The sequence below is a fragment of the Lacinutrix sp. Hel_I_90 genome (assembly GCF_000934685.1).
Taxonomy (GTDB): Bacteria; Bacteroidota; Bacteroidia; order Flavobacteriales; family Flavobacteriaceae; genus Lacinutrix.
This window is the reverse complement of sequence record NZ_JYNQ01000001.1, coordinates 2080586-2138256: the sequence shown is the minus strand read 5'-3', so window position 1 is coordinate 2138256 and position 57671 is coordinate 2080586. Positions and strand designations below refer to the sequence as shown.

At 35.5% G+C, this 57671-nt stretch carries 46 protein-coding genes and 1 tRNA gene (2 of these 47 running past the window's edge); 22 read left to right on the top strand and 25 right to left on the bottom strand.

Annotated features, from left to right (window positions below; translation table 11 throughout):
- The 5 genes from GQ46_RS09465 to GQ46_RS09445 form a co-directional block, all read right to left on the bottom strand.
- Positions 1-1849 carry the 5' portion of a prolyl oligopeptidase family protein gene (locus GQ46_RS09465; protein ID WP_044401038.1) on the bottom strand. Its footprint begins 314 nt before the window's first position, so the window shows 1849 of its 2163 coding nt (coding positions 1-1849); the start codon lies at positions 1847-1849; its stop codon lies beyond the left edge, outside the window.
- A 93-nt stretch (positions 1850-1942) separates the two neighbouring features.
- Positions 1943-2932: an aspartate-semialdehyde dehydrogenase gene (locus GQ46_RS09460; protein WP_044401035.1), complete on the bottom strand. Its 990-nt coding sequence runs from the start codon at positions 2930-2932 to the stop codon at positions 1943-1945.
- Positions 2933-3115: 183 nt separating this feature from the next.
- Entirely contained in the window at positions 3116-3517 is a 402-nt protein-coding gene (gene mscL, locus GQ46_RS09455; RefSeq protein WP_044401032.1) for a large conductance mechanosensitive channel protein MscL, read from the bottom strand.
- Between the two features lie 96 nt (positions 3518-3613).
- Positions 3614-4720: an alanine racemase gene (alr, locus tag GQ46_RS09450; RefSeq protein ID WP_044401029.1), complete on the bottom strand. Its 1107-nt coding sequence runs from the start codon at positions 4718-4720 to the stop codon at positions 3614-3616.
- Positions 4713-5360: a thymidine kinase gene (locus tag GQ46_RS09445; protein ID WP_044401026.1), complete on the bottom strand. Its 648-nt coding sequence runs from the start codon at positions 5358-5360 to the stop codon at positions 4713-4715. The genes alr and GQ46_RS09445 overlap by 8 nt, the downstream gene beginning before the upstream one ends.
- Before the next feature lie 118 nt (positions 5361-5478).
- Here GQ46_RS09445 and GQ46_RS09440 point away from each other — a divergent pair, with 118 nt between their 5' ends.
- From GQ46_RS09440 to GQ46_RS09425, 4 genes are all read left to right on the top strand, one after another.
- Positions 5479-6216: a hypothetical protein gene (locus GQ46_RS09440; protein WP_044401023.1), complete on the top strand. Its 738-nt coding sequence runs from the start codon at positions 5479-5481 to the stop codon at positions 6214-6216.
- A 124-nt stretch (positions 6217-6340) separates the two neighbouring features.
- On the top strand, positions 6341-7012 hold the full coding sequence (rsmI, locus tag GQ46_RS09435) for a 16S rRNA (cytidine(1402)-2'-O)-methyltransferase (RefSeq protein ID WP_044401020.1): 672 nt from the start codon (positions 6341-6343) through the stop codon (positions 7010-7012).
- Positions 7013-7043: 31 nt separating this feature from the next.
- Entirely contained in the window at positions 7044-8783 is a 1740-nt protein-coding gene (locus tag GQ46_RS09430) for a M28 family peptidase (RefSeq protein ID WP_044401017.1), read from the top strand.
- Positions 8784-8966: 183 nt separating this feature from the next.
- Positions 8967-10325: an NAD(P)/FAD-dependent oxidoreductase gene (locus GQ46_RS09425; RefSeq protein WP_044401013.1), complete on the top strand. Its 1359-nt coding sequence runs from the start codon at positions 8967-8969 to the stop codon at positions 10323-10325.
- 164 nt (positions 10326-10489) lie between these two features.
- On the opposite strand, the gene GQ46_RS09420 is transcribed toward GQ46_RS09425, so the two are convergent.
- Positions 10490-11611: a T9SS type A sorting domain-containing protein gene (locus GQ46_RS09420; protein WP_044401010.1), complete on the bottom strand. Its 1122-nt coding sequence runs from the start codon at positions 11609-11611 to the stop codon at positions 10490-10492.
- Positions 11612-11773: 162 nt separating this feature from the next.
- Positions 11774-12364: a carboxymuconolactone decarboxylase family protein gene (locus GQ46_RS09415; RefSeq protein ID WP_044401007.1), complete on the bottom strand. Its 591-nt coding sequence runs from the start codon at positions 12362-12364 to the stop codon at positions 11774-11776.
- Positions 12365-12422: 58 nt separating this feature from the next.
- On the opposite strand from GQ46_RS09415, the gene GQ46_RS09410 reads away from it, so the two are divergent.
- The 3 genes from GQ46_RS09410 (at position 12423) to GQ46_RS09400 (ending at position 15924) form a co-directional block, all read left to right on the top strand.
- Positions 12423-12857: an OsmC family protein gene (locus GQ46_RS09410; RefSeq protein WP_044401004.1), complete on the top strand. Its 435-nt coding sequence runs from the start codon at positions 12423-12425 to the stop codon at positions 12855-12857.
- Between the two features lie 43 nt (positions 12858-12900).
- Positions 12901-14592 carry a single-stranded-DNA-specific exonuclease RecJ gene (gene recJ, locus GQ46_RS09405; protein WP_044401001.1) on the top strand — a complete coding sequence of 564 codons (1692 nt, stop codon included), beginning with the start codon at positions 12901-12903 and terminating at the stop codon, positions 14590-14592.
- 66 nt (positions 14593-14658) lie between these two features.
- The gene (locus GQ46_RS09400) at positions 14659-15924 is read left to right on the top strand and encodes an MFS transporter (protein WP_044404839.1); all 1266 of its coding nucleotides are present in this window, start codon (positions 14659-14661) and stop codon (positions 15922-15924) included.
- Positions 15925-16094: 170 nt separating this feature from the next.
- Here the strand turns inward: GQ46_RS09400 and GQ46_RS09395 are convergent, their stop codons facing one another.
- The 3 genes from GQ46_RS09395 to GQ46_RS09385 all read right to left on the bottom strand — a co-directional run bounded on the left by GQ46_RS09395 (position 16095) and on the right by GQ46_RS09385 (position 18974).
- Positions 16095-16847, bottom strand: coding sequence for a UDP-2,3-diacylglucosamine diphosphatase (locus GQ46_RS09395; protein WP_044400998.1), 753 nt, complete (start codon positions 16845-16847; stop codon positions 16095-16097).
- Between the two features lie 208 nt (positions 16848-17055).
- On the bottom strand, positions 17056-17505 hold the full coding sequence (locus GQ46_RS09390) for a 6-carboxytetrahydropterin synthase (RefSeq protein WP_044400995.1): 450 nt from the start codon (positions 17503-17505) through the stop codon (positions 17056-17058).
- Between the two features lie 134 nt (positions 17506-17639).
- A complete protein-coding gene (locus GQ46_RS09385) occupies positions 17640-18974 on the bottom strand; it encodes an MATE family efflux transporter (RefSeq protein WP_044400992.1) in 1335 nt (444 codons plus the stop codon).
- Positions 18975-19067: 93 nt separating this feature from the next.
- Here GQ46_RS09385 and GQ46_RS09380 point away from each other — a divergent pair, with 93 nt between their 5' ends.
- The 3 genes from GQ46_RS09380 to GQ46_RS09370 all read left to right on the top strand — a co-directional run bounded on the left by GQ46_RS09380 (position 19068) and on the right by GQ46_RS09370 (position 22577).
- Complete coding sequence (locus tag GQ46_RS09380) at positions 19068-19865, top strand: universal stress protein (RefSeq protein WP_044400989.1); 798 nt, start codon at positions 19068-19070, stop codon at positions 19863-19865.
- 5 nt (positions 19866-19870) lie between these two features.
- Positions 19871-19944 (top strand) — tRNA-Ala (locus GQ46_RS09375).
- A gap of 272 nt (positions 19945-20216) precedes the next feature.
- Positions 20217-22577, top strand: coding sequence for a hybrid sensor histidine kinase/response regulator (locus tag GQ46_RS09370; RefSeq protein WP_044400986.1), 2361 nt, complete (start codon positions 20217-20219; stop codon positions 22575-22577).
- On the opposite strand, the gene GQ46_RS09365 is transcribed toward GQ46_RS09370, so the two are convergent.
- The 5 genes from GQ46_RS09365 to GQ46_RS09345 form a co-directional block, all read right to left on the bottom strand.
- Positions 22574-23416 carry a S9 family peptidase gene (locus GQ46_RS09365; protein WP_044400983.1) on the bottom strand — a complete coding sequence of 281 codons (843 nt, stop codon included), beginning with the start codon at positions 23414-23416 and terminating at the stop codon, positions 22574-22576. The two genes, GQ46_RS09370 and GQ46_RS09365, sit on opposite strands and share 4 nt — an antisense overlap.
- The gene (locus tag GQ46_RS09360; RefSeq protein ID WP_044400979.1) at positions 23413-26169 is read right to left on the bottom strand and encodes a PD-(D/E)XK nuclease family protein; all 2757 of its coding nucleotides are present in this window, start codon (positions 26167-26169) and stop codon (positions 23413-23415) included. The genes GQ46_RS09365 and GQ46_RS09360 overlap by 4 nt, the downstream gene beginning before the upstream one ends.
- A gap of 72 nt (positions 26170-26241) precedes the next feature.
- Complete coding sequence (locus GQ46_RS09355; RefSeq protein ID WP_044400976.1) at positions 26242-27648, bottom strand: OmpA family protein; 1407 nt, start codon at positions 27646-27648, stop codon at positions 26242-26244.
- A gap of 121 nt (positions 27649-27769) precedes the next feature.
- Positions 27770-28966 (bottom strand): glycine C-acetyltransferase, encoded by a 1197-nt coding sequence (gene kbl, locus GQ46_RS09350; RefSeq protein WP_044400973.1) that lies wholly within the window; start codon positions 28964-28966, stop codon positions 27770-27772.
- Positions 28967-29072: 106 nt separating this feature from the next.
- On the bottom strand, positions 29073-32225 hold the full coding sequence (locus GQ46_RS09345; RefSeq protein WP_044400970.1) for an exodeoxyribonuclease V subunit beta: 3153 nt from the start codon (positions 32223-32225) through the stop codon (positions 29073-29075).
- Positions 32226-32430: 205 nt separating this feature from the next.
- Here GQ46_RS09345 and GQ46_RS09340 point away from each other — a divergent pair, with 205 nt between their 5' ends.
- On the top strand, positions 32431-33039 hold the full coding sequence (locus GQ46_RS09340; protein WP_044400967.1) for a superoxide dismutase: 609 nt from the start codon (positions 32431-32433) through the stop codon (positions 33037-33039).
- Between the two features lie 444 nt (positions 33040-33483).
- Here GQ46_RS09340 and GQ46_RS09335 read toward each other — a convergent pair whose 3' ends face one another.
- A complete protein-coding gene (locus tag GQ46_RS09335; RefSeq protein WP_044400964.1) occupies positions 33484-35382 on the bottom strand; it encodes an amidophosphoribosyltransferase in 1899 nt (632 codons plus the stop codon).
- 128 nt (positions 35383-35510) lie between these two features.
- On the bottom strand, positions 35511-36446 hold the full coding sequence (locus GQ46_RS09330; RefSeq protein ID WP_044400961.1) for a PfkB family carbohydrate kinase: 936 nt from the start codon (positions 36444-36446) through the stop codon (positions 35511-35513).
- Positions 36447-36574: 128 nt separating this feature from the next.
- On the opposite strand from GQ46_RS09330, the gene GQ46_RS09325 reads away from it, so the two are divergent.
- Together GQ46_RS09325 and GQ46_RS09320 are read left to right on the top strand one after the other, a co-directional pair.
- Positions 36575-36823 (top strand): hypothetical protein, encoded by a 249-nt coding sequence (locus GQ46_RS09325; protein WP_044400958.1) that lies wholly within the window; start codon positions 36575-36577, stop codon positions 36821-36823.
- Positions 36823-37098, top strand: coding sequence for a type II toxin-antitoxin system RelE/ParE family toxin (locus GQ46_RS09320; RefSeq protein ID WP_044400955.1), 276 nt, complete (start codon positions 36823-36825; stop codon positions 37096-37098). The genes GQ46_RS09325 and GQ46_RS09320 overlap by 1 nt, the downstream gene beginning before the upstream one ends.
- 3 nt (positions 37099-37101) lie before the next feature.
- Here the strand turns inward: GQ46_RS09320 and GQ46_RS09315 are convergent, their stop codons facing one another.
- Entirely contained in the window at positions 37102-37743 is a 642-nt protein-coding gene (locus tag GQ46_RS09315) for a viroplasmin family protein (RefSeq protein ID WP_044400953.1), read from the bottom strand.
- Between the two features lie 158 nt (positions 37744-37901).
- Positions 37902-38468, bottom strand: coding sequence for a phosphoribosylglycinamide formyltransferase (locus GQ46_RS09310; protein WP_044400951.1), 567 nt, complete (start codon positions 38466-38468; stop codon positions 37902-37904).
- A 181-nt stretch (positions 38469-38649) separates the two neighbouring features.
- Here GQ46_RS09310 and GQ46_RS09305 point away from each other — a divergent pair, with 181 nt between their 5' ends.
- The 3 genes from GQ46_RS09305 to rnc all read left to right on the top strand — a co-directional run bounded on the left by GQ46_RS09305 (position 38650) and on the right by rnc (position 40985).
- A complete protein-coding gene (locus GQ46_RS09305; RefSeq protein ID WP_013869581.1) occupies positions 38650-38883 on the top strand; it encodes an acyl carrier protein in 234 nt (77 codons plus the stop codon).
- A 12-nt stretch (positions 38884-38895) separates the two neighbouring features.
- Complete coding sequence (fabF, locus tag GQ46_RS09300) at positions 38896-40146, top strand: beta-ketoacyl-ACP synthase II (RefSeq protein ID WP_044400943.1); 1251 nt, start codon at positions 38896-38898, stop codon at positions 40144-40146.
- Between the two features lie 95 nt (positions 40147-40241).
- The gene (gene rnc, locus GQ46_RS09295) at positions 40242-40985 is read left to right on the top strand and encodes a ribonuclease III (RefSeq protein ID WP_044400941.1); all 744 of its coding nucleotides are present in this window, start codon (positions 40242-40244) and stop codon (positions 40983-40985) included.
- 263 nt (positions 40986-41248) lie between these two features.
- Here rnc and GQ46_RS09290 read toward each other — a convergent pair whose 3' ends face one another.
- Positions 41249-41959 (bottom strand): hypothetical protein, encoded by a 711-nt coding sequence (locus GQ46_RS09290; protein ID WP_044400938.1) that lies wholly within the window; start codon positions 41957-41959, stop codon positions 41249-41251.
- Positions 41960-42541: 582 nt separating this feature from the next.
- On the opposite strand from GQ46_RS09290, the gene GQ46_RS09285 reads away from it, so the two are divergent.
- Positions 42542-43030 carry an IPExxxVDY family protein gene (locus tag GQ46_RS09285; RefSeq protein ID WP_044400936.1) on the top strand — a complete coding sequence of 163 codons (489 nt, stop codon included), beginning with the start codon at positions 42542-42544 and terminating at the stop codon, positions 43028-43030.
- Positions 43030-44457, top strand: a complete 1428-nt coding sequence (gene pyk, locus GQ46_RS09280; protein WP_044400934.1) for a pyruvate kinase — start codon at positions 43030-43032, stop codon at positions 44455-44457. The genes GQ46_RS09285 and pyk overlap by 1 nt, the downstream gene beginning before the upstream one ends.
- 282 nt (positions 44458-44739) lie before the next feature.
- Here pyk and dinB read toward each other — a convergent pair whose 3' ends face one another.
- On the bottom strand, positions 44740-45840 hold the full coding sequence (gene dinB, locus GQ46_RS09275; protein ID WP_044400930.1) for a DNA polymerase IV: 1101 nt from the start codon (positions 45838-45840) through the stop codon (positions 44740-44742).
- A 41-nt stretch (positions 45841-45881) separates the two neighbouring features.
- Here dinB and GQ46_RS09270 point away from each other — a divergent pair, with 41 nt between their 5' ends.
- The 3 genes from GQ46_RS09270 (at position 45882) to GQ46_RS09260 (ending at position 47606) form a co-directional block, all read left to right on the top strand.
- Positions 45882-46544: an NAD(P)H-binding protein gene (locus GQ46_RS09270; protein ID WP_044400927.1), complete on the top strand. Its 663-nt coding sequence runs from the start codon at positions 45882-45884 to the stop codon at positions 46542-46544.
- On the top strand, positions 46541-47008 hold the full coding sequence (locus GQ46_RS09265) for a CYTH domain-containing protein (protein WP_044400924.1): 468 nt from the start codon (positions 46541-46543) through the stop codon (positions 47006-47008). Before GQ46_RS09270 ends, GQ46_RS09265 begins: the two co-directional genes overlap by 4 nt.
- Before the next feature lie 70 nt (positions 47009-47078).
- A complete protein-coding gene (locus GQ46_RS09260) occupies positions 47079-47606 on the top strand; it encodes a YciI family protein (RefSeq protein ID WP_044400921.1) in 528 nt (175 codons plus the stop codon).
- Between the two features lie 55 nt (positions 47607-47661).
- On the opposite strand, the gene pbpC is transcribed toward GQ46_RS09260, so the two are convergent.
- The 4 genes from pbpC to GQ46_RS09240 form a co-directional block, all read right to left on the bottom strand.
- Positions 47662-50010 (bottom strand): penicillin-binding protein 1C, encoded by a 2349-nt coding sequence (gene pbpC, locus GQ46_RS09255; RefSeq protein WP_044400918.1) that lies wholly within the window; start codon positions 50008-50010, stop codon positions 47662-47664.
- The gene (locus GQ46_RS09250) at positions 50007-50318 is read right to left on the bottom strand and encodes an antibiotic biosynthesis monooxygenase (RefSeq protein WP_044400915.1); all 312 of its coding nucleotides are present in this window, start codon (positions 50316-50318) and stop codon (positions 50007-50009) included. The genes pbpC and GQ46_RS09250 overlap by 4 nt, the downstream gene beginning before the upstream one ends.
- A gap of 77 nt (positions 50319-50395) precedes the next feature.
- The gene (locus tag GQ46_RS09245) at positions 50396-55963 is read right to left on the bottom strand and encodes an alpha-2-macroglobulin (protein WP_044400912.1); all 5568 of its coding nucleotides are present in this window, start codon (positions 55961-55963) and stop codon (positions 50396-50398) included.
- Between the two features lie 158 nt (positions 55964-56121).
- On the bottom strand, positions 56122-57195 hold the full coding sequence (locus GQ46_RS09240) for an isoaspartyl peptidase/L-asparaginase family protein (protein WP_044400909.1): 1074 nt from the start codon (positions 57193-57195) through the stop codon (positions 56122-56124).
- 118 nt (positions 57196-57313) lie between these two features.
- Here GQ46_RS09240 and GQ46_RS09235 point away from each other — a divergent pair, with 118 nt between their 5' ends.
- A protein-coding gene (locus GQ46_RS09235) for an aldehyde dehydrogenase family protein (RefSeq protein WP_044400906.1) crosses the window boundary here: on the top strand, positions 57314-57671 show its beginning. It continues 1196 nt past the right edge of the window; 358 of the gene's 1554 nt are visible here — the first part of the coding sequence; its start codon is at positions 57314-57316; its stop codon lies off the right edge, out of view.

Below are 57671 nucleotides of genomic sequence, written 5' to 3'. Positions count from 1 at the left end.
TTTCTTTACTGTCTTCGGCTGTGCCATAATCGTAAGCCCAACCGGCGCCTGCTGTAAAGGTGTGATAACGCAACATGTCTAAAACACCTACCGCTGGTAAGGCGACCTTCATTAAATCAGGACGTTGGGTCATTGTTGCACCAACTAACAATCCGCCATTAGAGCCACCACTAATCGCTAGATAGGCTGATGAGGTATATTTTTTGTCTATAAGGTACTCAGCAGCAGCAATAAAATCATCAAACACATTTTGTTTTTTTAATTGTGTCCCGGCGTCGTGCCATGCTCTGCCATATTCTCCACCGCCTCGTAAGTTTGGTACAGCATAAATGCCGCCTTGTTCCATCCATACAGCATTGGTGATGCTAAATCCAGGGGTTAAACTAACATTGAATCCACCGTAACCATAAAGAATGGTCGGGTTTTGTCCGTTAAGAACGATTCCTTTTTTATGTGTAATAATCATTGGTACTTTTGTGCCATCTTTTGAAGTGTAAAACACCTGATTACTTTCATAGTCTTCTGGATTGAAATCTATGGCCGGCTTGCGGTATAGCTCTGAAGTTCCTTTTTCAATATCATAGTTATAAATATTTCCAGGAGTTACATAATTTGTAAAGGAGTAATACAATTCTTTTTCTTCCTTTTTGGCACTAAACCCTCCAACAGATCCTAGGCCAGGCAATTCAACGTCTCGCACTAACTTTCCTGTATAGTCATATTGCATTACTTTAGAGACAGCGTCTACCATATATTCGGCAAAAAAGTAGCCACCTGCAGTAGATGGACTCAGGACGTTTTCGGTTTCCGGAATAAAATCTTTCCATTGGTCTGGTGTTGGATTAGAGGCATCAACTGTTACAATCTTCTGGTTTGGCGCCTCACGATTGGTCACTAAATACAAGGTGGTTCCTACGTTTTCAATAACATACGTATTGCTGTCTGTGTCACCCATAATTTCAATGAATTTTGAGTTAGGCTGCGTTAAATCTTTTATATATAATTTATTACCTGACGTTGAGCTACGCGGCGATATTAGTAAATACCTGTTATCTTCGGTCACACTACCAGAAATGTATCTGTGCTTTTCTTCTGGCGTATTGCCATAAATGATGTCATCGTCTTTTTGTGACGTTCCTAATTTGTGATAGTATACTTTGTGCTGATCTGTTTTTGCAGATAATTCGCTCCCTTTAGGCTTATCGTAGCTAGAATAGTAAAAGCCTTCGTTTTTATACCAAGACATGCCACTAAATTTAACATCGATTATGGTGTCTCCAATTATTGCTTTGGTTTCAGCATTCATGATCAAGATTTTTCGCCAATCGCTTCCGCCTTCAGAAATTGAATAGGCTAAGGTTTTTCCGTCTTTAGAAAAACTTAGTCCTCCAAGAGAAATGGTGCCATCTTCTTTAAAGGTGTTTGGATCTAGAAAGATAGTCGCTGTTTCTGGAGCTTCCCCAGTTTTATATCGGTAGATCACATATTGATTCTGAAGCCCATTATTTTTATAAAAATAGGTGTAATCGCCTTCTTTAAAAGGCGCGCCTATTTTTTCGTAATTCCATAATTTTTCTAGACGGGCTTTTAATTCCTCGCGAAAGGGGATGGCCTCTAAATAGCCAAAAGTCGTTTTATTTTGTGCTTTTACCCAGGCTTCGGTCTCAGCGCTTCTGTCCTCTTCTAACCAACGATAAGGATCTTTAATTTCGGTTCCAAAATAGTTTGTTACAGTATCTACTGTTTCCGTTTTCGGGTAGTCTATTGTGATTTCTTTTCGTGTTTTTTGTTCTTCTTTACAAGACATAATCAGTAAAAATGTTAGTAAGCAAAGTGCTGTTTTTTTCATGAAATTTTAGTTTTAAGGACATAAATGTAAACAAAAAAGCGCTTGTGATTTGTACACAAGCGCTTTTTTAGCCTCAGGCTATAATTAAAAAAGCTATATAAGATTGTTGTTTACTAGGTACTCGGCAATCTGCACGGTATTTGTAGCAGCACCTTTTCGTAAATTATCACTAACAATCCACAGGTTTAAAGTATTAGGTTGCGATCCATCACGACGAATACGACCAACAAAAACATCATCTTTTCCATTGGCGTATAATGGCATAGGATAGGTATTTGTGTCTAAATTATCTTGCACGGTAACTCCATCAGTCTGGCTTAATAGCTGTCTGACCTCATTAATATCAAAATCGTTTTCAAATTCCACATTCACCGCCTCACTGTGTCCGCCAGCAGTTGGAATACGCACAGCTGTCGCTGTAACAGCAATGGTTTTATCATCGAGAATTTTTTGTGTCTCACGAACCAATTTCATTTCTTCTTTTGTGTACCCATTCTCTTCAAAAACATCACAATGTGGAATGGCGTTTCTGTTTATAGGATAATGGTATGCCATTTCTCCTTTTATGCCTGCTAATTCATTTTCTAATTGTTGAACAGCTTTTACGCCAGTTCCAGAAATGGATTGGTAGGTAGAAACAACGATACGTTTAATTTTATATTTTTTGTGCAACGGGGCTAATGCCATAACCATTTGAATGGTTGAGCAATTAGGGTTCGCTATGATTTTATCATTTTTAGTTAAAGCTGAAGCATTAATTTCTGGCACAATTAATTTTTTATCATGATCCATTCTGAAAGCTGAAGAATTATCGATAACCGTCGTACCAACAGCCGCAAATTTTGGAGCCCATTCTAAAGCGGTATTTCCACCTGCAGAAAATAATGCAACATCAGGTTTCATCGCTACAGCTGTTTCAAGACCAACAATAGTGCATTCCTTATTTTTGAAGGTTATTTTTTTACCAACAGATTTTTCTGAAGCTACAGGAATAAATTCTGTAATTTTAAAATTGCGTTCTTCTAAGACTTTACGCATTACTTCGCCAACCATGCCTGTGACACCAACTACAGCTAATTTCATAAATAATTTATTTTTTCATTTCCGTGTAGACGAAAATTTTATTTTATAATAAATACAAGTTACAAAGCTATTATATTTCTCTGTTTTACAGTTTAAAACCCAATAAAATTTTCATAAAATAAATCTCAAAAAATCGGTTGTGCTACGGCACAACCGATTTAATATTAAGTTTATGTAAACAGATTACTTTTTTAAAGCATCTCTAATTTCTTTAAGTAAATCAATTTCTGATGGACCAGCTGGTGCTGCGGGAGCAGGTGGTGTTTTGGTTTTGTTGTAAGCCTTAACAATTAGGAATAACACGAAACCTACAATAATTAAATTTATTATGGTATTAATCCACTTTCCGTACATAATAGCATTTTCAGGTTTAGTAACTGTACCATCTGCTGCAATTACGGCATTGTCAAGTATGATTTTCATATCAGCAAAATCTAATCCGCCGGAGAAATGACCAACAATAGGCATCATAATATCAGATACGAAGCCTTTTACTACAAGACTCATTGCTCCTGCTAATAAAACGGCTACAGCTAAATCTATGACATTTCCTGTCATAATAAATTTCTTAAATTCTTTAAGCATTATTTTAAGTTTTAAATTAGTTAATCATTTAAACAGGTCTTAATTGCGTTGGATTTTTAACGAAATTAGAAAAAATTAAGACAACCTAAAAAATAATTAGCGAAGAAACACACGTTTTACACGTTGAGAGACAGCGGTAATGATTTCATATGAAATGGAATTAATACTTCCAGAAAGTTGGTTTGCAGTATGTTCTGGACCAAAAACGATAACCTCATCACCTTCTTCACAATCAATGTTGGTAGTGTCTACCATAATCATATCCATACAAACGTTGCCAAGAATTGCTGCTTTTTTTCCATTAATAAAAACAAAGCCTTTTCCATTTCCAAATTGTCTACTAATACCATCTGCATGACCAATAGGCAAGGTTGCAGTTTTTATTGGTTCGGTAGCTTTAAACGCACGGTTGTAGCCTAAAGTATCGCCAACCTTCAAGGTGTGGATTTGTGAAATAATAGTTTTTAAGGTTGCAATTGGTTTTAAATAGCTGTCAAATTTAGGATCATTACCAAAACCATATAAACCAATGCCGCTTCGAACCATATCGAAATGTGCCTCGGGATAGTTTAAAATACCAGAAGTATTACTTTGATGCAGTAAGGGTTGGTATCCTAAACCTTTTGTTACTTTTTTTGCTATACTTTTAAAGGTTTCAATTTGGTTTAGCGTAAACATTTTTTCTTCGAGAACCTCGCTGGCAGCTAAATGTGAAAAGAGCGACTTTACTTTAATAGCATCATTTTTATCCAGTATGTTGAGTACGGTTTCTGTTTCAGATTCAGCAAAGCCTAGTCTATTTAAACCCGTATTAAACTTTATGTGTACTGGATAATTTTTTTGTTTTAAGTCTTTTGCAACCGCGACAAAGGCTTTTAAAACACGTGACGAATAGAGACTAGGTTCTAAACAGTGTTCTATTAATGTTTTAAAATTAAAAGGTAGCGGGTGTAATACCAAAATGGGTGTGCGAATACCAGCCTTACGCAATGCAATGCCTTCATCGGCATAAGCAACAGCAAAATAATCTACGCCTAAATGCTCAAGATACTTTGCAATTTCGACCGTATCGCTACCATAGGCAAAGGCTTTAACAACAGCCAAGAATTTGGTGTCGTTTTTTAGTTTAGATTTAATAAAGGCAACATTGTATTTTAATGACTTTAAATCTATTTCGAGAATAGTCTCCTGCGCTTTAGGCATCTGGTTTTTTTTGTTTTGCAGTAAGGTCTTCAGCATCTTTCACCTTCATCGTTCTTATTTTCTCACGCATCGTTGCTTTGTAATAGGCCGCCCGACTCAATGGTTCATATTCCTCTGTTTCACCAAGAAGAACAAGGTCTTCACTTTTGTTTTTTCTATAACTAAATTGTGCTAAATTCCCTGTTCGGGTGCAGACCGCATGCACTTTAGTAACATATTCGGCGGTTGCCATTAGATTTGGCATCGGGCCAAAAGGATTGCCTTTAAAATCCATGTCTAATCCTGCGACAATAACGCGAACCCCCTTGTTTGCTAAATCATTGCATACCCTAACGATTTCATCATCAAAAAACTGAGCTTCGTCAATTCCAACCACGTCACATCCATCTGCTAAAATAGGAATATTAGCAGCTGCTGGAACTGGGGTTGAACGAATTTCATTGGCATCATGTGAGACCACCATTTCGTCGTCATAACGCACATCTATAGCAGGCTTAAAGATTTCTACTTTTTGCTTAGCAAATTGGGCGCGTTTAAGTCTGCGAATGAGTTCTTCAGTTTTACCTGAGAACATTGAGCCACAAATGACTTCAATCCAACCAAATTGTTCTTTTTGATTTACTGTATTTTCAAGAAACATTTCGTAATTTTAACACTAGAATAAAACGCAATTATCGTTTTGATAAAGATGGCTCAAATTTATTAAAAATCAAAAGGCTAAATTGCAATAAATACAAATAATTATAAAACTTTAAGTAATGAAGAAGAAGTTAGAATCAGAATTAATGAGCATTGCTCATAAGATTCTTAAACTAAAGGGCAAGGAAGATATTAATAAACTGCACGCAGAAGTCGCTGCACTTTATGAAAAATTAACGGTTTTAAAATTTGCACAAGAAAATTTTGAAGAACAGCTTCCAACTATTGGTAACGACTCTTCATTTTTTGATATGCTGGATACTGCGTTTAATAATAAAGTGAGTGATAATATAGAGGTAGGAAATAAAACCTATGTTAATTTGGATGACTCTGATGAAGAGGAAATTACCGAGCCTTTGATGGAAAAAATAAAGGATATTGTAGCACAAATGCCTGAAGAGACACAAATTGTTGATGCTATTTTTGATGAGGTGAATGCAAGAATGAAGTTTCATAAAAATGATTTTGAAGACATCACTGCCGATTTTAAACATGTGCCTGTATTTGATAAAGTGGGTAATAAAAAAACTGAGGCAGAAAAGAAATCCTTAAACGACAAACTAAAATCTGGAGGATTAAAAATAGGACTGAATGACAAATTAGCATTTATAAAGTTTTTATTTGATGGCAAACACGAGGATTATCATCGTGTGATTTCTCAACTGAATACCACGGCAAGTTTTGATGAAGCCATAAAGTTTATTCAAACCCAAATAAAACCAGAATACGATTTTTGGACTGGCAAAGAAGAAGTCTCTGAGCGTTTTATGGAAATTATTGAAGCACGGTTTAGCTAAAAAACCAATTAATCTAAGCACATGAAAATGCAAAAAACTATTTATTGCACAGCCACAGCATTATTTAAGTGCGCTGATGCTGTATTCCGTTGCGATGTATTTATAGAAAAGCAATTAAAAAAAAATGAGTAAACTCTACATCGTACCTACACCCATTGGTAATCTAGAAGACATGACCTTTAGAGCCATTTCTGTTTTAAAGGCTGCCGATTATATTTTAGCTGAAGACACCAGAACTTCAGGCAAATTGTTAAAGCATTTTGAGGTCAACACTCCAATGCAAAGTCACCACATGCACAATGAGCATAAAACAGTGGCAAGACTCATAGAGCGCTTAAAAAGTGGAGAAACCATAGCTTTAATTAGTGATGCTGGAACACCAGCGATTTCAGATCCTGGGTTTTTACTTACTCGTGCTTGTGTAGAGAACAATATTGAGGTGGATTGTTTGCCAGGGGCGACTGCCTTTGTTCCAGCCTTAGTAAACTCAGGGCTTCCAAACGATAAATTTGTTTTTGAAGGCTTTTTGCCAGTGAAAAAAGGGAGGCAAACGCGCTTGATGTTGTTAGCCGAAGAAACCCGAACAATCATTTTTTACGAAAGTCCACATAAGCTCATTAAAACTTTAGGACATTTTTGTGAGTTTTTTGGTGATGACAGGCCGGTTTCGGTATCACGAGAATTGACAAAACTATACGAAGAAACCATTCGTGGTACTGCAAAAGAAGTTCTTCAACATTACACGAACAAACCACCAAAAGGCGAAATAGTTATTGTCGTAGGTGGAAAAAAGTAACTATTAGTTTACCTTATAATCAGTAAAAAAAATGTTAAAAAAAACAGGTCTTCTCATCACTATTGTACTAGTGTTACTGAATTGTAAATCAGTAAATAAAACTCAGGACTTTAAAAATGCCACGGCAGCAGCATTCAATTATTTCGATTTAGTTAATAAACAATTTACTGGAGACATCGCCTACGAAACTACTGCCTTTGTAGAAAAATATTGGCGTGTTGTTGGTAATACGGGCTTTAATAAAAGTATTTATGAAATCGCTAAGCAGCTTGAAAAAGCAGGCTACGCTTTAGAAGAAAACGCTTTGCCAGAAAGTGTGTTAACGTATCGCATAGAGAAACGGCCGCTTAAAGACCCAACCTGGGAACCTGTTTCTGCCATTGTAAATATTCAAGGCGAGAAAGAACCTTTATTGTACCAATTAACGAACCGAAATATGGTGGCTTTAAATTCGTATAGCACACCAAAAGAAGGCGTTACGGCTGAGGTTATTTATATATCAGATTTAAAGACCCTAAAAGATACGGCGGTAAAAGGTAAAATAGTTTTTGTAGAATCAAGTCCTGCAAGGGTGTTTCAAACTGCAGTTGTCGAAGGTGGAGCACTAGGTGTTTTATCGTACAGCAACCCCAGTTATTTACAACCAGAAAAAAACACAACTTCTATTCAGTTTCGTTCTATTCCTTTAAATCAAGACGTAAAAGGCTGGGCCATTGCACTGTCTTACAAAGCTAAAGAACGATTAAAGACCCGTTTAAGTAATGGCGCAGTAACATTAAATGTAGCTATTGTGACGAAAGTCTATGATTCTGAAGAATTAACCATTGTTGCCGATATTAAAGGCTCAAAAAGACCTGATGAACGCTTGGTTTTTAGTGCTCACGTTCAAGAACCAGGAGCAAACGATAATGCGACAGGAGTGGGCGTAGCTTTAGAAATGGCTTCATTAACGGCAAAACTAATTAGAGCAGAAAAAATCAGACCGCAGCGTACCTTGACTTTCCTTTGGGGTGATGAAATAATATCTACAAAACGTTATGTAGAAGAAGATACAATACGCGCAAAAGATATAAAATGGGGGATTAGCTTGGACATGGTTGGAGAAAATACGGCCATTACTGGCGGTTCTTTTTTAATTGAAAAAATGCCAGATCCAAGTGCCGTCTGGACTAGGGGTAACGATAAACACACAGAATGGGGGGGTATGAAAATGAGCTTAGAGCAAATGAAACCACATTACTTAAACGATTTTCTAATTGATATATTCAAGGCACAAGGGAAACGAGCCAACTGGACAGTCAATACAAATCCCTTTGAAGGAGGGAGCGATCATATGCCCTTTTTAAGCGCCAATATACCAAGTGTTTTGTTTTGGCATTTTACAGATCAATTTTATCATACCGATAATGATCGATTAGATAAAGTCTCTAGAGAGACACTTAAAAATGTTGGTACGGCGTCGTTAGTTTCTGCTTTCACGCTTTTAAATTCAGATGAAACTACGGCTAAGGTTATTATAAAGCAAATTGAAGACACAGCAGTAGAACGATTAAATGAAGAGTTAAAACAAAGTAGAATAGCTTTAGACCAAGGAGAAGACTTAAAAACACAAATAGCAATACTAGAAGCTTGGGAAGACTGGTATGTTAAAGCTATTGAAACAACAAGTGATATGGTAGAAGATCAGTCACTTATAAAAGCTGAAATTGAAGCCTCTCAACAGAGCATTCGTGCCAGAGCTAAAATCAGTGTAGCACAAATCAGCAATTAAAAACGCCAGCTTTTTCTTATTCGGTCAAACTTTAGTTTTTTCTTACTAAAAGATTGAACGATTCTTTATTACCTTCATTTTTGAAACTAACAAAAGAAATGAGCCTTTTCAAAATTGCATCACCCATAGAAATGAGTAATAGCGAAAAGTATTTACCCTTAAAAAAACAGTAAATATAAACACATGAAAACCAAACACTATAACGTCTTTGTCATTGGTTCTGGAATTGCTGGAAAAACCGTTGCCGAGACCTGTGCTAAAAATAAATTAACCGTAGGCATTACCGATAATCGCGAGTATGGAGGCACTTGTGCGAATAGAGGTTGTGATCCAAAAAAAGTGATGCTTCAATTTTCTGCTTTGTTGGAGCAATCCAAACGCTTAAATAATTTAGGGGTATCAAAATTGCCTGAAATAAACTGGAAGCAAGTTCAAAATTTTAAAACGGAATTTACTCAGAAAGTTCCAGTGTCAACAGAAGAACATCTAAAAAAATTAAACATTGATCTGTACCACCAATCGCCTGTATTTATTTCAGAGAATAAAATTATTGTAGAGGGAATAACCATTACTGCAAATTATTTTGTTATTGCTACAGGTCAAATACCCAGAACATTAAATATTAAAGGTAAAAAGTACTTAGAAACCAGTGATGCTATCCTTGATCTGGAAAAGGTTCCTAAATCGGCAAGCTTTATAGGTGCTGGTTATATAGGCATGGAATTCGCAACTATGCTAGCAGTATTGGGTTGCAATGTCACTGTTTTTGAGTATGCTGATAGCGCACTTTTAAATTTTGATTCTTTTTTAGTTGAAAAACTAATCGCCAAAATGGAAAAGTTAGGCGTTGCATTTATTTTTAATGCTGAAGTTGCGGCAATAGAAAAACGCACTAAAAATATAAGAATAAAATATACGATTAACGGAAGTAAAAAAAGACATAAAAGCCGACACGTATTCAATACCGGGGGACGGGTACCGTCAATTAGCACTTTGAAACTTGAGAATGCAAACGTTGATTTTGATGAGCGCGGGATTATTGTAAATGATTTTCTTCAAAGTAAAACAAACAAAAAAGTGTATGCATGTGGTGATGTGTCTAATTTGTCTTTGCCTTTAACGCCTTTATCGGGTTTGCAAGGTTCTATTGTTAGTGAAAATATAATAAACGGAAACAAAAAAGAATTTCAATTTCCATTAGTCCCGTCAACAGTATTTACACAACCTAATTTGTCTACTGTTGGACTATCTGAAGCTGAAGCTAAAAACCGCTATAAAAAGGTGTTGATTTTTAAAGGAGATGCACAGGAGTGGTTCAATGCAAAAAAAGGAAATGAAGACACCTATGCCTATAAAATACTAGCAAACGAACGCACAGGTGAGATTGTGGGCGCTCATATTTTAGGACATGAAGCGAATGAAAATATCAACTTACTAACCGTAGCTATAAATAATAAGATGACGGTTTCAGAATTTAAACGTATGATTTTTACTTATCCCTCGTATAGTAATGATTTGAAATACATGCTGGCTAATAAATAGCTTTTTATTTATTACGGTTTTTATTGAAGCGATTGTTTATAGCGCAATACCATTTACTATAGTAATACTTCCAAAGTAAGAACAAGACCTTTCGACTATAATCGCGAAGGGATTAATAACCTGCTTCTAAATTTAGAACTCACAATAATCAGGTGAAGTTCCTATTAGTTTACTATCATACGTATGGTTTTTTGATTATTATTCGCATCACTAACTTTTACAATATAGACGCCTGAAGCATAAGTGCTCACGTTTACATCAAGTTCTTTAAATAATACATTACTATATATTTTTGTACCAAGAAGGTTATAAATTTCCACCTTTTTTTCAGCAGTATTTGCTGTAATAATAGTCGCTTTATTTGAAGTGGGGTTTGGGTATATTTTAAAAGATATTTCTAAATTTTCAGCATCAGTACTCAGTGTATTTAGGCTTTGTGCAAACATCCAATCCCATACCTCCTGATTATTATATGTTTTTGTCCAAGCATCATGATTGCCATTTTTGTAAAGCGTAAAGGAGAGTTTATCGTTTGGTTCATGAACGCCGGCGCTGGAAGACCACGTTTGGGTATTCGTATCAAATTGCATGGAATAATCATCAGCAGCAACTGAATTACTGCTGCCGTAAGGATAAACGGTCATGACAGAATTAGTAATGTTGGCAATTCTATTCATATTATTAATAGTTTGACCTTTACCAACGGTATTATCATTAAAATTATGATGTGCCCAAATAGGTGTTTGTTGTAAAAAATCAGAGGGATCGGCTACACTACCAGCTCCACAAATAGGAACTGCAGCAGCAATTTTATCATAATGACCTTTTAAGGCATTCCATGTGCCACCGCCACCAGCACTTAAACCTGTTACGTATACTCTACTTAGGTCTATAGGATAATTAGTAGTTAAGTAGTCAAAAAGACTTAAAAAATTAGCGGGGCTAAACCAACCTGAAGCACTTTGGGGCGAAATTATAATAGCTTCAAAATCAGAACCTTGTTCAATTAATTTTGGTGGGCCATTAGCTAATACTTTATATAATTCTGTAGTTCCATTACCTTTTTCTCCCAAACCATGATAGAATAAAACAAGTGGATAAGTGGTACTAGACGACTGATTAAAGCTTGTTGGCAGATATTCGTAATAACCAAAAGGAGCGTCTGGACTACCCAACATGACGGCGGTGTGATCACCAGCATTGCCATAAGGCGTTTGCGCATGTAATAGCGGTGAACTACAAAAAACAAAAAGAAATATAACTAATAGTAGCGGTTTAGTATGCATAACACATTTATTATTTGGGGTTTTTTAAGTGTTTTGATTATCAAAGCATTATAAAATAGGTAATCAAATATAATAAAAAAAACGACTGCTCACCAATCTTCTGGAGTGATGCCGTTTTAATCTCATATTTCTAAAAGCGTAGTGCTCTAATAATCGCAGCTTCTATTCGTGTTTCCCAACCTCAAAGCCATGTTTTCCTAAGTATTGATTACCACTTTCTATAGCATCATCTTCTAGTGTTGTTCCCATAGAATCATTCCAACGGTTTAAGTAGCCAAATAAGGAAACAACACCAAGCATTTCTACAATTTCCCCGTCGTCCCAATACTTATGTAAACGTTTTTGCATAGCGGCATCAACGCCATTGGGGACTTGTGAAGCAGCTAAAGAAAAATCTAAAGCCGCGCGTTCTGCTTCATTAAAAGCGGGGTGTGTGCGATACTCCCAAATGTTATCTAATTGTTCTTGTTCTGCACCATAACGTTCAGCTGCACGAATGGCATGTGCCTGGCAATAGCGACAACCGGTTGCATTACTACTCACCCAAGCTATCATTCGCTTAAGTGCTGAAGTTACACGCCCTTCATTAGCCATAACCGCCTTGTTTAAATTTATAAAGGCTTTCGAAATGGCAGGTCTGCGTTGCATGGTTAATACAGAGTTAGGACAAAAGCCCAAAGTCTCATTAAAAAATGCCGCTAAGTTTTTAGTTTCTATATCGTGTTCCGCATCTAAAGGTGTTACTAAGGGCATATGTTTGTTTTTTTAGTAGTATTTTTGGAACTATCAATTAACGAAAAATTCTTCAATTATGTCACATAAAGTCACAACAGTTTGGAAAGAAAAACTGGTTTTCGAAAGTGATAACCCAAGTGGTTATCCATTTAATTTGGGTCAGTCGGAAGAAATTAAGGACCCTTACAAGCCATTAAGACCTAAAGCCGTAATGTTATCTTCTTTAGCGGCCTGCTCGGGTTTAGATATCGTCTCTTTGGCTGAAAAAATGAGAATTACATTTGATGATTTTAAAATTGAAGTTGAAGGTCAACTTACTGAAGAGCATCCAAAAACATACCATACTGTTTCTGTGGATTATCATTTCTATGGCAGTGATTTAGATGAAATCAAAATTAATAAAGCGATTACCCTTTCGGTTGAAAAATATTGCGGCGTCATGGAAATGTTTCGCCAGTTTGCAACACTGAAAATAAATACACATTTTCATAATAATAGTGATATGGCGTAATATTCGCTTCATTAATTTTAACTTTAAATACGACATTTAATTCATGCGCTGGACTCTTAAGCCAAAACCAAATCTTGAAAAAGTAAAACGTTTACAGCAAGCCCTTCAAATAGAAGAAGCGGTTGCTAGTCTTTTGGTTCAGAGAGGTATTGAAACTTATCAGGAAGCGAAGTTGTTTTTTAGACCCAGCCTAGACGATTTGCATGATCCATTTTTAATGAAAGATATGGAAAAGGCAGTTGAACGCATCGAAAAAGCCTTTGAAAACAACGAAAACATATTGGTTTATGGTGATTATGATGTTGACGGAACTACCGCAGTCTCTCTGTTATCTAGTTATTTATTAAGTGACTATTCTAATGTGGCAACCTACATTCCAGACCGTTATGATGAAGGCTATGGTATTTCATATAAGGGGATTGATTTTGCTGAAGACAATGGATTTTCACTCATTATTGCTCTCGATTGCGGTATTAAAGCCATAGATAAAGTCGCTTACGCAGCAGAGAAAAACATAGATTTCATTATTTGTGATCACCACAGACCAGGAAAACAAATACCAAATGCAATCGCCGTTTTAGATCCAAAACAGGAGGATTGTAATTACCCTTTTGATGAGTTATGCGGCTGTGGAGTTGGTTTTAAACTAATCCAAGCGCTTGCTTCAAAAAAAGGGCAAACCATAGCAGATTTAGTGCCTTATTTAGATTTGGTCGCCACAGCAATAGGAGCAGATATTGTACCAATTACAGGAGAAAATAGAGTCCTGGCTTATTTTGGCTTACAAGTGATTAATAATAAACCACGAGCAGGTTTCAAAGCCATCATTAATCAGATTAAAAAAGACACACTAACCATTACAGACGTTGTTTTTATTATTGCACCAAGAATTAATGCTGCAGGACGCATGAAACACGGGCAATATGCGGTGAATTTATTAACAGAAACGCACCTAGAAACGGCTGAAAATTACGCTAAAGAAATTGAAGATTTCAATACAGACCGTCGTGAAACAGACAAAAAAATCACGATTGAAGCATTGGAACACATTAAAATTCAAAAAGAACAAGACCGCTTTACCACCGTTGTTTATAACGAAAACTGGCACAAAGGTGTGATTGGTATTGTGGCTTCCCGGCTTATTGAAACCTATTACCGCCCAACACTAGTATTTACAAAAAGTGGCGATAAACTAGCGGCTTCGGCGCGTTCTGTTAAAGGCTTCGATGTATATAATGCTTTAGAAGCCTGTGCAGAACATATTGAACAATTTGGCGGTCATAAATATGCTGCCGGACTCACGTTGAAAGAAGAAAATTACGAGGCTTTCAAACAAAAATTTGAAGCAGTTGTAGAAGCCACCATAGATAAAAGATTACTAACGCCAGAAATTGCAATAGATACTCAAATAGAACTTAACACAATCACGCCTAAATTCTATAGAATTTTAAGCCAGTTTGCACCTTGTGGCCCAGGAAATATGTCTCCTGTATTTATGAGTGATAATCTTATGGATACGGGCTACGGTAAATGTGTTGGTGAAGATGAAACACATTTACGTATTACAGTAAAGCAGCCTAATAGTGATAAAATAGTATGTATTGGCTTTGGCTTGGGTGAAAGGCTAAGCCTTATTGAAGGACATAAAACGTTTAAAGCGGCGTACTCCATAGATGAAAATGAATGGCAAGGGCAGGTGTCTTTGCAATTGAAGTTGCGAGATATAAAAGAATAATTAATTAAACCTCACAGTCCCGGAATATCGGGATTAAAATAGATGAGGTTTCAATATTTAATAAATTTGCAAAAAAACGATCCATACGCAGCATTGCGCTTTAAAGAGTTCAACACCTTTTTATTAATGCGTTTTTTACTAGTTTTTGGCTGGTCTATGCAGTTTATCGTTATAGAATGGCAAGTGTATTCTATCACTAAAAACCCGTTATCGCTTGGTATTATAGGTTTAATGGAGTTTTTCCCTGCTTTTTTTATGGCCTTATTTGCTGGACATATTGTAGACCAAAAAGAAAAACGAAACTTACTCATACTTTGTATTGCTGCATTTTCAATAATTAGTTTAGGGTTGTTTTTATTAACGAGCCCAAGTGTTACTCAAGAGTGGTCCACTAATTCTGTGTTATATTCTATCTATGCTTTAGTCTTTTTTGGTGGCTTTTTGCGTTCCTTTTTTGGACCGATCTTGTTTTCTTTAGTCGCTTTAATTGTACCAAGAAAAGTATTTCCAAACGCTGCAACCTGGAGCAGTAGTACTTGGCAAATGGCTTCAATTATAGGTATTGGTTTTGCTGGTTTCTCTATAAGTTGGTTTGGTGTGCATTGGTCTTTGTGTATTGTTTTTGGTTTAGTGATGCTATCATTAATCACAGTGACGCAGATTTCAAAAAAACCAATATTAAACACAAAAATTAATGAACCTATATTAAAAAGTTTAAGTGAAGGTATTCGTTTCGTCTTTAAAACCAAAGCTATTTTAGGAGCCTTGACTTTAGACATGATATCCGTTTTATTTGGTGGAGCTGTTATGCTTTTACCCATTTTTGCTCAGGATATTTTAAAAGTAGGTAGTGAAGGTTTTGGTGTGTTAAGAGCCGCTCCTTCTGTTGGTGCGATTATAACTATGGTCGCCACAGCCTACATTCCTATAAGTAAAAATGCGGGTATGAAATTACTAGCTGCCATTTTTGGATTTGGTGTTTGTATTATCGTCTTTGGCTTGTCTTCTGTCTTTTGGATTTCGGTAGTAGCCTTGTTTTTTAGTGGTGTTACAGATGGTGTTTCCATGGTGATTCGTCAAACCATTCTTCAGCTTAAAACACCAGACCATATGCGTGGTCGTGTGGCGTCAGTAAATTCTATGTTTGTTGGTTCATCAAATGAATTAGGGGCTTTTGAAAGTGGAGTAACAGCAAAATTAATGGGTACTGTTACGGCTGTTGTTTTTGGTGGCACCATGACTTTACTTACTGTAATAACCACGGGAATTGTATTACCCTCTTTTAGAAAACTAGACTTGACGAAAGATTTTGAAGAGAATGAAACTAATTAATTGTTTCGTAGGTGTTTTTCTTCCAATTCATGAGTTCTTTGACTTCAAACACAACCCAGTATTTTTTAAAAAATAGACTATCAAGGGCTTTGAACAATTTTAAATAAAAAAAATATTTCCTAAGGTAATGTGATAGCATTAGTAATTCTAAATAAGGTTTATGGAAGTAATTAGAATTCTTTTAATTCCAGATGCTCACCATCAAAAACACCATAGGTATAGTAGGAAATCCAATCACCCAAATTCACATATCGGGCGTGCTCGTTTAATGCAATGTCTAGAGGTAAATGTCTGTGACCGAAAACAAAAAAGTCTCTGTGTTTGTCTTTCAGTTTTAGTTTGCAATATTGTACCAACCACTCGTTGTCTTCACCTAAAAATGTAATATCGTCATCACCAGAAATGAGCTTATTCTTTACTGAAAGATATTGCGCTAAACGCACGCCTAAGTCTGGATGTAACCAACGAAAAAACCATTTAGCAACGGGGTTTGTAAACACCTTTTTCATGCGCTTATACCCTTTATCGCCGGGCCCTAAGCCATCACCGTGACCAATAAAAAAGGTTTTATCATTGAAGGTGTATTCTTGTGGTTTATGGTAAACGGGAATGTTTAATTCCTCCTCAAAATAACCATTCATCCATAAATCATGGTTTCCTACAAAATAATAGATTGGGATTCCAGAATCACTTATTTCTGCAAGTTTACCTAAGGTTCTCGTGAAGCCTTTTGGCACCACTGTTTTGTATTCTGCCCAAAAATCAAATAAGTCACCTAATAGAAAAATAGCTGCAGCATCTTCCTTTACCATATCTAACCAAGCAACAAATTTTTGTTCACGCGGAAACGATTGTTCTTTTGTTGGAGCTCCTAAATGATTATCTGAAGCGAAATATATTTTCTTTCCTTTTGGAATTTGCATGTGTAAATATAATAATTCCTTAGCAGGAAGGAATCTTATGATTTAAATTTTCATAATTTGAATGCGCCCTCAGTAGTTGCGTTAGGGATTACCCAGTCATTTTACTAAGCAGTAAATCACGATTATTTCATAGTTAAGCAATAGTTATGGATCCTCACAAAGCCCTACTTTTTAATCCCGACCTTTAAAACGTTCAAAAACTATGCGGTTAGTTTTCACTAGCGTACCACTCGGCATACGAGCTTTCTGTCTCTTGTAATTTAAGGGAGTGTAGTTCAATACTTTTAGGTAACCGCATCTTGATTTTTTCAGCAAAATCGATAACCATCATTTCGCTGGTGGGTTGATAATCGACCAATAAAACATTGTGCCCTCTATCTTGAAGCTCTTTCGCAAGTTCTACATGAGGGGTGTTTTTATTAAATACAGTCGCGTGATCGAACACATCAACAATCTCTTCTTTTACTATTTTTTTAAGATCGGTAAAATCAATAACCATCCCAAATTTCACATGGGTATTATCCTTAATAGGTTGCCCAAAAACAGTGACCGATAATTTATAACTGTGGCCATGAACATTTTTACACTTACCATCATAGCCATATAGTGCATGACCTGTTTCGAATGAAAATAGCTTGGTAATTCGAATGTTTCCCATTATCTGCGGTTTCTAAATCGGTTAACTAAATAGATCACGATTAGCGCAAAAGCCAAAATGGCAAACATGCCGCTACCTCCTAAAAAATTGAGAATATCCATAATTTATATTTAATGTACTTAAGTACGCCAAAGTTAATGGTTTTGAGAGAGGGGCAAAAATTCTTTTCTAAATTTTATGATTAAAGGGATTCCTCTGGCAATAATCCAAAAGGTGAAAGCTATAAAAACGGCATATAGTTTTAAGTCTAGTTGGTCTAGAAAATAGAGTATAGGAATAAAAACGACTACTGTTGACGCTAATAGAAGATTTCTAAGGTCTTTCATTTTACCAAGACCTTTAAACATCCCATCAAAAATAAAGGCGAGCGCACAAAAGGGTTGCATGGCGAGAACAATCCAAAAAATGGTGTAAAACTCATTTAAGACTTCAGGTTCTTTGGTAAATATTTTACCTATTGGGTAATAAAATACTGCGCCCAATACGGCGATAAAAACACCAATAATGATTCCGATTTTTATTAACCTATTACTTAACTGGATGAGTCTGTTGTATGCTTTTCCACCATATAATTTTCCAGACAAAATATTACCAGCACTCGCGTAACCATCGATTAAAAAAGCACCTAGAAACCATAAATTTATAGCGATAGTGTAGGCTGCGATATATTCATCACCGTAATTTGTTGCATATCTAACAGCCAAAAACAACGTTGTATTTAAGGCCAAAGTTCTAATAATTAAATTACCAATCATTGTTAAAAACCGCCTGATTTCTTTATTAAAAGGAAAAGTAACTAATAACGGAATCTCTGTTTTCTTCAATAAATAATAAGCCGAAAGCACTGCCATTAATAACTGTGCGAATACACTAGCATAAGCGGCGCCTTTTATATGCATTACAGGAATAAGACCATCAACACCGTACACAAAGGCATAGTCTAAAATGATGTTTACTAAGGCGCCTACTATAGCAATAATCATAGGATAGTACGTATTTTGTAAACCGCGAAAGGCACCAAATACGGCAATAGTAAATAAGGTAAAGGGGAAGCCAAAGACGCGTATTTTATAATAGTCTACAGCATAGTCTAAAATTAAACCTGAGGCATTATACAATTTGAAAATGCTTTGTACAAAAGGGTAGGTGCCAAGAATAATTAGAATGCTTAACGAGGTTATTATAAAAATGGCTTGTGCTGGCAGGTTTTTGACTTCGTCTAATTTATTTGCTCCTACATGTTGTGATATTATAGAAGAAATAGCACTTCTGGTTTGTCCAAACACCCAAATGAGCATTGATAAAAAGGTTGAAACGATACCAACAGCGGCCAAAGATTCTGTAGCGTTTAAATCGACATTGCCCACTATGGCAGCATCTGTTAAGGACAGAATGGGTTCTGAAATACCAGCAATTAAAGCTGGTATTGCTAAAGTATTGATGTGTTTTAAGCTAATATTTGTATTCAATTTTCTTATTTAATTGCTATTTGGCAAAGTTCGGAAAGTTTTAGTATAAAAAAATGTATTTTTGTAGTCTAAATTGTTTCAGACGGTATTAATATGAAAAACATTCTTGTTCCAGTTGGCTCATCAAAAAACGCAAAAAGTCATTTACAATATGCTGTAGATTTCGCCGAAGCTACAGGTGCAAAGTTATATGTTGTGCAGATTTACAATGTATATACTAAGGCAGGAACAATGATAAAAATAGATGATATACTTGAGCGCGAAAGCAAAGAATTTTTAGAGCGTCATGTAGCAGAGATAGATGCTAAAGATGTAGAAATTATTACCAAAACCTTTAAAGGGAAATTAATAGACACCTTAGAATTGGTTTGTAAATCACTTAATGTTGATTTAATAATTTTAGAACCTAGAACCAATTCAATAAAAGATGAAGTGTTTTTAGGAAAAACCTCTGGAAAAATTATAAAACAGACCAATATTCCGGCATTAATAGTACCTGAAGGCTTTGTTTTTAAGCCCATTAATTCTATTTTAATGGCTATTAAATCGGCTATTATTAAAAAAGAAGAGGCATTAAACCCATTGCATGTATTGATTAGAGATTTTAACGCTAAGGTAAATTTGCTGGTGGTTAAAACGCCAATCTATAAAAAGGAAGATACAATAATAACGGAAGCTCTAAAAGCAATTATTACGTCATCAAGAGAGACCGAAAACGCGACAACCTATCAAGGGGTATTGGAGCATTATAAAGAGTTTAATCCTGATTTACTTTGTGTCGTAAGACGTAAACGTGGTTTTTTCAGTAAGCTTTGGGAAAAGAATATCGTCTTAAAAAAAGATTTTCATATTACTAGCTTTCCCGTTTTAGTATTAAGCGGATTAAAATAACATTTGGGGATGTAGCTCAGTTGGCTAGAGCGTTTGACTGGCAGTCAAGAGGTCGTGGGTTCGAATCCCATCTTCTCCACTATAACTCAGAATTTTTGAATGCTTTAAAGCATTACGAATATGCCAAGATTGCTTGAGTATATTCTGTCGCTTTGGAGCATCTGGACTAAGAGGACAGACAATTGTATTTGCAGTAAGTGGTCATTTGAGATCTATAATCCCATCTTCTCCACTTTTTTTTATAAAACCAAAGTTACAGATATAACGTAAATATACTGTTCAGCTATTTGTTTCCCTCCATTAATAGTTGTCTTGGTTTTTTTTTTGATAACCAACTCAAATCAACTAAAAATGCGTCAGGTATTACTCTTTTTGATTACTTGTGTTTCTTTGATTTCTTTTGCACAAAACAGTGCCTATAACCCTGTTGAAAGTAAAGGAAAGCTTTATGAGTACGCGAAGTTTACTAAAACTCCCATTGCTGATATTCAGGAGATTCTAAGTAATGAAAGCCGCCTTGAGTTTCAGCCTCTCAGTAATGAGAACCAAAGTGTTGGATTTACTTCTGCTGACTATTGGGTTAAATTTAGTTTAGAAAATACCTCTTCAAATAAAGAAACCTATTATCTGGAAACAGCAAGGCCTATTACAGATGTTGCCCATTTATATCAGATAAATGATGGCAACATAATACAATTTAATAGCGGAGACGGTATTGCTTTTAGTGAGCGACAAGTGCAACATCGTGAAACTATTTTTAAAGTTACGTTACCCAAAAATAGTATGCAGCAATTCTATTTGTATTTAAAAAGCGATGGAGAAACGCTTAATTTGCCCCTTAAATTATATACAGAAGAGGGCTTTTGGAAATCAAATTATAATCAGCAATTATTCTTAGGTGTTTTTTATGGGTTGTTATTTTTGGCGACTTTAATTTATCTTTTTTTCTACACTAGTCTATCTAATAAAACCTTTCTGTATTATGGTGTTTATGTGTTTTCTATAGCCTTATTACAAATGGCTTTAGATGGTCTTATTTTTCAATACCTATTACCCTCTGGAGGCTATTTAAATGACCATGCCGTTTTAATTACCGCCTTGTTTTCTAATTTTTTCTTATTGAAATATTGTGAGCATTTTCTTAAAGTTAAAAAGCGAAGCAGGATTTTAAAACAGGCGTTTAAAGTAGTTTATAGTATTATTATTGTTTTGGGCGTTATGATATTTATTAACGATAAAACGAAAGCTCTAGTTTACCCTATTATTAATCTGAATGGCCTTTTGAGCCTTATACTAATAGTAGTCACCTTGTTTTATTTGCGCTACAAGCGTATTGCTATTGATCCTTTTTTTTCTATCGGAATTTTCTTTTTAGTCCTAGGGCTCTTAGGTTTTGTAATGAATAACTTAAGCTTACTACCTAATAGTTTTCTTGTTCTTAATAGCGCCAAATTTGGTATAGGTTTCGAGGTCGTGTTTTTATCATTATCAATGACCAATTTAATTCGGGATCTACGTTTAGAAAATGAAGACTCTCAAAGAATAGCGCTTACTAAATCTGAGGAGATTAGCGAACTTAAAAGTTACTTTATGTCTAATATTAGCCATGAGTTACGCACGCCAATAAATGCTATCATGGGTATTGCAGATGACGAATTATTTAAAAATACAGATACCGAGACGCACAAAAATTTTGAAATTATTAAGCATGCTTCATTGAGTTTACTTAGTAATATTAACAATATTTTAGATTTTGAAAAAATAGAAAAAGGTTCCTTAAAATTACGAATGGAGTGTTTTAATCCAAAACAGGCGATTGAACATATTAGTAATAATTGGCAACGCATGGCAGAGAAAAAAGGTTTAAAGTATAGTCTTATACTAGAAAACGCTCTTCCTTATTCGGTTGAAGGAGACCCAGAACGTTTCACACAAATCATCAATAATGTTTTAAGTAATGCGGTAAAGTTTACCACTTTTGGTTCTATAGAATTTCATATTAAAAGTCGTGTTAATACACCTGGTCTTGTCTCAATTGAAATGACTGTATTAGATACAGGTGTTGGAATCAACAGTCATAAAAAAGCAAACTTATTCAATAGTTTTGGACAAATGGGAGCTAACGACAAACGGCGATTTGGCGGTGTAGGCTTAGGATTAAGTATTGTTAAACACTTGATAGATTTATTTGGAGGAAAAATCTCTATTGATAGTGAAGAAGCACGTGGTACGCAAGTAACGCTGTCTGTGGCTCTCAAAGTTATTGAGTTAGTCATGCCAGATAGCGTTGTTAGAACAAAGGAAGATGTTAATGACACCCCTTTAAGAGTATTGGTTGTAGAAGATAATGTGATGAATCAATTAATTATGAAAAAAATATTGAACACGTTGTCGATTACAGATTTCAAAATGGCGTTTAACGGAAAAGAAGCCCTTGAACTTATAGATAATAATGCATTCGATATTATTTTAATGGATTTACAAATGCCGGTTATGGACGGTTACGAAACGACTATAAGCATAAGGAATGGTAACTTAAAACATAGGGATAAAGACATCCCAATAATAGCGGTTACGGCCGATACAACAGAGACTGCAAGAGAAAAAGTATTAGCAGTTGGTATGAACGATTACATTACTAAGCCTGTAAACAGAGTGTTACTTTTCGAAAAAATCAATAAACATAAAAAGAACACTTTAAATAGTGCTTAACCCTTAATCATGGCTATATTAATTTTGGTGATCTCGTATAGTGCCTTAGGCATCTCGCTGTCATTCCAAGGCTGTTGAGCACCAAATACATGGTCACTGTTTTCAATGGTAAATAATTGCGCCTTAGGATTCCATTGTTTTAGTGCTAGTGCTTCTTCATATTTTACCGAAGGATCGTTTTTTGCATGAATAATTAGATGTGGAACTGTTAGTGCTTTTTCTGCCCGTTCTATGGTTAATCGTTGTTCATTAGCTTTAAAGTTTTCATAAAACTGGTAGTTGTGAGGCATTTGTTGTTTTGTTCTTCCGTTAAAAACGTACTTTACACCTTCTTTTCTCCAGGTTTTTAAATCCCCAATGGTAGCCGTTCTTTTAGCAAAATCGGAGACGCTTGCTAAGGTTATTAAATTTGTAATTCTTGAATCTTCTGAAGCTTTGATAATCGCTATTCCACCACCACGGGAGTGACCAATGACGGTCACGTTAGAGTGGTCTATTTCCCCTCTTAACTCATCGTCTTCAGATAAAAAATGGTTTAGAACAGCCTCTAAATCATCCAGCTCTTTAGTGTAATTGTTTTCTGCAAAAGCCTCTAAATCTGGAAAATCAATGGGACTCTCAACCGTGCCACCATTATGAGAAAAATTGAATTTCACAAAAAACAAATTCGCGTTCATATAGGCTTCAGCCATTAAATGCCAAGCGCCCCAATCTTTAAAACCTTTGTAACCATGGCAAAAAATTATTAAAGGTTTGGGTTTTTTAGTTTTATTATAAAACAGATCGAAAACTATAGGTTTTTGGTTTTTTCGGTTTAAAATTTGGTTTTTTTTAATCATTTTAGCTCTTTTTCTGTAAAATTCATTTCTGGATTACAAATCTCTATGATGAGTTTTTTAAGTTCTTCAAAGTAGTAAGCTAAGGTCTCCTCGGTTATCAATGTCGTTTTACTTCCACCACGAATTTGCTCTTTCTTTGTGAACTTTAAAAAGCCAGATTGTAAATTTTTAAATGAGATAATGCCTGCTTCGATGGGGAAATTAAGGGGTTTTTCTTTATTCATCATGTAGGCATAAGCTAATATTTGAAAACTTTTACTATATTTTTTATAATCGGTTGTTAAATCTTCCCAAGCAACAATTGAAACTTGACTGTCTAAAACCTTACCCGTTTTGTAGTCTATAATTCGCGTTACGCCATTATATTCGTCTACACGGTCTACCGTACCGTTCATATTCACTTCAAAATTTAATTCAGGAATATCCAGTCGGATGTTTGATTTCGTTTCTAATGCAGTAATCTTTATAGTATTTCCTTTTTTTAATTCTTCAATTTCTAGATTTAAAAAATTAAGAACATAGCGTTTTGAAATTTCAAAAATGATGAGGTTTTTACCTGTAGTCATATCACCCGCCTTGTAGATGGTATTAAAAAATCGGGAAATTGTTTTTTCAATCTTTGGCTTTAGATTGGTGACACCTTCAACAGTTAAAAATTCACCTAAAAAAGGTTGATATAAGGCCTCCAAAGTATCATGAATTACTGTGCCCATGGTATTGGCAGCGACTGTTTCTTCAACCTCTTCCAGATCTTTAATGCCCAATAACTTTTGATAATAGAAATCTAAAGGATTTCGAATATAATTTGTTAGTGATGAGGGCGAAAAGCCCTTTTTTGCGATACGTTTTAAATGTTCTAAAACGAGTTCCGTTTTTTTTATCTCTTTTAATTCGCTTAATAAATTAGGAATATGTGGTGTTACTATTTTGTGCTTAACATCATGAATACCCTCTAGCTCTAACTGCGTTATGAATCTGCTCTTCTCACCAGCAGTTAAAATATCTGCTTCAGTATTATACAAAATATAGATGTTTTTAGCGCGTTGGAGTAACCTATAAAAGTGATAGGTGTAAACCGCGTCCTTTTCTTTATAAGTTGGCAAGTTGTTTTCTAGCTTTACATCGAAGGGAATAAAGGAGTTATTTGTTTTTCCAGAAGGGAGAACACCTTCATTTACACTAGAAATTATTACGGTTTCAAAATCTAAAACACGAGACTCTAACATGCCCATGACTTGTAAACCTTGTAGTGGTTCTCCTTGAAAATCTAATGTTTCTGATGCTAGTAATTCTTTATAGATACTAAATAAAGCCGAAATATCATTGATATGATTATAGTTTTCATTAAGTCTGTAAAGCTCGTTAAAAAGTGTGTTAAAGCGGTATAAATACTCTAATCCTATTGTGTTATTTTCTTTGTCTTGAGTAAGCGCATCCTTTATTTTAGTAATAATTTTAAAACAATGTGTTATTGCTTTTTGTGCATCGTTTTGCCAATTTTCAAACAGTAACGCAATACTGTCAGTAGTGCTGTTATCGTAATTTTTTAGATCCTGAAGCGACACATAAACCAAATTGTTTTTCTCAAGTGTTTCTATAATTTGTGCAGCGTAGTCTACCTGGTCTATAATTAACAACGGTCTTACAAATTGATGCGATAGAATGCGAATAATATCTTTATAATATAAGTCGTCTGAGGCTTTCTTTTGAAGGGTAAATAGTTGTTCAAATAGTGAGGCTAATGGAATTGAGCCTAGCGGAAAACCCATAGTAATATTTAATGCATCAATGTTAGAGGGGATTGAGTTTAATACAGGGATTAGCAAGTTTTCATCGCCAAGAACGACAGCAGTACTTTTTAAATCTGGGTTATTATTTTTAATAGTTTTTAATAGCGAACCGATGGTTTTTGCTTGTCCTACATTTTTTGGAACACCAAAAACTTGAATATTTTTTTCCGTGGAATAATGGTTTGTAACCCAATTGAAAGGGTGTTTTTCAAAATGTTTCCAGTTTGTTTTGTGTTGCCTTGTAAAAAGAGCGGCATCGTGTATTGGGTTACTTAAAAAGGCTTCGTCTATATCCCAATAGATCTCCGCCATGTTGTTTTGTAACAATTTTTGGATGATGGTTTCTTCAGCAGTGTTTAAAGCGTTAAAACCTAAAAATATATGTTTTTTTCTATTTACAGTACAATAGTTTTGAATGTTTTCAACGGCTTCACGATATATCAAGCCTTGATAACCTGTTTTTTTGGAGAGTAAAGTTTCTGTGTAGTGTTTATAATAACGCTTTAGTTTATTCCAGAATTTGAGATAATTTTTAACAAAGTCTGTTTTGTCGTTTTCTGTAGACCAATGTTCTAATTCTTTTATAGCGCTTAAATAATCGAAGATGTTATTTTGTGGAATGAGGTAACGATCAATTTCATTAAAATCCTGTAATAGTATTTGTGCCCATTTAGCAAAGTTTTCAAAAGGTTCTCGCTCTTGTTTTGGAGTGAGATGACAATACGTATTATAAAACTCGAAAAGTAGTTCTGTGTTAGTAATAGACTTAAGTTCTGCCAAGTCTTCTACAAATTCCTCAATACTAATAATAGTAGGAGCAAAAATGGTTTCATTTGAAACAGCAACGAGTTCTTTTTTTAAAAAAACTCCTGCACGTCTACTTGGTAATATAAATATTAATTCTGATAAATTTTCACCCTTATTTTTAAGGTCTTGTAGTACATCTAAAATAAAGCTCTTCATGTTATAAAAATAGAAAACGCCTCGGTAAACCGAGGCGTTTTTTTAAAAACTTATTTAAAAGTATTGAGAAACTTATTTTTTAAGTTTAATCTCAGTACGTCTGTTGTTTTTTCTACCAGAACTAGTTGCGTTTGAATCTACTGGGTATTCTTCACCAAATCCATAAGCAGTTAATCTGTCACTGTTAATTCCATTTGCAATTAAGTAATCTCTTACTGCATTAGCTCTTCTTTCAGATAATAACTGGTTAGAAGATTTAGAACCAACGCTATCAGTATGTCCTTCTAATGTAAAGTTAGAATCAGGATATTCTTTTAAGATAGCAGTTATGTTTTGTAATACCTCGTAAGATTGCTTTTGGAAAGTTGATTTTCCACTATCAAATAAGATAGTTCTAGCATACTCATTTAATTGATCAATAACCTCTTGAGTTGGTTGTACAATTTCTGGGCAACCATTGTTTGCAACAGTACCAACTACGTCAACACATTGGTCATCTTTATCTAAAACACCATCACCATCTGTATCAGGCCAAGGACATCCGTTATTAGCAGCAGGACCAGGCTCGTTAGGACAAGTATCATTCTTATCTGCAACACCATCACCATCAGCATCAGGACAACCATTTAAAGCTTTAAGACCTTTTACAGTAGGACATTCATCACTACCATCTACAACACCGTCTCCATCTGTATCAGGACAACCGTTGAATTCAGCTAAACCAGCTTCGTTAGGACAAGAATCTTTAGAATCTTCGATACCATCACCATCAGTATCAGGACAACCGTTGAAAGCTTCTAGTCCAAATACTTCTGGACATGCATCATTTTTGTCATATATACCATCACCATCTGTATCTTTTCCACCAAATCTAACAGAAAAACCTGCAGAATGTTGGAAGTGAGTAGTTAAGTAATCTTCAAAAGCATGCTTATATTTAGACTCCACAAAGAAACCTACGTTATCAGTAAACCAGTATGTTAAACCTAAAGAACCATTTAAAGTTCCAGCGCCAACAGCATTACTACCACCTGCACCGTTAGTATTGAAAGGACCTTCTTCTACCCACGTATAACCACCACCTACTCCAATTTGTGGATCAAGTTTTGTAGTGTTTAAAACGCTAGAAAGGCTATATCTTACATTTCCATCAAGAGCATAATAGTTTAAGTCAGCAACGGCAGTGTCACCATACTTATCAATTTTGTTGATAGACCCACCTAATTGTAAAGAGAAATTTTCTCCTAGGTATTTAGACACGCTTATCGTTGATAAAGAAGGAAGTATATTCCAGTGGTCTTCTACGTTAAAGTATTCATCAAAAACACCAGTAGCGTCAGATGATTCCATACCTGAGTAAAAGTCTACTGCGTTAACTCCGAAACTAATAGCCCAAGGATTATCTTGGTCTTGTGCATTCACATTACTAAAACTTACTACAAGTACTAGTGTGAATAATAATCTGCTAAGATTTTTCATATTCAAAAATTTTAATTTTTAAGTGTTAATTAGAAGCAAAAATAAGTTGTTAAACATTATTAACAAAGACAAATATATAAAAATATTGGTTATTCCTGCAAATTGTTAAAGTTTATAATATTTATTTAATGATTTCCAATGCTTTTCCTACTTTAATAAAGGCCTGTATTGCCTTATCTAGATGCGTTTTTTCGTGGGCTGCTGACAACTGTACACGTATGCGTGCTTTTTCTTTTGGTACAACAGGAAAAAAGAAGCCTATAACATATATCCCCTCTTTTAAAAGCATATTTGCCATGGTTTGAGATAATTTTGCATCATATAACATGACTGGAACAATAGCTGAATCGCCATCAATAATATCAAAACCAGCTGTTTTCATTTCTTTTTTAAAGTAATTGGTATTGCTTTCCAGTTTGTCTCTTAAAGTAGTATCGTTTTTAAGCATGTCAAAAACCTTAATAGATGCTCCAACTATAGCAGGTGCTAAAGAATTTGAAAACAAATAAGGTCTTGATCGTTGTCTTAATAACTCTATCACTTCTTTTTTAGCAGTCGTATAACCGCCCATAGCACCACCAAGTGCTTTGCCTAAGGTTCCTGTGATAATATCTATACGACCTAAAACACCCTTAGCTTCAAGTGTGCCTATACCCGTTTCACCAATGAATCCTGTGGCGTGACATTCGTCTATCATGACTAAAGCATCATATTTATCTGCGAGGTCACAGATTTTATCTAAAGGCGCTACTATGCCATCCATAGAAAATACACCATCTGTAACTATAATTTTAAACCGTGCACCATTTTCGTTAGCAGCTATAAGTTGTTGTTCTAAATCTGCCATGTCGCTATTTTTATATCGATAGCGTGCTGCTTTACATAAGCGAACACCATCAATAATAGAGGCATGATTTAAAGCGTCTGAAATAATAGCATCCTCTTTTTCTAACAAGGGTTCAAACACGCCGCCATTGGCATCAAAAGCTGCCGCATATAATATGGTGTCTTCTGTGCCATAGAAATCAGCAATCTTTTGCTCAAGTTCTTTATGTATGTCTTGGGTACCACAAATAAAACGTACAGAAGAGACTCCAAAGCCGTGGGTATCCATGGTGTCCTTAGCGGCCTTTATGACCTCTGGATGTGAGGATAACCCCAAATAGTTATTAGCACAAAAGTTTAAAACCGTTTCACCAGTACTCAAAGTGATTTCTGCACCTTGTGGCGAGGTAATAATACGTTCTTGTTTATAAAGACCGTTCTCTTTGATGTCTTTTATTTCTTGTTGTAAATGTTCTTGAATTTTACCGTACATGTTAATTGTTTTTTACAAATTTAGAATGTTTTTTACGTTAGAGATAAAATCAACATTCTTTTTTTATTCTGAATTTATTTCATGAGTTCAAAGCCATTGGACTTAATTAATACGTTTGGACTTTGATGTCTTCATTAATATAGATTAATATTTTTTTAGTGATTTTAAAATTCATGTCTTCTAAAATATCTTGATAGTCTTGCAATTGATGTTGGTATTTAGGGTTTGGCAACCCTGTTTTGTAATCAATAATTACAACGTCTTTCTTGTTATTAATAACCAAACGGTCTGGTCGATAAATTTTTCCTGTTTTAGAAAGGATATCCCGTTCATTATAAATGGTATTGCTTTCAGAAAAATACGAATTTAAATCCGGATGATGTATTATTTCAAGGATTGACATTCGTAATATTTTAGCTTGTTCTTCGTTAATTATTCCAGAGCTTAGAAAATCGTTTATAGCAAAATCTACGTCGTTTTCCGTTTTTATATGTTCCATGAGATCGTGTACCAAATTTCCTTTTTCAATCGCCTGTTCTTGGTTGGTATCCCAAAGACAACCTGAATTAGCAACTATTTTAATATTATGCTCGGCCTTTGCAGTCGAAATAAAAGTTGTTTGTTCAATGGTTTCTATTGTGCTAAGGTCTTCAATCTTTTCTGTTCTTTTTTCTGAACCAAAGCAATAAACTGTTTTTGTGTCTTCCCATTCGCCTGTTTCCATTAAATAATTAATGAGTAAGGATGAATAAGATTTAGACTCAGGATTGCTTTTTGATCCTAAATCCTTTTTGCCTATAACATATAATTGCTCAATTGGACGGGTTAATGCAACATAAAGCAAATTGAGGCTGTCCAACTCCAATTCTGCTTTGTGTCTTTTATATATGGCGTTTCCGGCTTCGCCGAAAAACTCAAAATCTTTATTGAAATTTAATAAAGTGTGTGTAAAACCTTGATATTGTTTTGAATTTATAGGAAGCCATTCCTTTGGTTCTATATCTTCATATAAATTAACTTCTGCATACGGAAAAATAACCACAGGAAATTCTAATCCTTTAGATTTATGAATAGTCATAATCTGAACAGCCTCCTGCTCTTGGGGAGACACGATACTTAAGGCGCCTTTTTTAGTTTCGAAATATTCCAGAAAAGATGAAATATCTGAACTGTTATTCTGTGAATAATCTAAAACAGTATCGAGATAAAACTGTACGTAAGCGTTTGAATGAGTGACCAATTTAAAACCTCTAACAATCGTTTCAGCTATATCAAACAGTGCTTCTTGTACTATTGTTTTTGGATTAAGATGGATATCAAAAGGCTTTAAACCATCAAAAAAGGATTCTAAATCTAAATGCACATGGATTTTAAAAAAAGTATGTTTGTCTTCAATGTTGTGTTTTTCAGCTATAAAATCTAAGACGTGGACTTTACGTTCGCTGTCATTTGGTTTTATTAATAAGGAGAGCACATTATTAATTAACTGGACTTCTGGTGCCCTATTAATTAACATGGTTTCACTAGAAGTGATTTTTATGTTTTGACTGCTCAGATATTCTGCAATAGCAATGCCTTGCTTCTTTTTCCTTACCAGAATGCAAATATCTTTTAAGCGATACCCGTTTTTTTGACAAGAATGAATGGTTTGTAGCACCTGTTGCGTATAGATTTCATCTTTAATTTCGTCTTTTTCAAAGTCTATAAAGTTGAGGTTAACATAGCCTTTTGCTTGTTTGAAAGGCTGTTGAAAAGCCTTTTCGTATAAATCACCATATTCTGCTTTGCTAAAAACGGAAGTAGAAACATGCTTAAAAAAGGCATTGTTAAACTGAACAATTGTTTGCAAACTTCGGTAATTAGACTCTAAATTTTTAACATGTTGTTCACTATGAAACGGCTTTTCTGTTAGATTAAAGAGTTTCATAAACTGTTCTGCTTTTCCACCACGCCAACGGTATATAGCTTGTTTGGCATCACCAACGAGCAATGCTGTTCCTTTCTCAGCTTTGAGGTTTTCACCAGACAAGGTGTTGCCAATTAGTGGGATTAAATTATCCCATTGCATTTGTGAAGTGTCTTGAAACTCATCTATAAAATAATGTTTAAATTTTTCCCCCATACGCTCATATATAAAGGGCGTGGGTTGCCCTTTTATTTCGTCGCTAATGATGGCATTAAATTCACTAATGAGCATTTTGTTTTCTTCGATTTTTATAGTTGAAAGCTCTTGACTTATCGCTTTTAAAACCGAAAGAGGTGTTATGTTTTTTGCAAATGTTTTGAGGAACTTTAAATGAAAAATCCCCGCTTTAGTTTCGTTAAAAGCTGTTGCTATTTGAGGTTGTAAATTTTCAATTGTTGCTGCGGTAGCTGCCGAAACTCTTTTTGGGTATAAAGTTTTAGCACCTAGATCTTCCTGCCATTTAGGATCAAAACTAACAGATAAGTTATTGTTGGCTAATTTTTCAAAATGTTTTGGCAAATAGGCTCCAGAGAAATCACTAAATGCTAACCCATTGGATTCTAAGAGAGACAGTAATGCATTGGCTTCTTCTACAATTAGTTTTTCGGTAGTTGTTTTTTCAGTAATTAACTGTTTTTTTAAAATCTCAAAATCATCGAGTGTTTTATCATCAAGTAATTTTATGTATTCAAAGTCACTTTCTTTTAAAAGTATTTCGGCAATGGCATTAAAGTCTCTTGAAACATCCCAGCTTTTATCATCATTTGCTTTTTCAATAGCAAAATCTATTAATATTTTAGTTAATCTTTTATCTATCCCTGCTTTCGCAATTACACGATCTACAGCTTCGGTGAGTAATGATTTTGTATCGAGTTCAACTTCAAAATTCAATGGTAATTTTAAATCATGAGCAAAGGTGCGTATGAGCCTGTGATTAAAACCATCTATGGTCGAAATATCAAAAGCGGCATAGTTATGCATGATGGTATTTAAAATCGTTATTGCTTTATTGTGAAGGATTTTTGGTTCCATTTTTAATTCTTCGGCAATGGCAATAAACATAGCATTGGGTTGCTCCAGAATTAGAACTTCGGAAAAGACTCTTAGCATTTCTAAAATGCGTGCTTTCATTTCAGCAACCGCTTTATTAGTAAACGTAATAGCAAGAATATGTTTAAATAGATATTGGGTTGATGCTGAAAATAAAATTTTAAGATATTCTTTGACCAACGTAAATGTTTTTCCGCTACCCGCAGAGGCATTATATACTTGAAAAGGAGATGGTGTAGCCATAGTTTAATCTGCTACAAGATAAAAACAAATTGGGTGATGCCTAGTGGATTTTTTGTTTTTTCGATTAAAAACTGAAGGCTTTCAAAATCATGGTGTTAAACTATTATTAAAAGGAGCGGATTAACATTGTTTAAATTTTTAATTGAAATGTTAAAGTATTAAATTTACGTTTAAAGATTTATTAATCCAAAAAACACATAAAATTATGGCTTTCGAATTACCGAAATTAAAATATGCATACGACGCTTTAGAACCAAATATAGATGCGCGTACCATGGAAATACATCACTCTAAACATCACAACGGGTATACTACCAAATTAAATGATGCCATAGAGGGAACCGACTTAGAAGGAAAAACAATTGAAAATATCTTGACTAATTTAGATATGGAAAATAAAGCGGTTAGAAATAATGGTGGCGGATTTTATAATCACTCTCTATTTTGGGAGGTAATGAATCCTGAAGACAAAGGTCAGTTGTCTGGAGAATTAAAGACCGCTATTGAAGCAGCATTTAAATCTGTAGATGCTTTTAAAGAAGCCTTCAGCAAAGCTGCTGCTACTCAATTTGGTTCTGGTTGGGCATGGTTGTGTGTGCACAAAGGGGGAAAAGTAGAGGTGTGTTCTACACCTAATCAAGACAACCCATTAATGCCTGGCGTTAGTTGTGGTGGAACTCCAATTTTAGGATTAGATGTATGGGAGCACGCTTATTATTTAAATTATCAAAATAGAAGACCAGACTACATTGATGCGTTTTTTGACGTAATTAACTGGAATGAAGTAGAAAGACGTTTTGCTTTGGCAAAATAGTTTGAACTTTATATAATACTTAAGAGAGCTGGTGTAATAACTAGCTCTTTTTTTGTGCTAGAAAGTTTTAAAAATAAAAAAGCCGGACGAGAGTCCAGCTTTTTTGCCCCAAATCTACCATGAACTTAACCTACTTATGTTATGGTAAGTTCAAATATAACGACATATAAATTGATTTATTGCTTTTTTTAGATAAATGGTAAAAATATCTGATAAAATGCATTTTATCGATAGTGTTGAATACTTTTATACGCCATTAGATAAAACGCAACCTTATTTATAGCGCATAAAAAAAGCCGGACGAGAGTCCAGCTTTTTTTGCCCCAAATCTACCATGAACTTAACCTACTTATGTTATGGTGACTTAAAGGTATATTAAAAAAGGCTTCTATAAAAATATTTTAGATTAAAAGCATTGATATCTGTTAAAGTGATTAAAACCTGTTAATAAGCTCGCTCTTTATTGCCTTCATAAAAATTAATAAATGCCCTGTTAACCACTCTGTTTCCTCCAGCAGTAGGGTAATTTCCTGTAAAATACCAGTCGCCTAAATTTTTAGGACATGCTTTATGAAGGTTTTCTACGGGTTGAAAAATGATTTCAACTTCTGCATTAACCGAATCGTCACTCAATAATTCTGATATTTTAGACGATATCTCTTCAGGTGTAAATTGGTCATAAATTTCTTTTACAAAGTTCTTAACCTCTTTATCTTTTAAATTTACTTGGGCTTTACATTTATTGTAAACGTCATCAACTATGTGGTACTTGTTGTTTTCTTTTAGTAAGGCTAAAGCAGCATTAAAAGCAACCAAGGTTCCCAAATTAGCCATGTCTATACCATAACAATCTGGATAACGTATTTGTGGTGCAGAGGATACGACGACTATTTTTTTAGGATGTAGTCGATCCATCATTTTAATAATACTTTTCTTCAAAGTTGTACCGCGAACAATACTATCGTCTATGATAACCAAGTTATCTGTAGGTTTAATCACGCCATAGGTCACATCATAAACATGCGCGACTAAATCATCACGGCTGCTATCTTCGGTTATAAACGTTCTTAACTTAACATCTTTAATGGCAATTTTTTCAATACGTGGTCTTTCTTTTAAAATATTAATAACCCGCTCCTTAGACAACTTCCCGTTACCCTCTAAAATAGCTTGCGTTTTTCTTTCGTTTAGATATTCTTCAACGGTTTCTATCATGCCATAGAAAGAGGTTTCCGCTGTATTTGGTATGTACGAAAAAACCGAATTTGCAGTGTCGTGACCAATAGCATTTAGTACTTCAGGCATTAATAAACGGCCTAACATTTTACGTTCTTGATAGATTTCAGCATCGCTTCCGCGTGAAAAATAAATGCGCTCAAAAGAACAGGCTTTACGTTCAAGAGGTTCTAAGATTTTTTTAATAGAAACTTCTCCCGATTTTTTGGTGATAATGGCATGACCCGGCTCTAATTCTTTGACATCATCAAATTCTACATTAAAGACGGTTTGAATTACAGGACGTTCTGAAGCGACAACAACAACTTCGTCATCCTTATAATAATACACCGGGCGGATACCTGCAGGATCCCGTAAAACAAACGAATCACCATGGCCTAATAAACCTGCCATAGCATAACCCCCATCCCAGTTTTTAGCGGCCTTTCTTAGGATCTTCCCAACTTTTAACCGTTTTGCTATTAATGGAGAACATTCGTTTTTACTATACCCTTCCTTTTTTAAATCTTTATAAATTTTACTAACAGCATCATCTAGAAAATGACCAATTTTTTCCATTATAGTAATGGTATCGGTATATTCTTTAGGGTGCTGCCCTAGCTCAACCAAGTTGCTAAAGAGTTCTTTAACATTAGTCATGTTAAAGTTGCCAGCTAAAATAAGGTTTCTGTGTTGCCAGTTATTTTGTCTTAAAAAGGGATGTACACTTTCTACGCTGTTTTTACCAAAGGTGCCATAACGCACATGTCCTAAAAGCACTTCGCCAATGTAGGGTATGTTTTGCTTTTGTAGCGCAACGTCATTATTATACTCTGGATGCTCAGTTAATTCTTTATTAATACGCTCGTTGATTTGAGCAAAGATGTCCTGAATGGGTTGTTGAGCGACAGAACGTACACGACTAATATAGCGTTCACCAGGTTTGGTGTCTAATTTTATACTTGCAAAACCAGCACCATCCTGACCACGATTGTGTTGTTTTTCCATCAATAAGTACATTTTGTTTACGCCGTAAAACGCACTGCCATACTTTTCTTTGTAGTATTCTAAAGGTTTTAATAGTCTAATGTGTGCAATTCCGCACTCGTGTTTTAAAGCATCACTCATTGTTGTTGTGTTGTGAGTTGTTTATTAAAAATATAAAAAAATTCTGTTCTCGAAACGTCTCTTGACGAGATAAATTGCAAAATATATAGTTATAAAAAACGCGCTCAATTATTGAGCGCGTTTTTATATTATTGAGCCGCTGTTAGGACAATTTCAAATTGTGTTAAATCTTTAAATTGCTGTAAGCGTTTATAGATTTCTTTATCTTTTAGGTTTAGCATACGCTCTGTTCCAAATTTTTCTACACAAAAGGAAGCTAATGTTGAACCATAAATAACAGCGTTTTTCATATTCTCGAAAGAGGTATCTCCTGTTTTTGCTAAATAACCAGCAAAACCACCGGCAAACGTGTCGCCTGCTCCCGTAGGATCAAACACTTCTTCTAAAGGCAAGGCTGGGGCATAGAACACATTCTCATCATGAAAAAGTAAAGCACCGTGCTCTCCTTTTTTAATCACCACATACTTAGGGCCCATTTCATGAATCTTACGCGCAGCAACAACTAAAGAATATTCTCCGGTTAATTGTCTTGCCTCTTCATCATTAATAGTAATAACATCAACATTTTTTATTACTGAAAGTAAATCGTCTAAAGCAATATCCATCCAGAAGTTCATGGTGTCTAAAATAGCCAACTTAGGCTTTTTTGTCATCTGATCTAAAACACTTTGTTGTGTTAAGGGATGTAAATTTCCTAACATGACAATTTCTGCGTCTTTATAACTTTCTGGTACAACAGGTGTAAAATGTTCTAAGACATTAAGTTCTGTCGCCAGCGTGTCACGAGAATTCATATCGTTGCGGTATTTGCCACTCCAAAAGAAGGTTTTACCCTCTTTTACGATTTCGATACCATCTATATTAATGCCTCTATCTGTTAACAGGTCAAGATATTCTTGCGGAAAATCTCCACCAACAACTGAAACAGCTGCTGTATCAACATTAAAGTTAGAAGCCGACAAGCCAATATACGTGGCTGCACCTCCCAATATTTTATCTGTTTTTCCAAAAGGGGTTTCAATAGCATCAAAAGCTACGGTACCTACTACTACTAATTTACTCATGTAAGCCGTTTAAATTAAAGTGCAAATATAGGTTTTTTGTTGGTTTTAATTATACTGAAAACGTAATGGCTTAAATTTTAAATTTAATACGTATATTACACCTATAATATATGTAATTTATACGAGATATGAAAGCAGGTAAAAAGAGAAAAGAGGTTGTTCTGGACAAGGAGACCTTGGATATATTGGAACTTAAGGCAGAAAAGGCAGGTAGAAACCTCAAAAATTATATGGAGTTTGTTTTACAGCAAGATGCATTCGCCTTTGAGCCATCTGAAGAATACAAAAAAATGATGGATCAAATGATTGATAGTCATAACCAAGGAAAAACGAAATACACACCTTGGTTGAATGTTAAAAAGGAATTATTTAAATAATGAGTTTTAATATTGAATTAAGTGATGAGTCGCTTCTGGATCTTAGGGAGGCGCGTTTGTATTATTTTGAAGTATCTATAGAATTACAAAAAAAATTTGATAATGAGATTGTTGAAACTATTGAGAGAATAGAATTTAGCCCACAACATTTTCAAAAACGATATCGCAACATCAAAATAATTTTCACAAAGTCCTTTCCTTTTGGAATTCATTATTTAGTAGATGGAGATACTATCAAAGTGCAAAGAATATTACATCAAAAAAGACATTACTAATAATTACTTCCGCCCAAAATCTGCAGGTATTTCTCCCCAGGCTTTGGTTTCCCATTTTACAATAGTAGTCTTGTAATCATTGTCTTTAAGCCAGTTGACTGCGCGATCTACTAAATCGTAAACCGGTTTGTTTTTGGTGTTACGTTCTAATTTAGAATTACAAGTCTTCTTTCGTACCCAGCTCATGGCTGTTTTTGAATCTGTATAAAGAATACGCGTACTATTGTGCTTTTTCAAATAACTCAGCCCATGAACTAAAGCTAAGAATTCTCCTAAATTATTAGTGCCTTCAGCAAAAGGACCTTGAATAAAGAGTTGTCTTTTTGTTTTGGTATCTACACCGCGGTATTCCATGATACCTGGATTACCACTTGAGGCAGCATCAACCGCTATAGAGTTATAATTGGGACGCCCTATTTTTTTAAGTTGTTCAGCTGACAGCTCACTTTTAAAAGTTTTGTTTTTTCCTATATAATCGAAATAATTGCCTTTTAACGCTGCTTTAGCTGCGTCAAAAGTTGCGAAAGACTTGTATTGCGCACCATCATAATCTTTTATTTGCGCTTTACAATCATTCCAAGAGTCAAAGACACCAATATGATGTCCTTTCCAAACGGTGTAGTATTTTTTCTTTTTTTTACCCATTTGTGTTCGTTCTCCCGTTTCGAGATTTTGGGTTATTAAGGTGTTTCTCGTCTACATTTTTTTTGCGCTTTATTTTAAAATAAATTTTGCTGATAACAACATAGAAAACAAGGCCTATAATTGAAACTCCCAAAACAATAATAAAGATATCTAAGAAACTACGCATTCAATATTTTTTTAACCACCTCTGGAAAATGTGCCATCTCTAACAAATGAATTTTTTCTGCAACAGTTTCAGCAGAATCTGAAGCTAAAACCGCACATTTGGCTTGAAAAATAACAGCGCCTTCATCATAATGTTCATTTACGTAGTGAATAGTGATACCTGTTTCAGTTTCTTTTTGGTCTACCACGGCGTGATGCACATGCATGCCGTACATGCCTTTTCCACCAAACTTTGGGAGTAAAGCAGGATGCAAATTAATCACTTTATTTGGAAAGTGTTTCAAGATTTTCTCAGGGAATTTCCAAAGAAAACCAGCGAGAACAATTAAGTCGGGGTTCGATGCTTTTAAAATATTGAGCACATCTTCAGTTTCAGTAAAGGCTATTTTATTAAACGATAACGCGCTAACGTTTAGTTTTTTACAGCGCTCCAAGACTTTAGCTTGCGGATTGTTAGTGAGTACTTGAATAACAGAAGTACGGTCACTATTTTGAAAAAAGCGAATTAAATTTTCGGCATTACTTCCACTTCCAGACGCAAAAATTACGACACGTTTCATTTTCTAGTTTCTATGTTAAATCTACGAACAAAAAAAAGAATAATTATTAACAATTATAGGGTAAAAGAGAATTTCTTCAGTATTAATTATTAAATTACCAAGACATTTTTACCATAAAGATGTTTTTTCAAGTAAAGTTTTTTATTTTTGCCACTTAATTAAAACTAAAAAAATTAAAATTATGTCAGACATTGCATCAAGAGTAAAAGCGATAATCGTAGACAAATTGGGTGTTGATGAAAACGAAGTTGTAACAGAAGCTAGCTTCACAAACGACTTAGGCGCAGATTCATTAGACACTGTTGAATTAATCATGGAATTTGAAAAAGAATTCGATATCCAAATTCCAGACGACCAAGCAGAAAACATTGCAACAGTAGGTCAAGCTGTATCATACATTGAAGCTGCAAAATAAGCACTAATATTTATGGAACTTAAGCGAGTTGTAGTAACAGGTCTAGGCGCACTTACACCTATAGGAAACACCAAAGATGAATATTGGGACGCCCTTATTAAAGGAAAAAGTGGTGCTGCGCCTATTACATACTTTGATACTGAAAAGTTTAAAACAAAATTCGCTTGTGAGTTGAAAAACTTCGTCGCGACCGATTTTATTGATAGAAAGGAAGCGCGAAAAATGGACAGGTTTACGCAGTACGCAATGGTCGCATCTGATGAGGCTATTGCGGACGCTAAACTAGATTTAGACACCATCAATAAGCTTAGAGTTGGTGTTATATGGGGCGCAGGAATTGGAGGACTTGAAACCTTTCAGAACGAAGTGTTAAATTTTGCTGAAGGTGATGGAACACCAAGATTTAACCCCTTCTTCATCCCCAAAATGATTGCAGATATTGCCCCCGGAAATATTTCTATTAAAAATGGATTTATGGGTCCTAATTATACCACGGTATCTGCCTGTGCATCTTCTGCAAATGCGATGATTGATGCTTTAAATTATATTCGTTTAGGCTATTGTGATGTTATTGTAACCGGAGGAAGTGAAGCCGCTGTTACTATCGCCGGAATGGGAGGGTTTAATGCGATGCACGCGTTATCCACTAGAAATGAAAGCCCAGAAACAGCCTCAAGACCTTTTGATGCAACTAGAGATGGGTTTGTGTTAGGGGAAGGTGCTGGAGCAATTATTTTAGAAGAATATGAGCACGCAAAAGCAAGAGGAGCAAAAATTTATGCCGAAGTTTTAGGTGGCGGCATGTCTAGCGATGCTTACCATATGACTGCACCACATCCAGATGGTATTGGTGTTATCGCAGTTATGAGAAACTGTTTAGAAAACGCTGGCTTAAAGCCTGAAGATGTAGATCATATAAATACACACGGTACATCGACACCTTTGGGAGATGTTGCCGAACTGAAAGCAATTTCTGAGGTTTTTGGTAGTCATGCCAAAAACATTAATATTAATTCTACGAAATCAATGACGGGTCATTTGTTAGGTGCCGCAGGAGCCATTGAGTCTATTGCCTCTATTTTAGCAATGGAACATGGTATAGTGCCACCAACAATTAATCACACAACTATTGACGACACAATAGATCCTAATTTAAACTTAACGCTAAATAAACCTCAAAAAAGAGATATAAAGGTTGCTATGAGTAATACTTTTGGATTTGGCGGACATAATGCCTGTGTGTTATTTAAGAAGTTAGACTAATGCTCGAATGAAATAATTATGACAAAATATTTAGCCCTTAAAACAAATATTTGGTTCATTACATCTGATTTATTTAATACACTATTAGTAATCAGATGAAACGCATTCGAAACATATTCACATCCCGTAAAAAAGATAACGGGATTTTTTTTACCACAATTTCAGAAATTATAGGTTATAAGCCTAAGGACATTAAGCATTTTAAGACGGCTTTTACGCACCGTTCTATGAACATAAAAAATGCTAATGGGCATATTATAAATTATGAACGTTTAGAGTTTTTGGGAGATGCCATGTTAAGTGCTGTGATTGCGCATCACTTATATGAAGAGGTGCCTAGCGGTGATGAAGGCTATTTAACGAAGATGCGTTCTAAAATTGTGAGCAGAGAGCATCTCAATGAGCTGGGGCGTGATTTAAAACTGATTAGTTTAGTAGAAAGCAAAATTCCAAAAGGACAATTTGGAGACAATATTCATGGTAATCTATTTGAGTCCTTAGTTGGTGCTATTTACCTGGATGGCGGTTATAAGGCTTGCGAAAAATTTATTTATAAGCGCGTCATCACACCTTTTGTAGACATTGAGCAATTGGAAGGGAAAGTGATAAGCTACAAGAGCTTACTTATAGAGTGGTGCCAAAAAGAGAAGAAAACCTTCGATTACAACGTTTATGAAGATACAGGAAATGATAACATTCGCCATTTTTCTGTAAAACTATCCATAGATGATAAAATAGTCTCTAAAGGTAGAGCGACTTCAAAAAAGAAAGCCGAAGAAAAGGCCTCGAAGCGTGCTTTTTTTGTATTTCAAAATCAAATTTCTAAAGCGTTTTTATAACTAGTTTTATTTCATAAACAATCCAGAGATCTAAACAAAGGTCCGGAAAAGCAATGCGTGAAACCTTTTATCTATTGTATTTATTTCAATAGTCTTTGACTGCCATGTTGATTTTTTTTAGTAATAAAAGGTTGTTTTTTACTCAATTAACACGACTGCTCATGCCCAGATGCCCAAGGTTAGTATGGTATGTCTGTTCATATAATATAGTTCGAGGCATAGCATTGGTTATCGTGCCTTATGAGTCCTTGTTATAACATATCTTATGTCATAAATGTCGGCAGCCGCAGTTGATTCAATTTTAACTGACCACCATTCGCTTCAAAAGTACCTAAAGTATAAGCATTGAAAGAACTCAAATAAAAGTGTTCCACTCCATTACCTTTTGCTAATACAAAATCCCTTACATATATTTCTCCAACAGGTGCTCCAATATCAATAGCTACTGTTAGTCTCGTTATAGCAGCTGTAGTTGGTCTCGCTTTAAATTCTATTACGATATTCACAGCATCACCATTTCTTCCTGTAATTGTAGAATTCGTAGTATCATAAAATGTTGTTACATCTATCGGTTTTTGAGAATCTCTTACGGTAGCTGCGTCGTTTGGTAACGTTACCTTGTTGGCAGCGGTTAGCACAAAAGGACTTGCAGAAGTATAAGTGCCATCAACGTAATCGGCCCAGCCTGTATAATCATTACTATTTCCAGAACTAATGGGTATCCAAATGGTACCATTATAAAAATAAAAAGAAGTATCATCGGTATCAAAGACTAATAGCCCTTGTGCCGGACTGGCAATGGCTACACGCTGTACACTGGTCATTCTTGGGGTTAACACGCCTTGTGTTGTAGAGCTTATATCTAATACTGATGAGGCATCTGGCGTGGTCGTGTTAATACCAACTTGAGAGTAAGACTGGTGCATCACTGAAAGAGAGACCAGTATAAAAACAACTGTTTTTAAAATTTTCATCCCTCAATATAAGAAAAAAACGCAATTGAAATTTAAAAATAGTAGTTTTTAACAAGGATTTAGGGTGTTCTTTAAATTTTCATCAAATAACGGAGGTGTTTATAAACATTTGAAAAAATCAGGTATAATAAATACAATACCCGGTAGCTTCTTAATCATAAACCATCGACTTCTTTTACTTCTTCTTTACGCATTGTCCATAGGAAAGAAACCTTAAAAGCGGAATGCTGCTAGAGAACGTTAATTTAAACGGTTGACAGAATACCCTCACTATGAGAATTTCTGCTTTGGCGAGTACTTTTTTTAAAACAGACAATACCTTTTAAATTTAGCAGAAACTTAAAGTTCTCTTTTTCGTATTCGCTAGTGAGTAGAAGACAATGGAATTAAAGTCTAAGCTGTTTTTGGTGTTTCAAGATCAAATCTGGAAAGCTTTTTTGAAAAAAACAAGACGTTCTTGTTTTTTAAGCGAAAACAGTGTAAACTATAACGTTTGCGTTACTTTTTCTTTTTAAGATTCCCTAAAATTCAATGTGTTGAACGATTTTAAATGTTATATTTACATTTAATTCTGTTGTGAGTATGGCTATTAAAAAACTCGTTTTAGATGACTTTTATGAGGAAGATCACTTTTCTTTAATTGGTATTCATTGCACGATAGAAGATTATAGGTTGGCTTTTTTATTAAATAAAGCTTTAGGTATTAGACTTACAAGAAAAGACAAAGATTTCGATAATAACAATTTGAAAACAACCTTTTCTATTTTTGAATGGGAAGATCATACCCAATTTAATACATGGAATTTAGTGTCTAATACGTGTAAGGTTATTTCAAGCGAAATGAATGAAAACTTGGATTCGTTGTTCAGTTTTGACCAAATGACAACGCAAACGCACCATTTAGTTTCAGAATATAAGAAAGCAAATTTCCTATTAAAAATTAATAATGAGTTGAATTTTAAAAAGGAAAAACTCATTTTAGAAAAAATACTTAACATAGATCATGTCATTACAGCGTACAGTATTGCTGCGAATGCCTTAAAATCTAAAGATCAACTAATATTTAACTAATGTTAAAAAGAAAAAAAACGAAGATTGTTGCTACGTTAGGACCGGCAACCAGTTCTAAAGAAGTTTTAAAAGCCATGCTTGAAGAAGGCGCTGATGTGTTTAGAATTAACTTTTCACATGCAGATTATGAAGATGTAAAAGAACGTGTAAAAATGATTCGTGAACTCAATGCAGAGTTTGGTTATAACGCTTGCATTTTAGCAGATTTACAAGGCCCAAAACTTCGCGTTGGTATTATGAAAGGGGAGGTGATTGTGAATGCTGGCGATGAAATTATTTTTGCTACCGGTAAACGTTTTGTAGGGACTAAAAAACGTGTTTACATGACTTACGATAATTTTCCTCAAGATGCTAAACCAGGAGAGCGTATTCTTTTAGACGACGGAAAATTAATTTTCGAAGTGGTGTCTACAGATAAAAAAACCGAAGTAAAAGCCAGAGTCATTCAAGGCGGTCCCCTAAAGTCTAGAAAAGGGGTCAACCTACCAAACACAAATATTTCTCAACCCGCGTTAACAGAAAAAGATATTGAAGATGCCATATTTGCTTGCGAATTGCAGGTCGACTGGATGGCACTGTCTTTTGTGCGTCACGCTGAAGATTTAATGGTATTGCAGGAATTAATTAAGAAACACAGTGAACATAAAATACCAATCATTGCTAAAATTGAAAAACCGGAAGGTGTAGAAAATATCGATAAAATTGTGGCCTATTGTGATGGTTTAATGGTAGCACGTGGTGATTTAGGTGTAGAAATTCCAGCTCAAGAAGTACCACTAGTACAAAAGCAACTGGTACTTCGTGCAAAGAGAGCAAGAATTCCAGTAATTATTGCGACACAAATGATGGAAACCATGATCGATAGCCTAACGCCAACACGTGCTGAGGTTAATGATGTTGCTAACTCTGTAATGGATGGCGCAGATGCCGTAATGCTTTCGGGAGAAACCAGTGTTGGTAAATACCCTGTGGAAGTGATTAGGCAAATGGCGAGCATTATACGTAGTGTAGAAGACAGTGATTTAATTAATGTACCACAAGAGCCGCCACAAATTCGTACCAAGCGCTACATTACAAAATCTATTTGTTACCACGCATCGCTTATGGCCAATGAAATTAATGCCAATGGCATATCAACCTTAACAAATAGTGGTTACACGGCTTTTCAAATTTCGGCATGGAGACCAAGTGCACATATTTTAGTTTTCACTTCAAACAAACGTATTTTAACGCAACTCAATTTGCTTTGGGGTGTTAAAGCTTTTTTTTATGATAAGTTCGTAAGCACAGATGAAACCATAGAAGATGTAAATAGGATGGCGCAAGAAATGGGTTATCTAAAAAAAGGAGACATGCTGGTAAGTTTAGCAGCCATGCCAATTCAAGAAAAGGGAATGGTGAATACGTTAAGGGTTACTGAGATTTAAATCTTTTAAGCACAGGGCTTTTACTACTCACCCTCTGCGAAGCAATCAAAAAACACTGACATTGCTAAGTGATCACGATGTCTTCCTAAATAAAAGGGATGAGTAATCGCAAAGCTTAGTTAAAAACAGAGCTTATATAATAAAACCAGTTGCAATAAGGTAGCTGGTTTTTTTAATCTGTTCAGATTTTCTCAGTGAATCGGGGTGAAACGCATTAAAGAGCAGCGTAATTCTAGGTAATATAAAAAGTAACCTTGTGTTTTGCCGCCTTTGTGACAAATCCTAAAACTCAAATTTCAGCTGCACACTCACTACTTTTGGTTCTTCTTTTTTAGTCTTTTTTTCTGTATTTAAATTAGAGAGTGAAATACCTAAAAGCCGCACAGAATTGTCTAGTTTTTCTTGATAGAGTAAGTCTTTTGCAGTTTCCAGTAGAATAGCTTTATCACTAATAAAGTAAGGCAGGGTTTTACTGCGGGTCTGCAACGTAAAATCACTATATTTTATTTTTAAAGTCACCGTTTTTCCAGCGATTTTACTTTTATTTAAACGCCGGGAAACTTCTTCGGCGATATGCTCTAGTTTTTCGAGCATAAAAATTTCTGAAGATAAATTTTCATTAAAGGTGCGTTCAGCAGCTAAGCTTTTTCGAATACGATTTGGTTTTACCTCACTATTATGAACACCACGCACCACATAATAATAGTAAGTGCCAGACTTTCCGAAGTTTTGCTCCAAAAAATCTAAGGATTTAGCTTTTAAATCCACACCAGTAAAAATCCCCTTTTGGTACATTTTCTCGGCTGTAACTTTCCCTATACCATAGAATTTCCTGATGTCTAAGGCTTCTAAAAAATCTAAAACTTCTTCAGGATTTACTGTTTTTTGTCCGTTAGGTTTATTGTAATCACTAGCAACTTTAGCAATAAATTTGTTTATAGAAATACCTGCAGAAGCTGTTAACCCAACTTCATTAAAAATGCGGGCACGAATTTCTTCAGCTAGCATGGAAGCGCTGGGATTTCCTTTTTTGTTTTCGGTGACGTCAAGGTAAGCCTCATCTAAAGAAAGCGGCTCTACCAAGTCTGTATAATCATGAAATATGGCTCTAATTTTAGAAGATATTTCTTTGTAGCGATCAAATCTTGTCTTTACAAAAATAAGCTCTGGACATAAGCGTCTGGCCAGAACGCCGCTCATCGCGCTTTTTACTCCAAATTTTCGAGCTTCGTAACTCGCTGCGCTAACAACACCTCGGTTGCTGCTTCCTCCAACAGCTAAAGGCTTTCCTTTTAATTCAGGATTATCCATTTGTTCTACAGACGCATAAAAAGCATCCATATCCACGTGGATAATCTTTCTTATTGGTAAGGCTTCAGACATAACACAAATTTATAATATCTTTAGCAAAAAGAATTTTAGAAATGAGTAAATCGGCAATTATTTTAGGTGCAACTGGATTAACGGGTGGCAAAGTATTACAGCAACTTTTAGCAGATGCACGTTACTCTAAGATTATTTTGTTTAGTCGAAGCGCTTGTGAGATTTCTCACGATAAAATAGAAGAACACCTTATTGACCTTTTTGAATTGGAAAATTACAAAAAGGATTTTGTAGCAGATGATGTGTTTTGTTGTATCGGCACAACGAAAGCGAAAACAAAAGACGAAGTGCTTTATAAAAAAATAGATTACGTAATTCCGGTTGCTGCAGCAAAGTTAGCAGCAGAAAACGGCATCAATAATTTTATTGTTATTTCGGCTTTAGGGGCAGATGCAGAGAGTAAACTATTTTATAACCGTATTAAAGGATTAATGGAAAATACGGTATTATCGAAAAATATAGATACCATATATGTTATGCAACCCGCATTAATTGGTGGAGAACGTGAGGAGAAGCGATTGGGGGAATATGTCGCTAAAGTCCTTATGAAACTGATAAACCCTTTTTTAATTGGAGCGCTAAAGAAATATAAATCTATTCATCCCGAAACCATTGCAAGTGCGATGGTATGGCTAGCAAATAACCCTTATGAAAGTGGTAGGATAAAATCAGGTGTTATTCAAAAAATTTCAGATAAGGCATGATAGAAATAGAACGTAAATTTTTAGTAAATTCCGAAGCTTTTAAAACGGAAGCCTTTAATTCCACACGCATCATTCAAGGCTTTTTAAGCACAGATAAAAAGCGAACCGTTCGTGTAAGATTAAGAGGTGAAAAAGGCTTTTTAACTATAAAAGGGGAGTCTTCAAAAAATGGAATGTCGCGTTTTGAATGGGAAAAAGAAATTTCTAAAGCTGAAGCTGAAGCGCTTTTAAAGCTCTGTAAAGAAGCGGTCATCGATAAAATACGCTATGAAATAAAAGTTGACAATCACACTTTTGAGGTTGATGAGTTTTTTGAAAATAATGAAGGTTTAATTATTGCAGAGGTGGAACTAAATTCAGAAAATGAACACTTTACAAAACCAGATTGGCTAGGCAAAGAAGTTACTGGAGAGACTAAATATTATAATTCACAAATAAGTAAACATCCATTTTGTAAATGGTAAATAATGAACACATGTCCTGGCGTCTAAGAGTTTCAGAATCGGGATCAGGAAATGAATAAAAACAGATGGTATGAGAAAAGCATTTTTTATTTTATTAATTATTGTTTCAGCTTGTAAAGATGAAACCAAAGTGGTTGAAATCCCAAAAGAGATTCCAGAAGAAGCTCCACTTGAGATTGCAATAGAGAAGACCGGAACCCAAGTCAAACCAACAGCAAAGCAGATACTTGAAACTTTAAAAACACAAGGTTTTGAAACTTTTGATTATGTTGACAAGAAAACAAAAGACACCATAATCATGCAAAAATATTTTATGGCGTTTTTAAAAAAGGGACCTATTGTAAATCAAAATGAAGAAGAAGTTGTTATTTTACAGGAAGAACACCTTAGTCATTTAGAAAAAATGTATGCTCTAGGTTATGCAGATATTTCTGAACCCTTTATTGACGATGGAGACATTAGAGGTGTTACTATTTATAATGTACCAACGCTTGCTATGGCAGATAGTTTAGCAAAATCTGATCCTATAGTGAAAGCCGGGCGGTTAGAAGTTGAAATTCACCCGTGGTGGGCAGCAAAAGGGTATCATTTAAGATAAAAAGGATTCAGAAAAGCTTAATGCTTTAATTAGTAACCGATGAGATTAACGAGAATTATTTACTTACCTCTATGGTTCTTTGAATATCATTTCCAAATTGATCAACAACAGTTATTAGATGTTTTCCTTCTGAAGGAATAACAGGTAAATCATGAATGTCTTTTGTTGTGCCAACAAATGTGTGGTCTAAATACCAGTATAATGTAGATTCTGGTTTTGAATGGGCCACTTTCAATATGAGTTCATTGGTTTGTCCGTCAAAATCCTTTGGAAGAAAAATGGTGCTCGATACTTTAGGGTAAATAAATTGCATGCTCACTGAAGCATTAGTAACACAATCGTTTCTAAAAGGGGGTAGTGGTTTGTAAAACGGATTTTTAATTTTGTAATAGAATTCCATTAGCGGCGGTAATACAAACCAGGACTTATGCGTGATCTGGTTTAAATCTTCGCAAGACGAATTTACTTGATGCAATTCGTTTTTATCTAAGTGAATACGTTTGTGATAAGGGCAGGGTTTTGTTTTTAGCCCACTAAGTTGAACAAATTGTTTGAGTATTTTGTCACAATTTTCACTAGCGCGATAGCCGCTTTTTTCACAAATTGCTATTTCTTGTAGGTCATCAAATGGCTTATCAAACCAATTGCTATTTGGAAGTAAATCGAAAACATCAAATAAAATGGGTGCAGCTGTTTGCACGCCAACTAAGCCAGGGCGCCCTTCTCCATCGGCATTGCCCACCCAAACACCTACAACATAATCCTTTGTTGTGCCGATGGCCCAGGCATCACGAAAACCAAAACTGGTTCCTGTTTTCCAAGCGATTTGTTTTGAACCATCAAAAAACTCCCAATTTTCGTCTCTTTCGGGACGGTTCACCTCTTTTAAACTCTCGTAAGTAAGATATATGGAAGCCGCATTAAACACCGTTTTTTCTGTAGATTTTTTTCCGAAGTCAATAACTTCCGAAGCTAAAAAAGTAGGTTCACAAAATTCATTTGAAAAATATTCACTTGAGGTGTCATTAAAGTGATTAAGCGTTGAAGAAAAGCTAGCGTAGCTTTTACATAAATCCCATAAATTACTTTCAGCACCACCCAAAATTAAAGACAAGCCATAATGGTTCGCGTCATACTTGATATCTTTTAATTCTAAAGCTTTTAAATAATGATGAAAACGATCAAGTCCAAAATCTTGAAGCATCCATACCGCAGGTACATTGAGAGAGCGTGATAAAGCGCGACTTGCTGGTACAGCACCATCAAATTCTTTATAATAATTTTGTGGTGAATAATTCCCGAATTGTGAAGGCACATCTGGCACCAATGCATTTGGCAGTAAGTCACCAGCATCCAGCATCGCGGCATATAAAAAAGGCTTTAAAATACTCCCGGTACTGCGTGCCTTATTAATGATATCCACATCTTTTTGATGCGCTTTATCTGTTGGCGTATTCCCAACATAAGTTAGCACTTTACGCGTTTTAACATCCAACACTAAGACTGCAATATTAAAAATTTCATTTTGTTTTAAGAGGTTATAATGATTAAAAACAATGTGATTTGTTTGTTGTTGTAGTTTGGTATTAATAGTGGTTTGTATGCGTTCACCAGCATTCGTGTTGGACACTTTTTGTAATAAATGTGGTGCAATTTGAGGCAAGGGATATGGTTTTTGTGGTAATCCTTCTGCAATGGATAAGTCGTAAGTAAGGCTATCAATAATTTGCTGACCGAGTAATTTTTTTAATAATCGATTACGCTTTGTTAGTAGTCGTTTTTGGTTTTTCCCTGGGTAGATTAGGCTAGGTGCATTTGGTAAAACAGCCAATGTGGCACTTTCAGACCAGGAGAGTTCGTTAGGATTTCTATTAAAATAGCGCCATGAAGCGGCATCAACACCAACAACATTTCCTCCAAAAGGTGCATAACTGGCATAATAGGCCAGGATGTCTTCTTTACTATACCTCAATTCTAATCGTGTAGCAAGAATGAGTTCTTTTATTTTTTCAATATAGGTGCGGGATTGTCCTTTTCGAGATAAGCGAATGACTTGCTGTGTTAATGTGCTTCCACCACGCTTTACTTCGCCAGAATACACATTCTGTTTCAAGGCTTTAAAAATTGAAACAAGATTAAAACCAGGGTGTTGATAGAAGTACTCATCTTCAAAATTAACGATACAAACCTTAAATTTTTCAGGTACAGCATCTCTTTTTGGAAATCGCCATTGGCCATCTTTGGCAATTTGTGCACCTAGTAAATCGTTAGTTGCACTTGTAATGACCGTGGCTGTTGGGGCTTTGAATAATTGCTTGGGTAAGCAAAAGTAATAGGCCACTAAAAGCACTGCTAAGATTACAGATTTTATTTTATGTCGTTTTATGTAGGCTATTATTTTCATTTGTTAAAATCATACTCACGTTCTACTTTACAAATGCGTACATGATACCAACGGTACCACTCCTGTATTCCTTTTTTTTGCGCTACAATATGATCGGTGTGCTGTTTCCAGTTTTTTATGGCTTCTAAAGATTCCCAATAACTAACAGTAATTCCAAGGTCGCTTCTTGCAGAATCCATACTAATAAAACCCTCTTGTTTTTTTGCTAAGGTTTCCATGAGTTCTGACATTTCAGAGTAGCCGTTTTCGCCTTCAGTTCTAGTAGAAGTGAAGATTACGGCGTAATAGGGCTTGAAGGTTTTATTCATTTATTTTACTTCCATACAGGAGGGTGTTTTAATGGCAAACCTGCAAGGTTTCAAAAACCTTGTAGGTTCTCATTATTTTATTTCTCTACAGTAACCCATTGTCCTTTGGTTCGCACTAAAAAGTCATGGTCATACATCGCTTCCGCTTGCACACCGTATAAATAATACGTACCTAAATAGGACGCATTGAGCATGACATTAAACGTATTACTTCCGTATTGACCTTTTTTATTCAAATCAAAATAGAAATTCACCCGGTCGTCACGAATATCTGTATAACGAGCTTGACTATTAGTGTTACTGCCATAGGCTGTAAAACGGGTATTCACAATTTCCCAACCTGATGGAAATATTTGCGTGAGTGCGACGTCACTCACCCGTTCATTTTTAAGGTTTGAAACGGTAACTGTTGCCATAAAATCCTGACCTTGTTGCAACTTGTTAATAGCGATAGTATTCCCTTTTAAATCTTTATAAGCGACACTTATACTTAAGCCACGTTGTGCTGTGATTTCTTCACCTAAGGGCAGTTTACCAGAGTTTAAAACACGCACATAAACCACGTTGTCTTGATTGTTTTTAAATGCGAGTGTGTTTCCGCCTTGTTTAACTGTTAACTCACGTTGTGCAATGGCGCTCTTCGTGTTAATGGTTTGGGTTTTACCATTCATTGTGTATTCTAGATTCACAGATTTACCACCATTGGCTTTTACCATTTTTGCCATTGCCATTAAGCTATAGGCTGTAGTTTGCGTACTCATCCATGACTCACTCGATAATGCCTTTGCAATACCCTCCGAGAGTTCTCGTGCGCGTTTGTCTTTAGTTATAATCATCGTTTCTAAAGCCATCGCACGATTTCTGTTTAATGAGCCATAGGTATAATAATTATATCTTGGTGGTTGAAATTCTATATTGGCCGTTTTCGAAATTTGCTCACTAGCCTCCTTTTGTCCTGCTAAGGCGTAGGCCGCTGCTAATCGCCATTTCGCTTCATTAGAAATTTCGCTAAATTCTCGCAAACGATTCATAGCACCCAAATCTGGGCTGCCAGCCAAAGCCAAGGTATATAGGCGATAAGCCTGTGCTAAATCACTATTATAGGTTTTGTAGCTTGGGCGCCATTCGCGAGCCGCTTGCTTTTGGTACTTTATCCAGTTCGTTTTAAAGGTTAATGGTAATACATAGCCTTGTTTTTCAGCTTCAATCATAAAGTGCCCAGAATAGCTAGTTCCCCAATCATTAGCATTATTTTCTCCCATCCAATAGCTCATGCCGCCATTTGGCCTTTGGAAGTTTCCTAAACGTTTAATACCATTGGTAATATTCGACTGAATCTCTTGCTTTTTCTTTAAAGGCAAATCGAAAATGTCGTTTAAGAATAACTGCGGAAATACACTCGAGGTCATTTGCTCTACACAACCATGAGGATATTGCACCAAGTATTGTAATCTGCGAGAGAAATCCATTGGAGGCATTGTTGAAAATTCGACCGTGGCGCTATTGCTTCCAGGAACGCCAAAGGTTGAAAAATCTAAAGTTTTAGATCCAATTCCCTTTAAGGTTTCATCCAATATTTTCGAGGTTATCGGATTCGGGTTCACCACATCCAATGCCACTTTATAAGTTGATTTTTCGCCATTTCCTGTGGCAATGACTTCAACGGTATTGCTGCCATTAGCTTTGCTAACATCCAACTCAAAATAGGTCATTTGTTCGTCTGGCTTAGCAAAGGTTAAGTTTTTTGATGCTTCACCAACGACTGAAATGCCATCGCTCAGTTTTAGCTTTATAGTTACATTTTTCACGTTTGGTTCCATAGCAAAAACGGTAACTGGTAAGGTTACTTTTTCGCCTGGACTCAACTTACGTGGAAGTGTCGCTAAGACCATCAATGGCTTTTTAACTTCTACCGATTTGTCTGCGCTTCCGTAAGCTTCATTGTCCACATTTCCAGCCACAATCATGGTGCGAACGGCACCAATATAATTTGGCATTTTAAGGGTGTGCGCTTGGCTTCCGCCAGCTTCCATTTTAAAAGGTCCCAAAAATTTAACAACAGGCTTGAATCGGTTTGCTTTTTTGTTTTTTCCGCCAGCTGCACTACCATCACCACCAATAGCAAAAACTTGATCGATACTCCCACTATAAGCACCAATAACATCATCAAACATATCCCAGGTTTTTACACCTAATGCCTCTCGAGCGTAAAATTCGTCCCAAGCATTTGGTGTTTTAAAACGGGTAAGATCGAGCAAACCTTCTTCAACCATCGCAATGGTATAGGTCATGGGTTTGTTGTTTTTTTCTGAAACAATTACCGTAAACTCTTCTTCTGGACGTAATACACTAGGCATTTTAATCTCAGGCTCTAATTTAGTATTTGGGTCTTCTACTAACAACGGAATTAATCCATATAACCTTATGGGTAAATCGTTAGCGGTAGTGGCATGCGGTTGTAATAAGGAAATATTAACAAACACATTTGGAGCCATTTTTTTAGTGATTGGAATTTTTACAACCGTTTCACCCTGATTTGTTTTTATCCATTGGTGCTCAATCACTTCAGTGCCATTTTCAATAGAAATTAAGGCACGGCCTTCTGTACCACTTGGAAACGTGATTTTTGCTGTTTCACCAACATTATAATTTTCTTTATCTGCAGCAAAGACTAACATTTTTGCGGCTTCTTTATCCCCTGAGGGTTGTTTTTTCCACCAGTTTTTGTAAAAATAGGCGGTGCGGCCAGTGGCGTGACCACTTTTTGGATCGTATACACGAATTAAATAACGACCACCCGCTTCTTCCGGGACGTTAATATTAAAACTTGCCTTGCCTTTAGCATCAGTATTTATGGTACTGTTCATAAATGGTTTATGAAAGCTGCTTGAGGTGTATTTTGATAAGTTATCATAAGAGGAGTTCCACCACCAGCGCCATTCCACTTTATACACTTTTACTTCTAGTCCGTTTCGTTGTATTGGCATGCCTTGATCATCAACCACAACTATATCAAAAGTCTGGTTTTCATCTGTGTAAAAAGAACCATAGGCGCGATCTTTAGGTGATTTCAAACCCACAAAAGACGCGTATGGCGCGTATTGTTTTGTAAAAGCATCCATAGAAAAGTCTCCACCATTTTCAAAGGCACGTACTAGAAACTGTACGTTTAACATGCCTGGCGCATTTTTTCCAACACTTAGCTTATTAGTGATTTCTGTAAAACCAGCTTCGTTTACATTACCTTCAAAAATAGTGATTTCATCACCAGAAAAAGTACGAGAGGGATCACTAAACACATAGTGTTTATAGTTTTTAAAAGGCGCAGAGGCATTGCTAAATTTTGCTTTAATTTCAGTCTTTACGTTTTTTGCTGGCGCACCGTGTAACCAGTTGACGTTAAGCGTACCACTAAGTGGTGCAGAACCAGATAAGATTTCATCTTTAAAATCGACTTTAATTTTAAGGCGGTTAGGTTTTACGGTTTCCACTTTTAAGCCTTTGTAAAACGTGGCGCCACCAACACTCACTTTAGCATTCCAATTTCCTGTCTTGCTTTCGGTCGTCGTTGGTACTGTAAAGGTGTAGAAATTATTTAGGTTATCGCTAGTAATATTTTTGTAAGCGAGCTTTCCGTTAGGATCTGTCACTTCCATTTTCACAGGGTGTCCTTTGGGTAACTTGTTAGCATTATCATCTAAAATAAAAGACAGGTGTAGTGAATCTCCAGGTCTCCAAACACCACGTTCGCCATAGATGTATCCCTTAAGACCTCTTTGTAACTGATTTCCGGAAACGTCAAATTTGCTTAACGATAGGGAATTGCCGTCTTTTAGTTTAATGTAGGTGTGATTGTTTTGCTTGGAAACGATGGCAAAAGCGGCACGTTTCTCAGAGCTAATGGTTGCCAAGCCATCAACATCTGTTGTGGTACTTGCAATCTCCTGTTGCTGATAGTTGTAAATTTTAACTGTTGCATCGGCTTCTACATTGGTGCTTAAAATATTAGTAACTGCAAAAAAGTACTCGTTAGTTGCGCCTTTTTTAGCAATAACGCCCAGATTTGATGCCATTAAGTTTTGTGCGACAATACGATCTGTATTATAATACGCATCATGACAAGGATTGTCGCGTTCACGCCAATTGTAATTGTTGTTTCTATAGCGATAGGTTACATTATCCCAATAGGCTTCTTCGCGAAGCGCGTCGTCTTCGGTTGTACTTTCGTTAGAGTCATCATAGTAATAATCCGCTTCGTAGTAGTCTTCGTTGTTTTCAGAATTAGTAATTTCACGATTTACGTTACAGTCGTAAAGTGAATATTCCTTTTTAAATTCGACTTCTATACGATAAATGGCACCTTGATCTGCTTTGAATAAACGAGATAAATCTACACTATAGGTTTTCCATTTGTCATTGTCCTGAGCCGCTTCGCTGGTTAATAGCATCGTTTTTGTAACGATGCGGCGACCTACTTGCCGAATACTATGATCATTACCGCCATGCAATTCGTTATCCTGTAAAAACTGTAGAATATTATCTTCAAAAATTTTAATCACTTTAATATCTACAGCTTTTAAATTGACGGCTTCAAAATTGAATTTCAACTCTTGTGAGTTAGGCAAAATCACACCATTATTAACCAAACGGACTTGAGGCTTAACTTCTTCAAAAGAAATAGTTTCAGAAAAGGGCTGCTTTAATTTATAGCCATCGGTGTTTTTAATCCCTTGAAACACATCGACCAGAACAGTCCCATTTATTTTAGTATCAGGGTAGGCTTTTAATATATTGCCGTCAACAATATATTTTGGGCTTTTAGCATTCTGAATGGTTACCAATCCATCAAAATTTTGTTCTTTTTTAATAGGGTCAGAAAAATTAATGAGTAGATATTGCTCAGGGTTTTGAACCACGTCAATACGTGTAATCGTAAAATTATTTTTACCTGGAATGGTAACGAGATTACTGCCAGAATGGTCAGCACTTATTGCTTTTCCATTCCATTTGACTTCTATTTTTGAGTCTTCAACTTTACGATTGATGCTGTCGATTTTAAATTCGAAAACACGTTGCGGTAGACTTGATTCATTCCATTCTATTTTTAAATTTTTACCATCCTGACTGGCAGAAACGAGCTGTTTTGCTTCTTCAATAGTAATATCATCAGCAGATTTTACAACCCCTAAAAGATATTGCCATGCTTTGCTGTACGACTGTAAATCATTGGTGACAACATTAAAATTTGGTGTAATGGTCTTAAATTGAAAGGTGTAGTTTTTTAATTCTGAAGGGATATCAGAATAAATAGCCCCCAATTTTACCGTAGTCGTATATTCTGTATCTGGTTTTAAAGGTTCGTCTGGGTAGAACACTAACGAATGTTTGCTTTTAGCAATTAAACGTCCTGACACATTAGGACTAAATGAGACAATGTCGTCTGTGATATTTTGGTCTAAATCCCAACCTTGCACTTCTTTATTTAGATTAATCGTGATTGGCTTGGCAACAGACACACGGCCAGAAGTTGTATAGCTAATGTAGTCTCTAAATTTGAAAAGATTATCGGTTTCAACGACTTCTTTTTTACAAGAAGTTGCAAGAATAATAAAGATTAGTACGGCAAGGCGTGATGTTAATTGCATGATCTATAGTTTTCGGTAAAATTAGTGGAGGGTATTGTGGTTGTTGTATGAGATATACTATACGTTATCAATAAAATAGTATGCGTTTGGTTTGTTTGAGTATGCGTTATAGTAAGAAGTCATCACAGGTATTTAAAGACTAGTAGGTCTGTTACACATTATTCTTTAAAAATGCCAATAACCAATTCACCCTTATCATTCATAGCAGCGCGATACATACCAGCAGTATTGAAATTCATTTCCATATTTCCATATTTATCCACCGCAATTATGCCGCCATCTCCTCCCAGTGCAGGGACTTTTTTCTGAATGACTTCGTTCGCGGCTTCTTTTAATGATACTCCTTTGTATTCTATTAAAGCAGAAATATCATGGGCGACTGTTGCACGAATAAAAAATTCTCCCCAGCCAGTACCAGATATAGCACAAGTCGCGTTATTGGCGTAGTTTCCAGCTCCAATAATTGGCACATCGCCAATACGACCATATCTTTTATTGGTCATCCCGCCAGTAGAAGTTCCAGCAGCAAGGTTGCCATTTTTATCCAGAGCGACACAACCAACAGTACCAAATTTACTGTCTTTAATAGTTGCATCGTAAAATGCCGAGGCATTATCACTTTCTTTTTGTGCGTCTTTTTCCTTTACTCTTTTTAAGGATTGCATTCTATTTTCAACATAGAAATACTCTGGAGACACCAATTCTAAACCCTGTTCTTTTGCATAGGTTTCTGCGCCATCGCCAGCCATCATGACATGTGGTGAATTTTCCATTATTTTTCGCGCTAAATTAATAGGGTTTTTTACCGTTTTAGTTCCTGCGGAAGCCCCTGCATTTAAATTACTGCCGTCCATTATTGAAGCATCAAGCTCATTGGTTTCAGCATTAGTAAATACAGCGCCTTTTCCAGCGTTGAATAATGGGGAGTCTTCTAAAACGTTGATGGTTTTCTCAACAGCATCGAGGCTGGTTCCGCCTTCTTCAAGAATTGTATAACCAACACGAATGGCTTCTTCTAATTTCGCTCTGTATTCTGCTTCCTTTTCATCAGACAGGTTTTCTTTAAGAATAGTACCCGCACCACCATGAATAACAATGGCAAATTCGTTTACTTGAGCTTCTTTAGGGTTTTCACTTGAAGTGTTTTCAGAACGCTCATTGGGCTTTCGAGTAAGCTCTCCACAGTTGAGTAGCACGAAAAAGACAAAGAGCATGGATACCGTTTTTTTCATTTTGTTTTGGTTTTGTAAACATTAAAGTTACTATTTTTAAGAGAGCTATAACTTTTAAAACGCACATTTATTAGTATATTTGCACCAAAATTAAATAATTCGTAAAAATTGATTATATATGATAACAGTTTCAGCTGATTTCGGAATAAAAGAAGCCTTACAACAGTTAGGTATTAAAGATGTAAATGATGGAACCTCTACAGGCTCTAAAAGCTTTGGAAGTGGGGAATTGATTTCTTCTTATTCGCCAACAGACGGTTCTTTAATTGCAAAAGTGACAACAACAACAAAAGCAGATTATGAAAAAATGATGGATGCTGCAACTACTGCATATCCTACATTTAGAGCCATGCCTGCGCCTCAAAGAGGGGAGATTGTTCGCCAGTTTGGAAATAAATTAAGAGAGTTAAAAGAGCCATTAGGAAAATTGGTGTCTTATGAAATGGGTAAATCTTTACAAGAAGGTTACGGTGAAG

What these genes read in the sequence shown, in the direction of transcription:
- GQ46_RS09320 (WP_044400955.1), top strand. Translation starts at nt 36,823, where the DNA reads ATGAGTTTTAATATTGAATTAAGTGATGAGTCGCTTCTGGATCTTAGG.
- GQ46_RS09290 (WP_044400938.1), bottom strand. Translation starts at nt 41,959, where the DNA reads ATGAAAATTTTAAAAACAGTTGTTTTTATACTGGTCTCTCTTTCAGTG.
- GQ46_RS09360 (WP_044400979.1), bottom strand. Translation starts at nt 26,169, where the DNA reads ATGAAGAGCTTTATTTTAGATGTACTACAAGACCTTAAAAATAAGGGT.
- pyk (WP_044400934.1), top strand. Translation starts at nt 43,030, where the DNA reads ATGTTAAAAAGAAAAAAAACGAAGATTGTTGCTACGTTAGGACCGGCA.
- GQ46_RS09445 (WP_044401026.1), bottom strand. Translation starts at nt 5,360, where the DNA reads ATGTTTCTTGAAAATACAGTAAATCAAAAAGAACAATTTGGTTGGATT.
- GQ46_RS09325 (WP_044400958.1), top strand. Translation starts at nt 36,575, where the DNA reads ATGAAAGCAGGTAAAAAGAGAAAAGAGGTTGTTCTGGACAAGGAGACC.
- GQ46_RS09395 (WP_044400998.1), bottom strand. Translation starts at nt 16,847, where the DNA reads ATGCAAATTCCAAAAGGAAAGAAAATATATTTCGCTTCAGATAATCAT.
- GQ46_RS09430 (WP_044401017.1), top strand. Translation starts at nt 7,044, where the DNA reads ATGTTAAAAAAAACAGGTCTTCTCATCACTATTGTACTAGTGTTACTG.
- GQ46_RS09260 (WP_044400921.1), top strand. Translation starts at nt 47,079, where the DNA reads ATGAGAAAAGCATTTTTTATTTTATTAATTATTGTTTCAGCTTGTAAA.
- rnc (WP_044400941.1), top strand. Translation starts at nt 40,242, where the DNA reads ATGAAACGCATTCGAAACATATTCACATCCCGTAAAAAAGATAACGGG.
- GQ46_RS09425 (WP_044401013.1), top strand. Translation starts at nt 8,967, where the DNA reads ATGAAAACCAAACACTATAACGTCTTTGTCATTGGTTCTGGAATTGCT.
- GQ46_RS09330 (WP_044400961.1), bottom strand. Translation starts at nt 36,446, where the DNA reads ATGAGTAAATTAGTAGTAGTAGGTACCGTAGCTTTTGATGCTATTGAA.
- GQ46_RS09420 (WP_044401010.1), bottom strand. Translation starts at nt 11,611, where the DNA reads ATGCATACTAAACCGCTACTATTAGTTATATTTCTTTTTGTTTTTTGT.
- GQ46_RS09310 (WP_044400951.1), bottom strand. Translation starts at nt 38,468, where the DNA reads ATGAAACGTGTCGTAATTTTTGCGTCTGGAAGTGGAAGTAATGCCGAA.
- GQ46_RS09250 (WP_044400915.1), bottom strand. Translation starts at nt 50,318, where the DNA reads ATGAATAAAACCTTCAAGCCCTATTACGCCGTAATCTTCACTTCTACT.
- GQ46_RS09265 (WP_044400924.1), top strand. Translation starts at nt 46,541, where the DNA reads ATGATAGAAATAGAACGTAAATTTTTAGTAAATTCCGAAGCTTTTAAA.
- GQ46_RS09460 (WP_044401035.1), bottom strand. Translation starts at nt 2,932, where the DNA reads ATGAAATTAGCTGTAGTTGGTGTCACAGGCATGGTTGGCGAAGTAATG.
- kbl (WP_044400973.1), bottom strand. Translation starts at nt 28,966, where the DNA reads ATGTACGGTAAAATTCAAGAACATTTACAACAAGAAATAAAAGACATC.
- GQ46_RS09365 (WP_044400983.1), bottom strand. Translation starts at nt 23,416, where the DNA reads ATGATTAAAAAAAACCAAATTTTAAACCGAAAAAACCAAAAACCTATA.
- alr (WP_044401029.1), bottom strand. Translation starts at nt 4,720, where the DNA reads ATGCCTAAAGCGCAGGAGACTATTCTCGAAATAGATTTAAAGTCATTA.
- GQ46_RS09355 (WP_044400976.1), bottom strand. Translation starts at nt 27,648, where the DNA reads ATGAAAAATCTTAGCAGATTATTATTCACACTAGTACTTGTAGTAAGT.
- GQ46_RS09380 (WP_044400989.1), top strand. Translation starts at nt 19,068, where the DNA reads ATGAAAAACATTCTTGTTCCAGTTGGCTCATCAAAAAACGCAAAAAGT.
- GQ46_RS09240 (WP_044400909.1), bottom strand. Translation starts at nt 57,195, where the DNA reads ATGAAAAAAACGGTATCCATGCTCTTTGTCTTTTTCGTGCTACTCAAC.
- mscL (WP_044401032.1), bottom strand. Translation starts at nt 3,517, where the DNA reads ATGCTTAAAGAATTTAAGAAATTTATTATGACAGGAAATGTCATAGAT.
- GQ46_RS09440 (WP_044401023.1), top strand. Translation starts at nt 5,479, where the DNA reads ATGAAGAAGAAGTTAGAATCAGAATTAATGAGCATTGCTCATAAGATT.
- GQ46_RS09335 (WP_044400964.1), bottom strand. Translation starts at nt 35,382, where the DNA reads ATGAGTGATGCTTTAAAACACGAGTGCGGAATTGCACACATTAGACTA.
- GQ46_RS09410 (WP_044401004.1), top strand. Translation starts at nt 12,423, where the DNA reads ATGTCACATAAAGTCACAACAGTTTGGAAAGAAAAACTGGTTTTCGAA.
- GQ46_RS09370 (WP_044400986.1), top strand. Translation starts at nt 20,217, where the DNA reads ATGCGTCAGGTATTACTCTTTTTGATTACTTGTGTTTCTTTGATTTCT.
- GQ46_RS09345 (WP_044400970.1), bottom strand. Translation starts at nt 32,225, where the DNA reads ATGGCTACACCATCTCCTTTTCAAGTATATAATGCCTCTGCGGGTAGC.
- pbpC (WP_044400918.1), bottom strand. Translation starts at nt 50,010, where the DNA reads ATGAAAATAATAGCCTACATAAAACGACATAAAATAAAATCTGTAATC.
- GQ46_RS09270 (WP_044400927.1), top strand. Translation starts at nt 45,882, where the DNA reads ATGAGTAAATCGGCAATTATTTTAGGTGCAACTGGATTAACGGGTGGC.
- GQ46_RS09305 (WP_013869581.1), top strand. Translation starts at nt 38,650, where the DNA reads ATGTCAGACATTGCATCAAGAGTAAAAGCGATAATCGTAGACAAATTG.
- recJ (WP_044401001.1), top strand. Translation starts at nt 12,901, where the DNA reads ATGCGCTGGACTCTTAAGCCAAAACCAAATCTTGAAAAAGTAAAACGT.
- GQ46_RS09285 (WP_044400936.1), top strand. Translation starts at nt 42,542, where the DNA reads ATGGCTATTAAAAAACTCGTTTTAGATGACTTTTATGAGGAAGATCAC.
- GQ46_RS09415 (WP_044401007.1), bottom strand. Translation starts at nt 12,364, where the DNA reads ATGCCCTTAGTAACACCTTTAGATGCGGAACACGATATAGAAACTAAA.
- dinB (WP_044400930.1), bottom strand. Translation starts at nt 45,840, where the DNA reads ATGTCTGAAGCCTTACCAATAAGAAAGATTATCCACGTGGATATGGAT.
- fabF (WP_044400943.1), top strand. Translation starts at nt 38,896, where the DNA reads ATGGAACTTAAGCGAGTTGTAGTAACAGGTCTAGGCGCACTTACACCT.
- GQ46_RS09315 (WP_044400953.1), bottom strand. Translation starts at nt 37,743, where the DNA reads ATGGGTAAAAAAAAGAAAAAATACTACACCGTTTGGAAAGGACATCAT.
- GQ46_RS09245 (WP_044400912.1), bottom strand. Translation starts at nt 55,963, where the DNA reads ATGCAATTAACATCACGCCTTGCCGTACTAATCTTTATTATTCTTGCA.
- GQ46_RS09390 (WP_044400995.1), bottom strand. Translation starts at nt 17,505, where the DNA reads ATGGGAAACATTCGAATTACCAAGCTATTTTCATTCGAAACAGGTCAT.
- GQ46_RS09340 (WP_044400967.1), top strand. Translation starts at nt 32,431, where the DNA reads ATGGCTTTCGAATTACCGAAATTAAAATATGCATACGACGCTTTAGAA.
- rsmI (WP_044401020.1), top strand. Translation starts at nt 6,341, where the DNA reads ATGAGTAAACTCTACATCGTACCTACACCCATTGGTAATCTAGAAGAC.